The sequence below is a fragment of the Bacillus sp. NPDC094106 genome (genome assembly GCF_044764345.1).
Classification (GTDB): domain Bacteria; phylum Bacillota; class Bacilli; order Bacillales; family Bacillaceae_G; genus Bacillus_A.
In genome coordinates, this window is the sequence record NZ_JBIWHY010000022.1 from 1 (window position 1) to 57671 (window position 57671).

Annotated in this window: 54 protein-coding genes and 5 pseudogenes (1 of these 59 running past the window's edge); 15 read left to right on the top strand and 44 right to left on the bottom strand. The window is 34.2% G+C overall.

What is annotated here, in order from left to right; all coding sequences use genetic code 11:
• Positions 1-826, bottom strand: an 826-nt coding sequence (locus ACIQ7L_RS23975) for an RNA-guided endonuclease TnpB family protein (RefSeq protein ID WP_400572224.1), incomplete at its 3' end; no start/stop codon positions are given.
• An 11-nt stretch (positions 827-837) separates the two neighbouring features.
• Positions 838-1236 carry an IS200/IS605 family transposase gene (gene tnpA, locus ACIQ7L_RS23980; protein ID WP_002169923.1) on the bottom strand — a complete coding sequence of 133 codons (399 nt, stop codon included), beginning with the start codon at positions 1234-1236 and terminating at the stop codon, positions 838-840.
• A gap of 263 nt (positions 1237-1499) precedes the next feature.
• Here tnpA and ACIQ7L_RS23985 point away from each other — a divergent pair, with 263 nt between their 5' ends.
• The gene (locus tag ACIQ7L_RS23985) at positions 1500-2168 is read left to right on the top strand and encodes an MOSC domain-containing protein (RefSeq protein ID WP_400572226.1); all 669 of its coding nucleotides are present in this window, start codon (positions 1500-1502) and stop codon (positions 2166-2168) included.
• Positions 2169-2570: 402 nt separating this feature from the next.
• A pseudogene (locus ACIQ7L_RS23990) lies at positions 2571-2969 on the top strand (IS1595 family transposase); the annotation flags it as partial.
• Positions 2970-3026: 57 nt separating this feature from the next.
• Here the strand turns inward: ACIQ7L_RS23990 and ACIQ7L_RS23995 are convergent.
• The 9 genes and pseudogenes from ACIQ7L_RS23995 to ACIQ7L_RS24035 form a co-directional block, all read right to left on the bottom strand.
• Positions 3027-3500: a DUF4188 domain-containing protein gene (locus ACIQ7L_RS23995; protein ID WP_400572227.1), complete on the bottom strand. Its 474-nt coding sequence runs from the start codon at positions 3498-3500 to the stop codon at positions 3027-3029.
• A 795-nt stretch (positions 3501-4295) separates the two neighbouring features.
• Positions 4296-4718: pseudogene (locus ACIQ7L_RS24000) on the bottom strand (ABC transporter permease); the annotation flags it as partial.
• A 36-nt stretch (positions 4719-4754) separates the two neighbouring features.
• Positions 4755-5036, bottom strand: a complete 282-nt coding sequence (locus ACIQ7L_RS24005) for a MazG nucleotide pyrophosphohydrolase domain-containing protein (protein WP_400572229.1) — start codon at positions 5034-5036, stop codon at positions 4755-4757.
• 1 nt (position 5037) lies between these two features.
• On the bottom strand, positions 5038-6054 hold the full coding sequence (locus ACIQ7L_RS24010) for a C45 family autoproteolytic acyltransferase/hydrolase (protein WP_400572231.1): 1017 nt from the start codon (positions 6052-6054) through the stop codon (positions 5038-5040).
• Between the two features lie 62 nt (positions 6055-6116).
• Positions 6117-6962, bottom strand: coding sequence for a MerR family transcriptional regulator (locus ACIQ7L_RS24015; protein ID WP_400572233.1), 846 nt, complete (start codon positions 6960-6962; stop codon positions 6117-6119).
• 159 nt (positions 6963-7121) lie between these two features.
• Positions 7122-8471: an MFS transporter gene (locus ACIQ7L_RS24020; RefSeq protein WP_400572235.1), complete on the bottom strand. Its 1350-nt coding sequence runs from the start codon at positions 8469-8471 to the stop codon at positions 7122-7124.
• 77 nt (positions 8472-8548) lie between these two features.
• Positions 8549-9241 (bottom strand): LutC/YkgG family protein, encoded by a 693-nt coding sequence (locus ACIQ7L_RS24025; protein ID WP_400572236.1) that lies wholly within the window; start codon positions 9239-9241, stop codon positions 8549-8551.
• Position 9242: 1 nt separating this feature from the next.
• Entirely contained in the window at positions 9243-10655 is a 1413-nt protein-coding gene (locus ACIQ7L_RS24030; protein WP_400572238.1) for a LutB/LldF family L-lactate oxidation iron-sulfur protein, read from the bottom strand.
• On the bottom strand, positions 10652-11380 hold the full coding sequence (locus tag ACIQ7L_RS24035; RefSeq protein ID WP_400572240.1) for a (Fe-S)-binding protein: 729 nt from the start codon (positions 11378-11380) through the stop codon (positions 10652-10654). The genes ACIQ7L_RS24030 and ACIQ7L_RS24035 overlap by 4 nt, the downstream gene beginning before the upstream one ends.
• Positions 11381-11574: 194 nt before the next feature.
• On the opposite strand from ACIQ7L_RS24035, the gene ACIQ7L_RS24040 reads away from it, so the two are divergent.
• Entirely contained in the window at positions 11575-12447 is an 873-nt protein-coding gene (locus ACIQ7L_RS24040; RefSeq protein WP_400572242.1) for a LysR family transcriptional regulator, read from the top strand.
• Between the two features lie 440 nt (positions 12448-12887).
• On the opposite strand, the gene ebgA is transcribed toward ACIQ7L_RS24040, so the two are convergent.
• From ebgA to ACIQ7L_RS24055, 3 genes are all read right to left on the bottom strand, one after another.
• Positions 12888-15944, bottom strand: coding sequence for a beta-galactosidase subunit alpha (gene ebgA / locus ACIQ7L_RS24045; protein WP_400572244.1), 3057 nt, complete (start codon positions 15942-15944; stop codon positions 12888-12890).
• A gap of 226 nt (positions 15945-16170) precedes the next feature.
• Positions 16171-16659: a DUF1648 domain-containing protein gene (locus ACIQ7L_RS24050; protein WP_400572246.1), complete on the bottom strand. Its 489-nt coding sequence runs from the start codon at positions 16657-16659 to the stop codon at positions 16171-16173.
• 60 nt (positions 16660-16719) lie between these two features.
• Complete coding sequence (locus ACIQ7L_RS24055) at positions 16720-17382, bottom strand: CPBP family intramembrane glutamic endopeptidase (protein WP_400572248.1); 663 nt, start codon at positions 17380-17382, stop codon at positions 16720-16722.
• A 249-nt stretch (positions 17383-17631) separates the two neighbouring features.
• Here ACIQ7L_RS24055 and ACIQ7L_RS24060 point away from each other — a divergent pair, with 249 nt between their 5' ends.
• Both ACIQ7L_RS24060 and ACIQ7L_RS24065 read left to right on the top strand, forming a co-directional pair.
• On the top strand, positions 17632-17772 hold the full coding sequence (locus ACIQ7L_RS24060; protein ID WP_400572338.1) for a hypothetical protein: 141 nt from the start codon (positions 17632-17634) through the stop codon (positions 17770-17772).
• Positions 17773-18039: 267 nt separating this feature from the next.
• Positions 18040-19077, top strand: a complete 1038-nt coding sequence (locus ACIQ7L_RS24065) for a serine hydrolase domain-containing protein (protein ID WP_400572250.1) — start codon at positions 18040-18042, stop codon at positions 19075-19077.
• Between the two features lie 230 nt (positions 19078-19307).
• Here ACIQ7L_RS24065 and ACIQ7L_RS24070 read toward each other — a convergent pair whose 3' ends face one another.
• The 4 genes from ACIQ7L_RS24070 to yeiL form a co-directional block, all read right to left on the bottom strand.
• Positions 19308-19556: a hypothetical protein gene (locus ACIQ7L_RS24070; RefSeq protein ID WP_400572252.1), complete on the bottom strand. Its 249-nt coding sequence runs from the start codon at positions 19554-19556 to the stop codon at positions 19308-19310.
• A gap of 342 nt (positions 19557-19898) precedes the next feature.
• A complete protein-coding gene (locus ACIQ7L_RS24075) occupies positions 19899-20966 on the bottom strand; it encodes a flavin-containing monooxygenase (RefSeq protein ID WP_400572254.1) in 1068 nt (355 codons plus the stop codon).
• 305 nt (positions 20967-21271) lie between these two features.
• Positions 21272-22009 carry a metallophosphoesterase family protein gene (locus ACIQ7L_RS24080; protein WP_400572256.1) on the bottom strand — a complete coding sequence of 246 codons (738 nt, stop codon included), beginning with the start codon at positions 22007-22009 and terminating at the stop codon, positions 21272-21274.
• A 73-nt stretch (positions 22010-22082) separates the two neighbouring features.
• Positions 22083-22775 (bottom strand): transcriptional regulator YeiL, encoded by a 693-nt coding sequence (yeiL, locus tag ACIQ7L_RS24085; protein WP_400572258.1) that lies wholly within the window; start codon positions 22773-22775, stop codon positions 22083-22085.
• A 128-nt stretch (positions 22776-22903) separates the two neighbouring features.
• On the opposite strand from yeiL, the gene ACIQ7L_RS24090 reads away from it, so the two are divergent.
• Together ACIQ7L_RS24090 and ACIQ7L_RS24095 are read left to right on the top strand one after the other, a co-directional pair.
• A complete protein-coding gene (locus ACIQ7L_RS24090; RefSeq protein WP_400572260.1) occupies positions 22904-23326 on the top strand; it encodes a DMT family transporter in 423 nt (140 codons plus the stop codon).
• Positions 23327-23340: 14 nt separating this feature from the next.
• The gene (locus tag ACIQ7L_RS24095; protein WP_400572331.1) at positions 23341-23805 is read left to right on the top strand and encodes a DMT family transporter; all 465 of its coding nucleotides are present in this window, start codon (positions 23341-23343) and stop codon (positions 23803-23805) included.
• 111 nt (positions 23806-23916) lie between these two features.
• Here ACIQ7L_RS24095 and ACIQ7L_RS24100 read toward each other — a convergent pair whose 3' ends face one another.
• Entirely contained in the window at positions 23917-24306 is a 390-nt protein-coding gene (locus ACIQ7L_RS24100; RefSeq protein ID WP_400572333.1) for a cupredoxin domain-containing protein, read from the bottom strand.
• A 483-nt stretch (positions 24307-24789) separates the two neighbouring features.
• Here ACIQ7L_RS24100 and ACIQ7L_RS24105 point away from each other — a divergent pair, with 483 nt between their 5' ends.
• A complete protein-coding gene (locus tag ACIQ7L_RS24105; protein WP_483861815.1) occupies positions 24790-25152 on the top strand; it encodes an IS66 family transposase in 363 nt (120 codons plus the stop codon).
• 79 nt (positions 25153-25231) lie between these two features.
• On the opposite strand, the gene ACIQ7L_RS24110 is transcribed toward ACIQ7L_RS24105, so the two are convergent.
• From ACIQ7L_RS24110 to pdxR, 5 genes and pseudogenes are all read right to left on the bottom strand, one after another.
• Positions 25232-26434: an L-lactate MFS transporter gene (locus tag ACIQ7L_RS24110; RefSeq protein ID WP_400572262.1), complete on the bottom strand. Its 1203-nt coding sequence runs from the start codon at positions 26432-26434 to the stop codon at positions 25232-25234.
• A 133-nt stretch (positions 26435-26567) separates the two neighbouring features.
• Positions 26568-26645 (bottom strand): annotated as a pseudogene (locus ACIQ7L_RS24115) (DNA-binding response regulator); the annotation flags it as partial.
• A gap of 98 nt (positions 26646-26743) precedes the next feature.
• On the bottom strand, positions 26744-27964 hold the full coding sequence (locus ACIQ7L_RS24120; protein WP_400572264.1) for an aspartate aminotransferase family protein: 1221 nt from the start codon (positions 27962-27964) through the stop codon (positions 26744-26746).
• Positions 27965-28068: 104 nt separating this feature from the next.
• Positions 28069-28983 carry a D-alanine--D-alanine ligase gene (locus ACIQ7L_RS24125; protein ID WP_400572266.1) on the bottom strand — a complete coding sequence of 305 codons (915 nt, stop codon included), beginning with the start codon at positions 28981-28983 and terminating at the stop codon, positions 28069-28071.
• A gap of 11 nt (positions 28984-28994) precedes the next feature.
• On the bottom strand, positions 28995-30437 hold the full coding sequence (gene pdxR, locus ACIQ7L_RS24130; RefSeq protein ID WP_400572268.1) for a MocR-like pyridoxine biosynthesis transcription factor PdxR: 1443 nt from the start codon (positions 30435-30437) through the stop codon (positions 28995-28997).
• A gap of 344 nt (positions 30438-30781) precedes the next feature.
• On the opposite strand from pdxR, the gene ACIQ7L_RS24135 reads away from it, so the two are divergent.
• Positions 30782-31195: an alpha/beta fold hydrolase gene (locus ACIQ7L_RS24135; RefSeq protein WP_400572270.1), complete on the top strand. Its 414-nt coding sequence runs from the start codon at positions 30782-30784 to the stop codon at positions 31193-31195.
• Between the two features lie 24 nt (positions 31196-31219).
• On the opposite strand, the gene ACIQ7L_RS24140 is transcribed toward ACIQ7L_RS24135, so the two are convergent.
• The gene (locus tag ACIQ7L_RS24140) at positions 31220-31693 is read right to left on the bottom strand and encodes a GNAT family N-acetyltransferase (protein ID WP_400572272.1); all 474 of its coding nucleotides are present in this window, start codon (positions 31691-31693) and stop codon (positions 31220-31222) included.
• Between the two features lie 358 nt (positions 31694-32051).
• Between ACIQ7L_RS24140 and ACIQ7L_RS24145 the strand changes: the two genes are divergently transcribed.
• Positions 32052-32204: a transposase gene (locus ACIQ7L_RS24145; RefSeq protein ID WP_400572274.1), complete on the top strand. Its 153-nt coding sequence runs from the start codon at positions 32052-32054 to the stop codon at positions 32202-32204.
• 353 nt (positions 32205-32557) lie between these two features.
• On the opposite strand, the gene ACIQ7L_RS24150 is transcribed toward ACIQ7L_RS24145, so the two are convergent.
• The 6 genes from ACIQ7L_RS24150 to ACIQ7L_RS24175 form a co-directional block, all read right to left on the bottom strand.
• Positions 32558-33190, bottom strand: a complete 633-nt coding sequence (locus ACIQ7L_RS24150; RefSeq protein ID WP_400572276.1) for a sterol desaturase family protein — start codon at positions 33188-33190, stop codon at positions 32558-32560.
• Positions 33191-33211: 21 nt separating this feature from the next.
• Positions 33212-33895: a GntR family transcriptional regulator gene (locus tag ACIQ7L_RS24155; RefSeq protein WP_400572277.1), complete on the bottom strand. Its 684-nt coding sequence runs from the start codon at positions 33893-33895 to the stop codon at positions 33212-33214.
• Positions 33896-34591: 696 nt separating this feature from the next.
• Positions 34592-35344 carry a quorum-quenching N-acyl homoserine lactonase AiiA gene (gene aiiA / locus ACIQ7L_RS24160; RefSeq protein ID WP_400572278.1) on the bottom strand — a complete coding sequence of 251 codons (753 nt, stop codon included), beginning with the start codon at positions 35342-35344 and terminating at the stop codon, positions 34592-34594.
• A gap of 126 nt (positions 35345-35470) precedes the next feature.
• Complete coding sequence (locus ACIQ7L_RS24165) at positions 35471-36214, bottom strand: sulfite exporter TauE/SafE family protein (protein ID WP_400572280.1); 744 nt, start codon at positions 36212-36214, stop codon at positions 35471-35473.
• 261 nt (positions 36215-36475) lie between these two features.
• Positions 36476-37267 (bottom strand): phosphotransferase, encoded by a 792-nt coding sequence (locus ACIQ7L_RS24170; protein ID WP_400572282.1) that lies wholly within the window; start codon positions 37265-37267, stop codon positions 36476-36478.
• A gap of 468 nt (positions 37268-37735) precedes the next feature.
• The gene (locus tag ACIQ7L_RS24175) at positions 37736-38230 is read right to left on the bottom strand and encodes a DM13 domain-containing protein (RefSeq protein ID WP_400572283.1); all 495 of its coding nucleotides are present in this window, start codon (positions 38228-38230) and stop codon (positions 37736-37738) included.
• Positions 38231-39191: 961 nt separating this feature from the next.
• On the opposite strand from ACIQ7L_RS24175, the gene ACIQ7L_RS24180 reads away from it, so the two are divergent.
• Complete coding sequence (locus ACIQ7L_RS24180) at positions 39192-40922, top strand: methyl-accepting chemotaxis protein (protein ID WP_400572335.1); 1731 nt, start codon at positions 39192-39194, stop codon at positions 40920-40922.
• 682 nt (positions 40923-41604) lie between these two features.
• On the opposite strand, the gene ACIQ7L_RS24185 is transcribed toward ACIQ7L_RS24180, so the two are convergent.
• The 3 genes from ACIQ7L_RS24185 to ACIQ7L_RS24195 all read right to left on the bottom strand — a co-directional run bounded on the left by ACIQ7L_RS24185 (position 41605) and on the right by ACIQ7L_RS24195 (position 43034).
• Positions 41605-41865 carry a YuzF family protein gene (locus ACIQ7L_RS24185; RefSeq protein WP_400572284.1) on the bottom strand — a complete coding sequence of 87 codons (261 nt, stop codon included), beginning with the start codon at positions 41863-41865 and terminating at the stop codon, positions 41605-41607.
• Between the two features lie 140 nt (positions 41866-42005).
• A complete protein-coding gene (bshB2, locus tag ACIQ7L_RS24190) occupies positions 42006-42668 on the bottom strand; it encodes a bacillithiol biosynthesis deacetylase BshB2 (protein WP_400572286.1) in 663 nt (220 codons plus the stop codon).
• A gap of 15 nt (positions 42669-42683) precedes the next feature.
• A complete protein-coding gene (locus ACIQ7L_RS24195) occupies positions 42684-43034 on the bottom strand; it encodes a YojF family protein (protein WP_400572288.1) in 351 nt (116 codons plus the stop codon).
• 247 nt (positions 43035-43281) lie between these two features.
• On the opposite strand from ACIQ7L_RS24195, the gene ACIQ7L_RS24200 reads away from it, so the two are divergent.
• Entirely contained in the window at positions 43282-44607 is a 1326-nt protein-coding gene (locus ACIQ7L_RS24200; RefSeq protein ID WP_400572290.1) for an ArsB/NhaD family transporter, read from the top strand.
• Positions 44608-44642: 35 nt separating this feature from the next.
• Here the strand turns inward: ACIQ7L_RS24200 and ACIQ7L_RS24205 are convergent, their stop codons facing one another.
• From ACIQ7L_RS24205 to ACIQ7L_RS24235, 7 genes and pseudogenes are all read right to left on the bottom strand, one after another.
• Positions 44643-44870 (bottom strand): hypothetical protein, encoded by a 228-nt coding sequence (locus tag ACIQ7L_RS24205; RefSeq protein ID WP_400572292.1) that lies wholly within the window; start codon positions 44868-44870, stop codon positions 44643-44645.
• A 243-nt stretch (positions 44871-45113) separates the two neighbouring features.
• Entirely contained in the window at positions 45114-46526 is a 1413-nt protein-coding gene (locus ACIQ7L_RS24210) for a glycoside hydrolase family 1 protein (RefSeq protein WP_400572294.1), read from the bottom strand.
• Positions 46527-46726: 200 nt separating this feature from the next.
• The gene (locus ACIQ7L_RS24215) at positions 46727-48562 is read right to left on the bottom strand and encodes a beta-glucoside-specific PTS transporter subunit IIABC (protein WP_400572296.1); all 1836 of its coding nucleotides are present in this window, start codon (positions 48560-48562) and stop codon (positions 46727-46729) included.
• A gap of 441 nt (positions 48563-49003) precedes the next feature.
• Positions 49004-49837, bottom strand: a complete 834-nt coding sequence (licT, locus tag ACIQ7L_RS24220; protein ID WP_400572298.1) for a BglG family transcription antiterminator LicT — start codon at positions 49835-49837, stop codon at positions 49004-49006.
• 338 nt (positions 49838-50175) lie between these two features.
• Positions 50176-50736: a GNAT family N-acetyltransferase gene (locus ACIQ7L_RS24225; RefSeq protein WP_400572300.1), complete on the bottom strand. Its 561-nt coding sequence runs from the start codon at positions 50734-50736 to the stop codon at positions 50176-50178.
• Positions 50737-51002: 266 nt separating this feature from the next.
• A pseudogene (locus ACIQ7L_RS24230) lies at positions 51003-51161 on the bottom strand (iron-hydroxamate ABC transporter substrate-binding protein); the annotation flags it as partial.
• Positions 51153-51407: pseudogene (locus ACIQ7L_RS24235) on the bottom strand (iron chelate uptake ABC transporter family permease subunit); the annotation flags it as partial. The pseudogenes ACIQ7L_RS24235 and ACIQ7L_RS24230, both read right to left, overlap by 9 nt.
• A 263-nt stretch (positions 51408-51670) precedes the next feature.
• On the opposite strand from ACIQ7L_RS24235, the gene ACIQ7L_RS24240 reads away from it, so the two are divergent.
• Positions 51671-52453, top strand: coding sequence for a DUF817 domain-containing protein (locus ACIQ7L_RS24240; RefSeq protein ID WP_400572302.1), 783 nt, complete (start codon positions 51671-51673; stop codon positions 52451-52453).
• Positions 52454-52564: 111 nt separating this feature from the next.
• Here ACIQ7L_RS24240 and ACIQ7L_RS24245 read toward each other — a convergent pair whose 3' ends face one another.
• Positions 52565-53461 (bottom strand): LysR family transcriptional regulator, encoded by an 897-nt coding sequence (locus ACIQ7L_RS24245; RefSeq protein ID WP_400572304.1) that lies wholly within the window; start codon positions 53459-53461, stop codon positions 52565-52567.
• A 137-nt stretch (positions 53462-53598) separates the two neighbouring features.
• On the opposite strand from ACIQ7L_RS24245, the gene ACIQ7L_RS24250 reads away from it, so the two are divergent.
• Complete coding sequence (locus ACIQ7L_RS24250; protein ID WP_400572306.1) at positions 53599-54564, top strand: quinone oxidoreductase family protein; 966 nt, start codon at positions 53599-53601, stop codon at positions 54562-54564.
• Positions 54565-54638: 74 nt separating this feature from the next.
• Here ACIQ7L_RS24250 and ACIQ7L_RS24255 read toward each other — a convergent pair whose 3' ends face one another.
• Positions 54639-54803, bottom strand: a complete 165-nt coding sequence (locus ACIQ7L_RS24255) for a GNAT family acetyltransferase (RefSeq protein ID WP_400572308.1) — start codon at positions 54801-54803, stop codon at positions 54639-54641.
• 6 nt (positions 54804-54809) lie between these two features.
• On the bottom strand, positions 54810-56711 hold the full coding sequence (locus ACIQ7L_RS24260) for an endonuclease MutS2 (protein ID WP_400572310.1): 1902 nt from the start codon (positions 56709-56711) through the stop codon (positions 54810-54812).
• A gap of 587 nt (positions 56712-57298) precedes the next feature.
• Between ACIQ7L_RS24260 and pepF the strand changes: the two genes are divergently transcribed.
• A protein-coding gene (gene pepF, locus ACIQ7L_RS24265; protein ID WP_400572312.1) for an oligoendopeptidase F crosses the window boundary here: on the top strand, positions 57299-57671 show its beginning. The gene runs 1415 nt beyond the window's last position; 373 of the gene's 1788 nt are visible here — the first part of the coding sequence; the start codon lies at positions 57299-57301; the stop codon falls past the right edge of the window.

Sequence of the window (57671 nt, forward strand, 5' to 3'; positions counted from 1 at the left end):
TGTTTAGGTCTTCAATAGCTACAACATCAAAATTAGTAGCTAACTCTTTAGACTTATGATGAAGGAAGTTCTTACGTTGGTTCGCTACTTTTTCATGTAACTTAGCTACACGGATACGTTGTTTATTCCAACGAGTAGAACCTTTTGTTCTTCTTGATAATACTCGTTGTGCCTTTGCTAATTGGTCTAACATGTTACGATAAAACTTAGGATAATTGGCTTTCTCACCCTCAGAACTAACGTATAATCCATTCATCGCAAAGTCTAATCCAACAACTGTTTCTACTTCTTTTTGTACAATCTCTTTTTCGTATTCAGTCAAGATGGACACATAGTATTTACCAGTAGGTGTCATAGAAATCGTACATGACTTGATCATATGGTCTTGTGGTATTTCTCTATGCTGTTTGATACGTACCATTTTCAGTTTTGGCAACTTGATATGACCATTAAGCAACATAATATTTCCGTTTACTACATTCGTTGTATATGATTTTCTATCTTTTTTGCTTTTGAATGTAGGAAAGTCATTTTGACCACTAAAAAAATTCTTATAGGCAGTTTGCAAGTTTAGTTGAGCATTTGCCAAAGCTAATGAATCAACTTCTTTTAACCACTCAAATTCTACTTTGTATTTCGCAGGAGTTGGAAGCTTTTGTTTCTTTAGTTGTTCCTTATCATCTTTGTATTTTTCATACGCTTCTTTCCGTTCAGCTAACATTCTGTTATACACGAAACGTACACAGCCGAAGGTTTTACGCATAAGATATGCTTGTTCTTCTGTTGGATATAAACGGAATTTATACGCTTTATTATGCTTTGTCATATCATTTCACCTCACTTTTCACCTTGATTTTCAATATATTTCTTTACTACGTCTATTGGCGAACCACCAGTAGTTAGTAAGCAAAAACTTCTTGACCAAAACATCTCTTTCCAAAGTTTCTTTTTCACTTGTGGAAAGTCTCTCTTGATTAGTCGAGAACTTGCACTCTTATAAGCATTGATGAATTTTGTCATTTCTGTATTAGGATGTGCCTTGAACAAAATATGAACATGGTCTACATCATGATTCCATTCAACTAATGTGATGTTATAGTTTTCAGATAATCGCACAAACATGTCTTTTGCATAGTCTGACATATCATCATCAAACACATTTCTTCTGTATTTGACGACCAACACAAGATGATAATACAACAAGAATACTGAATGGTTATTACTATCTAATTTCATTGATATACCAACCTTTATGGTTTATAAGACTGATTATATCAGAGGCAAAATAAAAAGCAAAGCCCTTTTGCTACGCCAAACCGAAATTCATCTCCCACCTACCGTTGGGCTACGCCCTTCACACGCTTGAGGAAGGAGAATTCTTTCGGGGAATTCGTTAAACAAATTCCGATAATGTTGTGTTAACTCATCTTGTATAAACTATACAAGGCTTTTAACTGTTTCTTACATGATATAATTTAAGAAAACAGGGGGTTGTGAAAGTGAGCAACGAACAATATACAGTAACATCGTTAAACGCAGGCAAGATTGATACCTATACTTACGGTAAAAAAGTATATCAATCAGCCATTAAGAAGCAACCGATAGAGGGCTCTGTGTTTCTAAGCAAGGTTGGGTTAGTTTGTGATGAACAAGCATATGAGTATCATGGTGGAGAGAACAAGGCATTGTGCTTATATCCGCATGACTACTATGATTATTGGAGACCTATGTTCAAAAACCTGGTAGATGTCGCTCTTTTCGGCGAAAATCTCACTGTTGCGGGACTAACAGAAGAAAAAGCTCATATCGGTGATATTTTCTCGTTTGGAGAAGCCATCATCCAAGTATCTGAACCCCGTAATCCATGTTATAAACTTGCAGCAAAATACGAAATGCCTAAATTGATTGTAACAGTGCGGGAAACAGGCTATACAGGTTTTCTTTTCAGAGTTCTCAAAGAGGGAATGGTATCTAAAAATGACCCATTGATCCTGCTTGAACCTCATCCACAAAAAGTTTCAGTTGCCTTAGTTAATGATGTTAAATTTCATGACCGATTTAATCCTGAAAAGGTTGAGCAAGTTTTACAGGTTCAGGAACTATCTGAAAGCATGCGTGTGGCTATACAAGAACAATTCCGTTCAGGAAAGAAAGCTGGATGGGGATAATTCAACACCTGCACTTCCAATAACGAATTTCACGTCAACTAGTACCTCTTGCGTGGGGCTAGTTGTTTTTTTACAGTAGCAAAGATGAGATTTCACTTTTAGAAACTGTCTTAGCGTATAAAATCCGCGTTTTGCCGTCAGTACCCCATCTCCATCAAGCTAAGGGTACTAAAGGATATATGTGGTATGTTTTTTTGCAACTTCTACGGCTCTACACTAAAGATGTGCATAACAAATAAACCTATCAAATAGATGTTTTTAAAAAATTATGCAACTTTGAAATTCTGTGACAACGTACAATCATACACAACGCCTAAGATATCAAAGACTGTTTTCTTTTCGTAACGGTGAGATTTTTCTCCATTTTCCTCTAAAAGATAGGCTATGTTCGTATAATTTGTTGCTGGTAAAGGGCGAATAACAGCACTTGATATAGATGCTGTACTAGGAGATTATTTAGATGATTCTGCTTTACTGTGCACAGATACGGCAACCAACTATAAGAAATTTGCGGCTATGAAAGGGTTAAAACACGAAGCTATTAATGCACGTAATAAGGAATATGTTCGACAAAAAATTTATCACGTTCAGCACGTTAATAGTTATCATCGACGATTAAAAGATTGGATGGAACGATTTAATGGTGTAGCAACAAAATACCTAAACGGCTATTTGATATGGCATCGTTTCTTAGAATTAAATAAAAAATTTCCCTCTAAAGAAAATATGAAAGAAATGTTATTGAACGCCTGTAAAAAAGCAAATTTCACAACTATAATCGATATTAGAAATTTCAACTGATGTATTTTTCTTATATGGATTATTTCACTATCGGTGCAGGATATTGAAAATGCCAAATTATCCATCCATTCGTTTTTGAGCAGTATTAGTATCTTGAGATACTGGTATGTGTTCAGTAGCTTTAGATAAACCCATTTTCGGCATATTAACATAAATCGCTTCAGAAGCACCTTTTTCTATTTGATAGGTTTCGTGAAAAACACCGACACTTCCATTATCTTTAATCTTATTATTGTATGATTTCCAAGCATATGAATGGTTTTTTCCGTGAGCATAGTTTACTAATTCGTCGAATCCCTTCCAGTATTGAATTAAGATTACTTTTCTCCAACTGAATAAAAATTCGGAATGTAAGAAACCCCATTGTGGGTTTTGGTCCAATTCTTTAAGCATAGGTCCCATAGCATTAAAAACTGGTAACCACTTCCAAAATTTTAATATATGATTAATACGCATACCAATAATAAAAACAACAAATTCTTTATCCTTGGAATTGGCTATATGTCTGCCGTTAAAAATTTTAACTCCCATTTAAATGTCCCCTTTTTCACTTAACATATGTAGTTCTCAAATGCGATATAACATTATTTTATAAATTAACCAATTATCTTAACTTAGAATGTATATACAGGGATAAATCCTCCATTCGAACAGGGCCTTAGTGATGTGCATAAAGGATTAAATGAAATCATTGAAATAAATAAGAACAGGAAATCTGCAAAGGAGATCGTTGAGGGAATCGCTGGGAAGGATTCTAAATAAAAGCTTTAGAGAATATATTCGAGCAGTATTCATTTTACAATTTCAACCATTTTTATGCTAACATAGTGATAAAAAGGGGGAAAAAGAGAATGAATACACTTTTATATTTAATTTCAATAATAGGGATATTGTTAGTAGTTATCGTAAGATTCTTTAATAAACATCGTAAGTAAGCGAAACAGATATAAATTTATTAGAATCAGCTTAAAAATAGTGAGATTCGGTTTATTTAACGATGTATTCGAACAGTTTTATAACGCTTTTATATACTGTTCCTTAGCAACAACATGGCTATCATACTTTCTATTTAACGCCTCCTGATATAAGGCCTGTTTAAATGGGGCTATGATTTCTCTTTGCATAGTAAGACGTACCTCCCACATTTTAACGAAAATATACGCTAAGCAAATTCGACAACAAAAGGCAAACTCATTGAGCGCACCTTTTGTTTCTCCAAGTTTAGGAGATTACTTGCGAGAGCTTTAGATTTTTTGCACCAGAACCCTGTTTTCTTACATAGCAACAAAACAAAGCGTTCGCAGGACACGATCGCTTTGTTTTGTTCTATTCATATCGTAGAGCTTGAATTGGGTCAAGCTTAGACGCTTTATTCGCCGAAAATACACCGAATACAACTCCAACTAATAAAGAGAAAACAAGTGATAACAGCATAACGGGTATGGAATATGCTATTGTTGTACCTGTGGCTAGAGTAAATATTTGAGCACTGATTACCCCTATCCCTATTCCAATTATTCCACCGAATGAGCTCAATACAACTGCTTCGATAAGGAATTGAAGCAGAATATTTTTACGTTTTGCTCCAATCGCTTTTCTAATACCTATTTCTTTTGTACGTTCTGAAACTGATACAAGCATAATGTTCATTATACCAATCCCACCTACGATAAGAGAGATTGCTGCACTTCCGCCTAGCATTAATGTCATAGTGTCATTGACAGATAAGGTGGAGTTTTCTTGCCCATTTTCCGATAAATTCACACCCTTCTATGCTATATATCTTCACCACTCTCTATCTCGATTAATTTCCACCTTTTCCTGAAATGCTTCCTCTAAATCAATCTCTAATTTATTCGCTAAATCACATACATTCCAAACTACATCGAACATTTCTAATCCTATTTCTCTTTTTATATTATCATCATCATTTCGTTTTAATATCGCTTCTGTTAGTTCCCCTAGTTCAGCCATTAAATACATTGTACGCTTCTCAATCGTTGTATCAGCAAATCCTTTTTCTTTACTAAAATTTGATACATACTGCTGAAATTCAGAAAGCTTCATTTTATATTCCCCTTCTCTTTTTATGAAGTTCTTCTATCAATCTTTTATCTTCTCTATATTTACAACGGTTCGGTTGCCCTTCTGTACGATGAATTCTCAAACCATTTAACTCATACACAACCGAATATAATGTCCCAAAATTATATTTTTTCAGATTTAAACAGACATGTTCTTTACTATTTGATAAGATATCCTGAGCATTCTCTAAGTTAGGCTGTGGATTTTTTGTTAACTGTTCTTCTATATACGTATATCTTTTTTGAGATTTACTCCAATCACTAGCTATATCTTGTTGTAAACTAGCCATCTCTTCACTTACAAAATGGTTTGTACAAACGATAAAATGTTCATTTTCCGCCGGTCTCCGTACAACCATGTTATGAGGCGTTTTTTCTACAACTGCCATATTTCCGGAGGGATCTGCTAATAAATAATTATTACATATCGATGATGGGAATTCTTTTAAAATATGTATTGCCTCTTCCACCGTACTTGCATCTTCTAATATTTTGCGAACCGCCACATAAAAATTTAATCCTACTTCTTTACATTCACTTTGTACAAGGGTAATGGCTACTGCCAATCCTTTTTCATTTATCCCATCTACTTTCCCTAAAAACACATCAGAATGCCCAACATACCCATATTTATCTTTAGGACAAATGAGGGAACTCTCCGTATATTTTTTTAGGTCTAAAATCAGATCATAGTTTCTTCCCATGATAACTTCCGAACCATTATGAAATGCAAATATACTACATTGTGCTTGCGGCTCAAATACACCTATACTTAGTATAAAAGAACTTACCTCTTCATACGTTACATGGCACCCTTCAGCAAACCCCTTCATTTCTTCTATTAATTCTGGATAGAAATCTTTTAATAGTACATGACTTTGTTTCCCAAAAGCTAATTTTTCTTCTGAAACCTTCGGAAACCGAAATCCATTTTTATATAAAATGCTTGCGTAATGTTTTCCCATTTCATAATGTGTGCCACGTAATCTTGGATGATACATATAATCCTCTCCCTTTTCTCTTACTAAGGATAGGATATACCCTCCTGTAGCCGGAGGGTCAATTAAGAATAGACTGGAAAACAAACTTTTGTTATGAATTGTAATGGATCATGATGTATATTAGGCCGAATATTTTTATAGTCTATTTGTTTTGAAAGTAGACCTTGTTCATACACTTCAAAGGGCGAATCTCTTACTATATATCCCTTTTTCTCTATGTAACTGATTATTTTTTTATGGGCAGCCTCTAACTCAGAATAGGGTCCTTTTACAATTACGCACACATGTTTTCCACCTTCCAAACAGCGGATATTCGAAAGGTTATAATTACATTGTTGTATAGGTATACAAACCTCTAAGTCTACTTCTACATCTTTCCTATGAAGTTGGTGAAAAACAGTCATCATCTTTCCATTTGCTTCTAACCCATATGTATATAACCTTTCAAATAATTTCTTTACAACAAAATCAATCTCTCGTATAGATATTATTTCACGAATTCCAAAAATCAATTGTCTGTCTCTTATCTCTTCAAAACACTCCGTTATATTTGAAATCGTTACAAGCGGCTCATTCTGGCTTAAACTATCAATAGATTGATTTATCTCTTCTAATGTTTGCTGCATTTTTATAATCTTCTGTTCTATTTGTTGCGACTTTTCTCGTAATTGATTTTCTAACTCCGTTTCATCGTTCCCTTGTACAATTTTCTGTATTTCTTGCAAAGTAAAACCAAACATCTTTAACTTTTTTATGTACTTTAGAATTTTTATTTGATCATAATCATAATACCGATACCCTGTTACAGAATCCGTATGCAGAGGTTTTATAAGGTGAATTTCGTCATAATGATGTAGTGTTTTGATTGATACCCCGCATATTTTTGAAAACTGCCCAACTGTATACATGCATAATCCCAACCTTCATTTCCTGTTTTTTCTATTAAATATCATTTTACTATACCATTAGGAAATTTTTACAAACAAAAAAAACGAGTTTAAAATCAACCCGTTTTTTAACAAAATTTATTTTGATTATTAAAAAAATCTTATGCTCATAGAAATCATTTAAATATTTGTACGAGTTTCCTCTAATCTCTCCTTATTACTCCAGTTAAACAAACTTTCCCTCTTAGTTTGTTGCCCTGGTTTCACAAATAACATTGCTCCCATACCAATAGCAGCTAAAATTGCAGCTACAATAAACATAGAAGGGTATCCATAACTTACAACTAAATATCCAGTTAAAGTAGGTGCTAAGATTGTCGCAATATTAGCGATGAAATGCATAATTCCACTATAGGTTCCTGATTGAGCGGGAGCCGTATCAACAATAATTGTCCAATACATTGAACTTGGTAAGAAAGAAAATGCATTCCCGATTGACATGAGCGCTAGTACAGCCACATAACTATCCATTACTGGAATGAAGCTAAAACAAATCGTTGTTAGTAATAAAGTAATAATCGGCAAACCTGTTCGAGCTAAACGAAGATTTCCTGTTTTACGTAAAATACGGTCGGATAGCTTTGCCCCTAGAGGCAATGTAATACAAGCTCCAAGCCAAGGAACCATTCCAAGATACCAAAGAGAAGATAATTCAAAATGAAATACATCTTGTAAATATTTTGGTGTCCAAGTTAATATCAAAAAGTTTATATACTGGAAACAAAAATATGCTAACGTTACCATAACGAATGTTGGAACTTTAAAAAATGAATACCATGGCTCTTTTTTGATTCCTTTTTCAACTGTTACTGATTGAAGCACACCTGCAGAACTTCGTATTTCAGCTAGTTCTTCTTTTGTCACTCGAGGGTGATCTTCAGGCATATTGGTAAAAGTAAAATACCAAATAATCGCCCATACAACACCAATTAAACCTAGAATAATAAACATTATTTTCCAGCTTGTAAAAGATAGTAACATAACCGCTACAGGGGCAGTTAATACTGCACCTAGCGGAACACCCACAAACCCAAGAGATGTTAAAAAAGCTCTTTCTTTTGGTGCTGCCCAGTTTGCTGCTGTTTTATTCGAAACCGCGAAAGATGGCCCTTCTGTTAATCCAAATAAAACTCGGAAAAGAGCAAATCCAGCTAAAGCAGAGCCGCCAAAAACAGCAATTCCTATTTCGCCTGCAAAAGCGGTGGCAATTTCAAAAATAGACCAGGTCGTCGCTGCTATTATCCATACAAATTTTGGTCCTTTTTTATCTGAAAAAATGCCTCCTAATAAAGAACCAAACATATAACCGTAACCAAAATACCCTAAAATTGCTCCCCATTCTTTTGGATCAAATCCATATTCTTTTATAATGAAAGATTGTGCGTATGCAATGGCTCCTCGGTCAATATAATTAACCATCGTAATCAATGTGAGCATCGCAAATATATAATAACGAAATTTGTTCCTCATCAAAGTCCCCACTCCCCCTCGTATACTACCAATTTTCTCTCCATGAAAACATTTCCATATACACCACTGTTTTCTCTCTAATCTTTTAATAGAATGACATGAACCTTTCCAGGGCCATGAACCCCAAAAGCTAGTTCCATTTCAATGTCACCTGTCCGGCTTGGACCAGTGATAAAATTAATACAGGCAGGTAGTCCATTCGGAACATGCTCGTGGACTGCAGTTACCCCTTCTGTTAAACGTCTATAAATTGTATTTTCCGAGAGAATTGCTACATACACTGGTGGCAAAACACTAACTAAACGTCCACGCCCACCACCATTCCACAAAACAACAGTTCCTGTTTCAGCTAGTCCCATTTCTGCATATGTAATTCCCATATCAACTTGAGCTACATAATCTCGTAGTTCTCTTTCATCTTCTTTACTCTGCCAAATTCGATGAGAAACGAAATTTCTTGTTAAATATTTTCCTATTTCAAGCTGATGTAATCTCTCATCATTCCAATACACTGCCGATTGAACATCAAATTTTTGCACAACGTACTGAAGTGCATTCTCTATTTCAGAGCGGTATATATGACTTACCTCTGTGTTTAATTCATTCAAATTAGCTATAAACTGTTGAACGAAACATTCATGATTCATACTTTCGTTCTGATATCTCAGTGGATTGTTACTCCACTGCGGAGGGATAATGCCAGAGCGACGTTCTCGACCTAATTTACGTGCAATATTATTTAAAAAAGATTCTTGTACACTTTCGTTCATTTTACGACTCCCTCTTTTCTTTCTTCCACCAATCACGGAATGATTGTTTTGATGGAGTTGGAAAATCTCTACTTTCTGTCCACCCCTTTAATGGGCCTGGTCCATTAGCAATATAACCATCTTTTGCAAAAATCGATAAACCTGTGTGAGCCATTTTAACAGCTTTATCATAAACGAATGGATGACTCGCCATAAATGCAAAACCTTTAAAGGCTAGTTGCTCGGTCTTTGTTATAAACCCTTGTTCTACCTCATCTTTGCGATGCTCAATGAGAAGGTCATGTAATGGTATTTTTACTGGGCAAACATCTGTACATGCGCCGCACAAACTTGATGCAAAAGGTAATTCTTTTAATTCTTCATATCCTTCTAATAAAGGAGCTAGTACCGCACCAATTGGTCCACTATAAACACTTCCGTATGCATGTCCACCAATATTACGATATACAGGGCAAACATTCATACATGCGCTGCACCGAATACATTTCAACACTTCTTGGTAAGCGGTCCCTAAAATATCTGAACGGCCATTGTCTAGAATAATTAAATGAAATTCTTCAGGTCCATCCATATCTTCAGCTAAACGTGGCCCATTAATTCCAGTCACATAAGACGTAATTTTTTGGCCTGTAGCACTTCTAGTTAACATGGAAACGACCACATCAAGATCTTTCCATGTCGGAACAAGACGCTCCATCCCCATAATCGCAATATGAACTTTTGGTAATGTAGTTGTAAGACGAGCATTTCCTTCATTACTTATAAGAACGACAGATCCGGATTCTGCTACGGCAAAGTTACAACCGGAAATACCAATGTCAGCTTCTAAAAATTCAGCACGCAATTGCTTCCTAGCAAACTGTAGTAATTGATTTGTATCAGCCGGTATCTTTTTTCCAGCTTCCTTAGAAAAAAGCTCTGCTACTTGTTCCTTCGTTTTATGAATGGCTGGGGCAATTAAATGTGATGGAGCTTCTCCGGCTAATTGAATGATATACTCTCCAAGGTCGGACTCGATCACTTTTAACCCCATCTCTTCTAAATTTTTATTGAGATGTATTTCTTCTGAAACCATAGACTTTGATTTAATAACCGATTTTGCTCCTTTTTTTCTTGCGATTTCGGAAACATACGATACGGCATCTTCTGCTTTGAAAGCAAAATGGACATGCCCTCCATTTTTCCGAACATTTGTAGCTAATTGTTCCAAATAACTATCTAAATTTTCAATTGTATGCATCCGAATTTCAGATGCTGCCCCGCGCCATTCTTCAATATTTCCTAATTCATGTGTCGCTTGTTCCCGTCCCGTCCGAAGCCTATCTTGTGTAAATGGAACCGCACTTCTCATTTGTGGATCATGTATCGCTTTATCTACTCTTTCCAAAAATTCTAGCTCCTGCACTACACTCATTTCTTCAGCCCCTTCGCTAGTACTTCTGCTATATGTAAAACTTGAATATCTTTATTTTTTCTACGCAGTCGCCCGCCAATATTCATGAGACAGCCCATATCTGCACCAATTAGGAGGCTAGATCCTGTCTCTTCAATATGTTTTATTTTTTCATCAACCATCGTTTCAGAAATCGGACTCATTTTCACTGCAAAAGTACCGCCAAACCCACAGCAATCTTGACAATACGGTAATTCTTTTATGTCTAGGCCTTCTACGCGTGAAAGTAACTGAAGTGGTTCATCTTTTATACCGAGCCCACGGCTCATATGACAAGATTGATGAAAAACGGCTGTTTCAAATAACTTAGATTCTAAATCACTTTTTCCAAGTACATTAATTAAAAAATCTGTCAGCTCATACGTTCTATTAGCTAAATGAATCGCTTTTTCACGCCATTCTTCATCATCCTTAAACATTTCTTGATAATAATGATGAATCATGCTAGCGCAAGAACCTGAAGGAGTTACAATGTATTCGCTATCTTCAAATGCTTTTATCATTTGCTTTGCAGCTGCTATTGCTTCTGTTTGATATCCACTATTGTATGCTGGTTGTCCGCAACAAGTCTGTCCTTCAGGAAAATCTAGTTCCACTCCACATTGCTCCATAATCTCCACGACACTCTTACCTACTTGAGGAAAAAACACATCTGATAAACAAGTAATGAATAACGAAACTTTCATAAAAGATTTCCTCCTTGAAACGATACGATATATTTTCAAGTTACTACTCTCCTGAAAACACTCTTTTGTATTTTTAATTTTTAGAATTTTCTATATTTAAAATCTTTTATTTATGATATCATGTGAACTATTATATAAAAACTATTTATAAGGTTGCTTTTGTATACAAAAAAGGTATAGAAAGAGGATTGGAAATGGATATTAGACAACTTCGTTACTTTATTGTAATCGCCGAAGAAAGACAGCTTACTCGTGCTGCTCATCGACTACATATGGCACAGCCACCTCTAAGTAGACAACTTTCGTTATTAGAGCAAGAGTTATCTGTAAGCTTATTTGAAAGAAACGGTCGAAATATGCATTTGACTGAAGAAGGTAAAATGTTATATGCGAAAGCAAAAAATATTATTAATCAATTAGAAGAAACCATTACGGAAATTAAGGATACTGGTGAAGGATTGAGGGGAAATTTATCAATTGGGACATTTCATTCTTGTATTCCTTTTGTCTCTGAAAAAATCCGCTATTTTCAAGAAAACTATCCTAATGTTAACTTGAAAATATGGGAGGGAGGCCCTTTATACTTAACAGAGCAATTAGAAAATCGGAATATCGAACTTGCTGTCTTGCGTACACCCTTTAATAAAGATGTTTTTTCTAGTATTTGTTTATCAAAGGAGCCCTTCATATTAGTCATGCCTGCTAAATGGGAACTACATCATTCACAACTTCCAATCTCCATTAACGAGCTAAGCCATATCCCCCTCTTACTTGTGCATAAAGATAAAGAAGACAGCTATCATCAACTGGTCATTAATGAATGCAGGCGCATTGGTATAAAACTAAATATAGCATGTGAATGTCCTGACTCAGCATTTGTTCTTATGCTTATCATGGCTGGAATCGGTGCCTCTATTCTACCAAAAAGTGCTGTATCTTATATCCCGCAAGAATTTATACACATAGTAGATTTAATAGATTTTCCTTTCCAATCCGAATCATCGATTATATGGTTGAAAGATCGTCAACTTTCCAAAAGTGCTCAACGATTTATAGCATGCACATGAACTTAACACACAAATTATTTTTCTTATTATTATAGACATGCTGTGTGAGTTGCTTATGTAAATACGAGAATGGTTAACTAACTCTTTAGCCCCATGAATTTGAACACCTACTAAGAGCACTTCTATACTCCATAGCCATTTATTATGCAATGAGGACTGATCCCTGTAGATTACAGCGTTCAATCCTTATTCGTTGTTTAATGCTATTATATATACATCAATTTAAAAAACGACATAAAGACCCCCTTTTTAGGTGGGAGAGAGCATCTGGCCATGCATAGAAGCGGTCAGGGCCTTTTTCTGCCACATGCGAAGTAAAAACAGAAAGAGCAAACAAGTGTAGGTTACTTTGTATTCTGCATAGCGGGGATTTAGATGTCGAAAAATTAAAATGAATTTATATAGATTCGCTTCAGATAATCTTGTAGATTTTTTTGCACTTATGCTTCTCTTGCATATTCAACAATTGTTTTCTTAGACAAATCACATGGTTTAATTGTAAAATCCAAACGGAAATCTTCAAATTTACAACGGTATTTGTCCAATTGGTCCTGTCCGCAAGAATTGCTTCCTAACCCATTTTGTAAATAATCTATATTTAATACAATATAGTCTCTTGGCCTTAAATCAATTGTATGTTTTGCGTGTTCAAGATCCGTATCTTCATAATAAGACGCGCTAAAGTTAAACGTATCTTTTGCTTGGTAAAGAACACCAAAATTACTATTTCCAAAACCAACCCAATCACATTCCATATGGTTGCCGTTTTCTTGCGGTTTTACATAGTTTACAAAAAGGTCTGTAATATCTTGATGAAATACCCCGTGATAGCAAGACTGCCTTGAGTCTGGGTAATTCTCAGTCGGGCCTAATCCACGCCATGACACATGACTATACTCTTTGCTTACATGCATATTTACACCAATTCTTGGTAACATAGCAGGAGCATTCTCTTTTTGCCCTGATGCAATACCGGAAATACTACAACTTAACTCTCCATCACCATTCAATTCATAACGATATGCAACTTCATAGTACCAAGAACTATTTGTTGTACCATTAAATGTCCTAACTTCCCATATAAATGTATAATCTGTTAGTTCGTAAGATACATCTCGAACCATTTCATGCCACAAATGCATAAAGTACTTTTCTTTATAATCCTTTACAAGATACATGTCATTATCAATCGGCGCTCTCCAAAAATTCACTTTCGGTCCTTTTTTCAACACTTTATGGTCGCCATATTCTATGCTTAATAAAGTACCAAATACCTTATCAAAGGTAACAACAAAATCTTTCCCTGTTACAGTTACAATATGGTTATTGTTTGTTACCTCTAACATAGCAATCTTAGAAACTGATTCTACCCGAATTTTCGGCTCTTTATGCCAAATAAATACACTATATGTTACCTCAAAACCTTTTTCCGCCCAATCCGTATTACTATTTAATCGGTAAGAAAAATGAACCGTATACATAGCACCAGGAATTTTTCTTGAAATAACAGGATACTTAATAGCAATTCTTTCTGACAATCTTGCAGGTATAGTTGGCAATTCAACCTCTCTTTCTTCAATTAAGCGATCATCTTCATAAAAAGAACAAATTAACTGATAATCTTTTGTTGAATTGAAATCTAAGCGATTCGTTAGCTGGAATACCCCTGCTTGAAGGTCAACTGCACTTGTTTCAATTGGTTCGATTACCTTTTTCAATTCTTTTAAGCTCGTTGATGGCGTACGGTCTGGTTGTAATAATCCATCAATACAGAAGTTGCTGTTATTTGGCTCGTCTCCGAAATCTCCTCCATATCGATAATAAACTTCTCCTTCTGCTGTTTTCGTTTCAATTCCATGGTCAAACCATTCCCATATAAAACCACCTTGGAGATGATCATAACGATAAAATAGGTCTTGATATTCTTTTAAATTTCCAGGCCCATTCCCCATTGCATGCGCATATTCGCATAAAATGTGTGGTTTTTGAGTAGACTTTATCACTTGCTCCATTGTTAGCTTCTCATCATGTTCCAACCACGTATACATCGTTGTATACACATCAGAAATTTCCGCTTCAAAATCCCCTTCATAATGTACTAATCTAGTAGGATCAGCTTGTTTAGCATAATCAGCCATTGCTCTAAAATTAGTTCCAAACGCTGATTCATTTCCTAAAGACCACATAATGATACATGGATGGTTCTTGTCACGATCCATCATTCTCTTCAATCGAGAAACATAAGCTAATTTCCATTCCGGGTTATCAGAAATCCATTTATAATTCCCTGTTAATTCAAACCCATGGCATTCTAAATCCGTTTCATCAATTACATACATGCCATATTGATCACACAGCTCATAAAAATATGGTGAATTAGGATAGTGAGCAGTTCGAATAGCATTAATATTATGTTGCTTCATTAATATAATATCTTCTTCAGTGCTTTCTCTCGTCACAACACGACCATTTTTCGGACTGTAATCATGCCGATTAACACCCTTCAATTTAATAGCAACACCATTTACTAAAAACTGTTTCCCTGCAACTTCAATTTGTCTGAATCCAATTGATTGATGAATCACTTCAATCGTTTCATTATTCTTTTTAACAATCATGATTAAACGATATAAATGAGGCGCTTCAGCGGACCATTTTAAAGGATTCCTTACTTCTTTCATAAGTGACTCGTTACCTAGTAATTCTTTTTCAAAAAGTATAGCTCCCTCTTGATCATATAGTTGATAATTGATTACTTGGTTATCGAAACTTTCAAATACAGGGTTTACCAATAAAGTTGCATGCTCCCACTTATCATCTAAAAAGGTTTTTATCGCATAATCGTATAAGCCTTGCACAGGACGTGCATAAATCTCAACATCTCTAAAAATGCCACTTAACCACCACATGTCTTGATCTTCAAGATATGTACCATCCGACCATTGAAAAACCCGAACTGTTAAAACATTCTCTCCCAGCTTACAATGTTTAGAAATGTCAAATTCACTTTGAATTCTAGCCCCTTTACTATACCCAACAAATGTATCGTTTACATATACTTCAAATGCTGAATCTACACCTTGAAAACGTAGGATCATTTGATAATCTTTAGAAATAGATTGTAACGTAAAATTTTTACGATATATTCCTGTTGGATTTTCTGTTGGAACATACGGCGGAATAATCGGAAAGCTATACCATAAATCAGAGTAGTGCATTTTCCCATAACCTTGCATTTGCCAATTACTTGGTACAATGATAGAATCCCAATTTGAAAGATTTGCATTCGTTTGATAGAAATCTTCAGGACTATATTCAGGTGCCTCCAAGTAAAGAAAGTCCCACGTACCATTTAAACTCATATGAAAATGACTATTATTAACATCATTATTGAGAGCCGAATCATAATTTGGATAACTGTTATAATGAGCTCTAGATTCCATTCTATTTAAGTGATCAATTTGGTTATTTTCCCATCTTTTTAGATTTCTCATCATGCTAAAACTCTCCTTTTTCCATATCGTTTATAGCAAATCCATGCAAAGCATAGGAATACTACAGTACCAAGTACATTATAAATTAAAATAAATATCGGGTTAGCAGCCCTTCTTTAATAGTGCCAATCTGGAGATAATTCACATATCAACTGGGGGAAATAAAGTTGAACAGCCGGTATCACAATCCAAAATTCCATATTCCTATCCCTCTTATAACCTATTCATTCTACACTCGGCGGAATCGAATAATAGAAACGACTAAAGTACTACATAAAATCACTAAAAAACTTATCAAAAACCAGCCACCTAATCCATCCGCTTTTCCTATTGCAGTTTGTACTTCCTTCCATGTACCAATAACGAAAAAAGAAGTAATTTCAATATTTAAAGCAATCATCATCCTTCTTCCCTCTACATATAATTTAGGTGCTTTTTCTTCTGAAACGTTCGTAGAATAATTTAGTACTTGAGGAATTTTATTTAACAGACAGAATAAAAAAAACAAAAACAAACCTATAATGGGTAAGAGTAAGATACTTTCTTTTCCACTCCAAGCATCAGGGCGTCCCATACCATCAAAATGAGAAGGGATCCTTTCTGGTAATTCCGCCCACATATAAAAAATATATATAAATATGCTACACAACAAAACAAAGAGAAGTATTTCTATATATGTTTCAAATTTCTTTTTTGGAATTTGAATAGTCTTTTTCATATTGAATCTCCCCTTATTACATTCATCTTATAATTTCTAGTAAAATTCTTTCATTTCCTATTACATTTGCGGCGGAATATATAAATTCAAAAATACATACACAGTCATATTTCCGATATCTACTAAAAAATGAGCAAACAGACTATAACGTAAACTGTTCGTTTTTAAACGAATGACACTCCATACAATCCCCATTATGAAAAGTGATATGTATAATTGATTCGATCGATTCGCAATAGAAAATACGCCCCACATCATCGGATGACTAACAACAAACAACAAAGTTGAATAAATTATTACTACACTCTTAGAAAAACCTTTACCCGCATCAAAAACAAGCCCTCTCCAGTACCCCTCTTCAAACAATGGATTTATACAAGCAAACAAAATCCAATACAAAATATACGATGGATACTCTATCAATAAATCATAATTTAGCAATAAAATTCCTAGTATCGGAAAAATACCAATCAGAACTGCTAGGAAAAACAAAGGCTTGCTCTGCTTACCTTTTTGAAACCACCCTTTTACATCTTCCTTTGTACAAAAAATAAAGAGCATACTCCCCATCAATGTCCAATATAAAACCGCTGTTACAATCCAAGTCCATTCTTTCAAATATAGATAGCATAACTTTGTCCCTAAATACCCTAATAAAATGATTAAAATAGGCGAAACCAATACAAATATACGATTTCGTCTTTGCTCTAATGAAAAAACCAATCAGACTCTTCCCTTATATATTAATCTTAAAATTTTTATTCCAATTTATTTAAATACGACATCCCTCATCATATTCCTGTATTTAACATTTCTTTTGTCATTTTAACCGAGGAGACCCCTTCCTCTAAACGAAGTAAAGGTTGGGGATGAATCAGTTTTTTCTTTTTTAAAAGAAAATTGCATTTATTCAGAACGTACGTTTTATTTCGGTGTATAATTGTCTTATCAAACAAAATGAGGTGAGAACAGGTGAAGAAAGCGTATTTTCCGAAGCGAATCTATAAGACAGATGTACCGCATGAAATGGTAGATAGATTGACACAGACAATAGAAACATGTAATACAGCGAAACGATATGCGTTTCAAATGATCGTCCGAGAAAAACACTGAAACCGTAAGTTGCATACAGATAGTCTTCATCTTGTTCTCAATAGGAAGAAAGTGGCTATACCCTTTCTGTTTTCCTCGGAAGACAAAAAGAGGTCGTCTTACCTAAGGACACTACTGAATTTCTAAATCGGTGTATCCTTTTTGTTGAACAAAAGGAAGTGTTTTTGCGAAGGCAGAAACACTAGAATCTCCCACCTAGCTCAAGCTCATGCAGAGGTAGGTGGGAGTAGTTCAATATATAGTAAGTATAAAAAGGAGAATCATTTCATGAAACTAAAAAACACAACTATACACGAACAAATGAAGCAATATCCTGTAGCTGGACTCAGTTTAGCTATTATTCGTAACGGTAAACTAGATCACGCTGAAGAATTTGGTTTACTTGAGACAGGAATTGCTAGAAAAGTTACCGTAAATTCTGTTTTTAATGCTTGTTCTATAAGCAAATTCCTCACAGCGATGCTCGTATTGAAATTAACGGATCAAGGAATGCTCGACCTAGATGAAAATGTGAATAAGAAACTTGTTTCCTGGAAGATTCCTGAAAATGAATTTACCCGTAATAAGAAAGTTACTATAAGAAATCTATTAAGCCATCAATCTGGAATTATCGATCCTCCCAATAGTTTTGATCTATTTCATTCTGCTCAAGGAAAACCTACAATGCTAGAACTTCTTCAAGGTAACACACCATATTGCCCAGTACCTATTGAGATCAGTTATGAACCAGAAAGTGAATCTCACTATTCGGATGCAGGTTTTTGTATATTAGAGCAATTAATAGAAGATGTCACAGGGAAATCATTTGAGCGACTAGTAAAAGAATTCATATTCGAACCTTTAAATATGAAACATAGTACGCTAGAATATCCTCCACAAGAAGACAAACATGACTACTTTGCTTGTGGTCATAATAAAAAGGGACATCTAGTAGATGAACGATATCCATTCTATCCCTATCCAGCTGCTTCAGGACTGTGGTCAACCCCAACAGATTTAGCTGCCTTAGTAATAGAAGTTATCCAATCTTTACAGGAATCTAGTAAACTAGGAATTTCCCCGAATATAATCAAGGAAATGATTTCCCCGCAAGGGTGTTCACGTTGGACTGGATTAGGATTATTTTTGGATACTTCAGGCCAAGAATTAGAGATTACTTCACTTGGTTGGGGGATTGGATTTCAATGTATGATCATTGCATATCCATATAAAAAGACTGGTGCTGTCATTATGACAAATTCAGACTTAGGTGTTCATCAGATGAAAGGGATTATTGGGGATATTATTAACTCATTAGAACTATAGAAAGCTTGAGTAATGGCTTACAATCATAAGGACTATAATTTTAAAAAAGCTAGCAAAAGGCTAGCTTTTTTAATTCTGACAAGTAACATTACATTTTTCATCCAATTATCATTCTTCTTTTTTCACTTTGCTTATTTATTATCATAATTCGAATTGTCTTATGATTTATTCTTCCTCTCTAAATTTAGTAAACTAACATCATAAAAAAGCTGGAAATCAGTTTTTTTACTTTATATACTATTTTTAGCTACAATTTTCAAATGCTCCGGTGCAATGATTTCCTTTATGCTTTCTTGAAAATCCTCGTGAAGCATTTCTTCAAGATGCTCCAATGATACTTCAAGCGGTGTACACTCTAATGTTTCAATGTTTAATAAGGAATAATGTTCTTTTTTCTTTATCACTAAATATTGATTTTCTTCCGTTACAAGTAAAGAACCTAAACGAATTCCGAGTAAACGCTGATCATCAAACTTCATATTATATCCCTCGCTCTATTAATGGCTATGTTACACCTCGTAATTTTACACATTTTAACAAATATGTTTATATTTAAAATCTATCATATTTTAAAAGAATATGTAATATGGTGTTATCATTCTCTGAAAATTACCTATTAAAACTCACAGTACAAATTTCTATGCATTCTCTCTGTAATCTTCTTAATTCTCTATATATTTCGGTGTAAAAAAACTTTCTCAACATATCAAGGGTATTTTTCAGTTTCAGCATGTAATAGAATGCATTATAATAAGGCTAATAAGAGCTTGACCTCTCCTAATTCATGTACATATAGTTGATCGGTGCAATTTGTTACCGGTCTATTTTTTTGCTATTTTATTCAGCGCTACATCTTCTTTTTGGAAAATTAAAAATAAAGATGCTGCATCCCGACCTACACCACAAAGAAGTGCTGACCCTCTTTGGGATTGCCAAGGTAAGCCTATATAATATAATCCATTCACTTGACTGACACCCCTTGAATGAATTGGTGCCCCTACTTCATTCATTGCACCTTCTATTTCAATCCATCGATAATTTGGTATAAAACCTGTAGACCATACTATATTCTGAACAGTAAATGCACTATTATCTGAAAAAACGACTTCATTTTGCAACGCACTTACTACTTTGGGTTTCACTATTATTCTTCTATCGCGAATAAGCTGTTTGCATGCAAAACCAAAAATAGGATCTTTCCGCATTTGAAACCACTTTCCCCGTTTTGTATCTATTCCGGCATATAATAATCCTATTTTCTCAAGCCAAGAAAAAATACTCTTCCTCATAATTTTTAGTGGTAAAAAGCTAAGAGGATGACTTACAGCAACCATAACATCACGCGATTTCGCGAGCTCTACGGCAATTTGTGCACCTGAATTCCCGCCCCCTACTACAAGAACTGGCCCTTCTGGAATTTGCAATGGTGATTGATATTGTGAAGAATGAATTTGAAATATATCGTTTGAAAGATTGTGAGAAATTTGAGGAATAAACGGTTGCTGAAAAGCACCTGATGCGATAATAACCCTTTTTGATTTTAAAATTTCGTTAGGAGTATATACCTCAAACTCATTCCCCCGTTTTCTTACTTTTAAAACATCTGTATTTAGCTTCACTGGCAAAGAAAAATATTGTGCATACGCTTCTAAATAATCTGCAATCTCATCTTTCGTAGGATATTCATCTTGACTTCCATCTAACTTCATACCTGGTAATGCACTATACGCTCTTGTTGTAAACAATTGTAAAGAATCGTATCGATTTCTCCACGAATCACCAATCCTCTTTTTTTCATCTAATAGGACAAAATTATAGTTACCTTGCTTCAAATAATACCCCATAGCTAGACCAGCTTGACCTGCCCCTACTATAATGACATCTAACATTTTTCCATCCCCTTTTATCATGAACATATGAACAATTGTTCATATGTTCATATGTTTGGTTCCATCATATAAATTTTCTTTTTACAAATCAAGGAAAACATTTCTCTTTCTACTCAACATGTAAACGTAAAAAAGCACCATCTTAGTGATAAGAAACTTTTCCTTATCACTAAGATGGTGCTTTTAAAAATTTAAAAGATAAACAATCTATGCTACAACATCCACATACTTTATATTTGAATTACTTCTCGCCAGAAAACACTAAAGCTACTTCTGATCTTCGGTTTGTTTTCATCTCAAGATTGTTATTCCATTCGTCCAGTTCGTAACGCCACCGCCCAATCATTTCTCCCATTATACTCTGCACGCTCAGCAGCTTTCTCCCAATCATATGGTACTGAAATTTGTTCTATAATCCACCGTGCTGATTCCTTTTCCAGTACTGCATAATTAGCGAGCGGTGATCCTGATTCCATTTTATGAGGAATGGGCCAGTCATCTTTGTAAGCTGGAAGACCAACACTCCCTGGATTGATAACTACTTTCCTGTTTGGCAAATATACAACTCTAGGAATATGAGTATGTCCACATACGATTATTTGTTGCTCTATGTTTTGAAGGTGTTTCATAATTTCATCTGTAGTCTTCAATATCCCGCCATCTTCTGTCATTTTTTCTAGCAAATATATTTCATCCGAATCTGGTGTTCCATGACAGAATAGAATGTCTTCCATAATATATTGAGAAGACTGTTCCTTTAGCCAATTTAAATGCTCAGTTGTTAATAACATTTTTACTTCATTTAGCGTAACTGATGAATCTTGTACTGACTCCCATAGCATTCGATCGCAGTTACCTCTAATATGATTCATCTTATGCTCCATTAAAATCTTGATTGTTCCTACAGGATCTATGGGACCATACACACTATCCCCTAAATTAAAAATCAAATCAACATTACGACGTAAGATATCTTTTAATACCGCTTCTAACGCAAAACTATTTCCATGAATATCTGAAATAATAGCTACTTTCTGTTTCATAGGAGCACCTGCCATTCCAAAATTCTAATATATTCTTTCAAAAAAACTTCCAACATCTACATTTACACTCAGTTTATTTATAAACATCTGCCGCAAGCTCCTTTAAAAGTCCAATGTTTATTACTTCAAAATATCCATTATGCTTTCTTATTACACTTTTGTCACAAAGCGTATTTAATGTTCGCAGTAAGTGCCTATAGCTTGTTCCTAATAATTCCGATGTCTCAGTTAAATTTCCATTAAATATAATCCTTTGTTCATAATGAGTAATCCTTTCCCCGGTCGCAAGAATGTAACTTGCTAGTCTATTCTCAAGAGGGTACAGTAAATTAATTGTGCTATTTTTTGAAAGTCTATTTAATTTCTGAGCCAAAGAACTACAAATACATCTTAAAAAGGTTGCATCGTGAATCAATTGCTCTCTCACCTTTTCTAAAGGTAGACCAATACAATAAGAATCTGCCATCACTTGGACGTTTGATGTTGTTTTTTGAGAGTGAATTAATTCTACATCTCCTAATATTTGCAATCCATCATAAAAACATAATAATACAGATTTCCCGTTACTTAATGTGTTATATGCCTTTGCTTTACCTTCAACAAAGAAATATAAATAGTGAATATCTTCATTCTCCTTACAAATATGTTCATTCTTTTTAAAGAGTAATAGTTCCATATATGATTTCATGTCATTACTAAAAAATGATTCAATATGATTCTGTCTTACATAATCATCTAACTTATGAGAATTGCTTATTTTCTTCATAGATCCCCCACCTCTGTAACTCTTTTTCATTATAAAGAAAATTCTTTCTTTTCACTATGACATATGTCATAGTAACTCACGATTTAATCATGATACATTACATGTAAATTTGTAAGGGGGAAACGTAATTGTATAATTTACTCTCAATCATTATAGGTGCTTTCATCGCCATTATGATTCCTTTAAATGGCATCTTATCTGAAATTACAGGGAATTATATGTCTAGTGTAATGATTCATCTCGTTGGATTATTTGCCATTGTTATTGTATTACTTGTTAGCAAATCCAAACTTCGTATGCAGCAAGGGATACCTCTTTACCTTTATAGTGCAGGAGCTATCGGAGTGTTTACCGTACTGTTTAGTAATATAAGCTTCTCAGTACTTGGCGTCTCTATCACAATCGCTTTAAGTTTACTTGGGCAATCTGTATCATCTATTATTATCGATCATTTCGGTCTATTAGGGATGAAGGTTGTAAAATTTGAAAAGAAAAAAATGATTGGATTACTTCTGATTTCTTCTGGAATCGTTGTAATGACTATTTTTTAATGGAGGGTGAAATGATGCTATATATTTGTATCGCTATTTTAGCGGGGGTTTCTATTGTAATTGCAAGAATTATTAATGCTAACTTAGCAGCAAAGATTGGGATTTTCCAAGGAACGTTTTTTAACTATATTACGGGACTATTTTTTTCTTTTATATTTTTACTTTTTAGTAGTGAATCTCTTCATGTGTCCAGTACCACATTACAATCTATACCGTTCGCAGCCTATTTAGGCGGTTTAGTCGGTGTTATTGTAATTGTATTATCAAACTATATTACTCCTAAAATATCTTCTTTCTATTTAACATTGTTGATTTTTGTAGGGCAATTATTTGTGGGAGTAGTAATTGATTTCTTTACATCAAGCGATGTATCTATCGGTAAAATAATCGGTGGTTTTTTAGTATTACTTGGACTCACTTATAATTTAATACTAGATAAGACGTACGAACCTATAAAAAATAGTAAGGTACAACTCTAATAGCATACAAAAAAATAGAAAAGGAATGAATCCGCTCGCTTACATCGGACTTATTCCTTTTTTGTACGAATACCTTCAGGTTCAACAATAGCGACCGATTGGCCCTGCTTGTTATTTGACTATTACCTTTCCATCCATCCCTTTTTGAAAATGGTACCGACATATCAGTTCATATGTACCGGGCTCATTAGGTTTCACGGTAATGGTTTTTTCTTTTCCTGGTTGGACTTCGGCGTCAATTCCAAGCTTTTTCACTGTGAAGGTGTGCTCTTTCTTACCTTGGTTTTTCAATATCAACTTTGTCGTTCTTCCAATCGGAATAGTGATGACATTCGGATTAAAGTAATCATCGTTCAACTCGACCTCAATCACTTTCACTGACTCAATAGGCTGTGTTACGACGCCGGATTCGGCAAATACACTGAGTGAGCCTGGAGTTGTCACAACCACAATCATCACAAGCAAAACGACCAATCCCGTTAACCACTTTTTCACAGACATTCGCAATCCTTCCTTTCCTAAGCACTATTGTTTTCCCATTCATAAAATAGTATCACTATCAATAGAGTTCCAACGTGCTTCAAATAGTAACTCTTTTATCTGAAACAGTGACAAAGAAAAAAGATCGACTCTAATGACGATCTTCTGGAATCCATTCTTCTTCAATTAACCTGCACCATTCGTTTATTTGTTATACTTCACATTCAAACAAAATATTTTCATCATCTTCAAGTTGATCTTCACTAATCTGGTCCGATTGTTGAAGAGAATGACCCGCATTTTTTTAACAACTTTATTATTTTTCAAACGACTTTATTGTAAAATTCCCCACCTACTATTTGTAAATAACTCATGAGATAATCTCCTGACATACTACATGTGGAGGTTTTTTATGAAAAGGCACCTATTAAAGAAAGAATGGGAATCTTCTTATCACGACAAACTATGGAAAATTGATTATTATATGGGGCCGATTGTTGGTTAGTGGCTTTGTATGAAAGGATGCATGAGCATCTACTTACTCGAACCATCCTTCATGCAGACGAAATAACCTTCCAAGTCTTATGCGAACCTAGGCAGCAACAACCAAGTCCTATCTGTGGTTATACAGTACAGGACGAGAGGACATCCCTATCGTTCTCTATGACTATCAACCTACAAGAAGCAGGGGAACATCCGAAACGTTTTTTAGCTAGTTTTCAAGGGTATTTACAAGTAGATGAATATAGTGATTATCATCAAGTACCAGAAGTTACTCTTGTGGAATGTTGGGCACATGCCAGACGGAAGTTTGATGAAGCCTTAAAGGCTTTACCTGATTCACAGAAGGGGAAAAAAGTGAAGTAAACAAAAAATAACTCCAAAATCAACTTTTATATTTTGGAGTTACTTTACGTTTACTTTTAGAATGTAATAAAAATTTAAATCACGCTACACTGCGATAATTTTCTTGTTTTTCTTTTTGCTGATTAGGTGCTTGAATGAAAATAGCGATAATAAATGACACGACACACAATACGCCAATCACCATAAAAGTTGGTTTGAATCCACCTAGAATTACACCGACAAAAGAACCTGCGAGTGCTCCAAAACCAAAGCCTTGATACACGATGCCGTAGTTTTTACTATGATTTTTCAGACCGAAGAAATCACCAACAATGGCTGGGAAAATAGTGATATTTCCACCAAAACAAAAAGCAACACTTGCTACACAGGCTAAATAAATGCCATAATTTAAATCCACAAAACTAAGAACAAAGACAGACGTAGCTATAACGACAAACGTTGCGGTAACAATTTTTAAACGGCCGATTTTATCTGACAATGGTCCCAAAATGATTCGGCCAACCGTATTAAAGATTGCAACTATAGCGACAGCATTAGCTGCTGTTGCTGCGCTAAGCCCTACGAGTTGAACACCAATATCCTTTACCATACCAATTAAGTATAATCCACTCATACATGATGTAAATAGCATGATAAATAACAGATAAACTTGTTTTGTACCTAGCATTTCTCTTGTTGTATAATCACGACTTTTTGTTTCATGAACTGTATCTTGTTCAGCGGCTTGATGGATAAGACAAGCGCCTATCACTATCATAACTGTAACAATTAAGCCCCAATATAAAAACGCTTGTGATACACCAACTGAATCAATGAACTTTGCATTAATGTATTTAAAAATCAGGCTACCCGTACCATATGCGGAGACAGATATACCAGCAATTAAACCTTTACGCTCTGGAAACCACTTTAGTAAATTGGATAGTGAAGTAATATAGGCTGTACCATCTGCGTAACCTACAACAACTCCTGCTAGTACATAAAGCATTAATAATGAGGAAACTTGTGAACTAAGCATCAAGCCAATTCCTAAGGCTAATCCGGATACCATAATGAGTTTACGAAGTCCCCATTTCTCTTGTAATTTACCTGCAAACAAAGTTGAAAATGCTAAAGAAAAGCTAGTGATTGAGAAGGTTATAGCAACAGCGTTAAGACCCCAGCCGTATTTGCTCACTAAAGGCTGATTGAATAAGCTCCATGTATATATCGTTCCAAGTCCCATTTGTACAATGACTGTACCAAGGACAACAAGCCACGGATTAATAGATGATTTTTTCATACCATCCACCTCTTTCGATTTGATAGCTTTATTGTATAGGATGTAAACGATTCCGTAAGCACTTACAACACAGAGCGTCAAATATATGAAATCAGTTACAGAAAAAGAAGGATGAAATGCAAAAAGCTGCTTGTTAAATACGAAGCAGCTTCTTTAATTCTTTTGCATAAGTACGGCTTACAGGTACTTTTGAATCCTCTTTCATAAAAATGATAAATACCCTTTAACTAAAATAATAGCTAAAGAGATATAACGGTGCGACTTTATGCTAACGCCACAATAGTAAATAGCAAAAAGAATAAACATATATTACAACCTGCTTGTCAAGGCGACTGATTTGGGGATACAAGAAATAAACTGATTAATAAATTCATCAATTTCTGCTTTTGTAATAATATAAGGGGGTAGTAAACGAATCGTATTACCATTTGTAACGTCCACAAGCATACCCTTATTCAGTAATTCTAACTGTAGTTTTTGTACGTTTTTATTCGTGTCATGAATACTAATTCCAAACATCATTCCACAATGACGTACTTCTTTAATAAAAGAAGGGTTTTCCTCCTGGATTTTTTGAAGTTTTTCATTTAAATATAAGGACGTTTCATAAGACTTTTGCATTAAACCATCATCAATTAATGTTTTTAATACAGCTAGACCTAAAGCCGTACCAATTGGTGAATGTGCGAATGTTGTTCCATGATCACCTGGTGAGAATATATCATAAAGTCGTGAACCTACTATTATCCCTCCTAAGGGTGTACCGCCTCCCGCCCCTTTACCAAATTGAATAATATCAGGTGTAATATCAAAATGTTGATAAGCAAACAATTTTCCAGTTCTCCCTATACCACTTTGCACCTCGTCAACAATAAATAGCATATTATACTGTCTACAAAGCTTTTCAACACCTTTTAAATATCCACCCGACAAAGGGTATATCCCACCACTTCCTAATACTGGCTCTACCATAATAGCAATCGGATTTTCTTTGAGTATGGTTCTTTCAAGTTCCTCTAAATTCTCTCGTTCCACTTCATATACAGGAATAGACGTACGAGGAAAATTCTGATATACACTTTCTTGTCTTGTAAAGTGAAGAGCACCTAATGTACGTCCATGAAAACTTTCTTTGAGTACAATCACTCCATCACGTTTTTGATTTGTTATATGTCTGTACTTGTGGATTAGTTTTAAAGTTGCCTCAGTAGCTTCCGCACCAGAGTTTGTATAAAAAACTTTCCCATCCTTTAAAGAATAATCGACTAATTTTTTTGCGTATTCAATAGCAACTGGGTTTAAAAAATGAAAAGGAAGATGTAAGCATCTTTTAACTTGTTCAAAGGTGGCTTTTATAATATTAGGATGATTGTAGCCTAATATATTCACTCCTACACCAGAGAATAAATCAAGATATTCTTTACCATTCACATCATAAAGCTTACAACCATCTCCCTTTTTTATAGCAATCTGCGTACGGGAATACGTAGACATTACATATTCTTTATCTAATTGAAACCAATTGGTCATGAGTGATTCCTCCTAGGTGTAATCACATTTTTCAACACGAAATTTTGGTACAACTTCTGAACTGACTGTACCATCACCCTATTTACATGTTGGAAAAAATGCTATTAAAAACCTTCGTTCCTTCTAACCTGTAAGGAGGTTTCAATAATTATATCCAATAGCTTGTTATAGGATATTCCCGCTGCATGGGCGCTTTTAGGCAGTAAGCTATTTTTGGTCATCCCCGGCAATGTATTCACTTCCATAACATACGGAATTCCATCTTTTATAATCATGCCCACTCTAGCATAAACACTGCATTTTAATGCTTTATAGCAGGTCATTGCAGCTTCAGCGACACGCTCATGTGTTGTAGCCGGAAGTTCTACAATCTCTTCAATCGTAGCGATATCATCGTATTTCGCATGATAATCAAAAAATTCAGCCGTATGTTGAATCGAAATGATTGGTAAAAGCTTTCCATCCAAAATAGAACATGTAATTTCTTCGCCCTTTATATATTTTTCAATTACTAGTTTAGAATCCCATTTGAATGCATGCTCAAGAGAGGAAAGTAAAGAATCCTTATCGTATACGATCTTTACCCCTACACTGGAGCCACCTGAATTTGGTTTTACCACTAACGGATACCCCATTTTATCTATTTCATCAAGCTGAAGCTCTTCCATATTTGAAAGATGAATCCAATCTGATGTTTGAATGCCCTCATAACGAATCATTTTTTTTGATACATTTTTATCCATACAAATACTGCTTGATAGCATGCCACTTCCGGTATATGGAACGCCAAGAGTTTCCAGTGTACCTTGAATCGTACCGTCCTCCCCATATTCTCCATGAAGTGCTAACAATGCAATATCAAGATTTCTTCCCTTTTCAACAAGCTCTTTTTTATCATTTAGTTTAATGGGCACTATTTCGTACTTACTCTTATCCAAATGCGCAATCATTTCTTCCCCTGTCATGAGGGACACTTGTTTTTCAGAGGACACTCCTCCCATAATAACGCCAACTCTCATTTTTCCAACTCCTAATTTTCATTTTTCAAAGTATCACCAATTATCTTAATTCCATTGAGAATATCTTCTTCCGTTAACCGAGAGAATCCTAATCGAAACGTATTACTCCCCCTTCCATCCGTGTAAAAGACATCTCCAGGAGAAAAAACAACTCCCTTTTGATAACATTTTTTCAAAAGTATACGTGAATGTATTCCTTCTTCTAACTCTATAAAAAGATGGAGTCCGCCATCTCCAGTCATTCTTTTAAATGAAATGTATTGATTACAAGAATGAAGTGCTAGTTCATATTTTTTCTTATAAATTGACTTGGCCTTTTTTAAATATTTTTCGAAATAGCCATCGTGTAAATACTGATAAAGCACTGCCTGATCCAATGTGGACGTATGAATATTACGTGCCCTTTTCATACTTTCCAAGTAGTGGATTAATTTCTTATCCGCTAAAATCCATCCAACACGTAAGCCCGGAAAAAGAACTTTTGAAAAACTGCTAATATAGATAACATTGTTCCCGGATCCGGAAAAGGTCAATAACGGCGCTAAATGTGAACCTGAATAACGTAATTCCTCATTAAATCCATCCTCCACAATTGGAATTTGATATTTTGAAAAAAGTTTCATAATTTTAGACCTTTTTTCAGAGGAGGTGACAATCCCAGTAGGGTTATGGTAGGACGGAATTAAATATGCAAAATCAAAATCTGTTTCGGACAAACTTTTCTCAACTTGACAAATATCGATACCATCATCCTTCATCTCCATCCCGTGGATTTCATATCCATGTAATCGGAAAAGCTTTAATGCAGTATGATGGGTAGGATTTTCACAAATAATACGCCCGGATTTTTTAGCTAAGGAAGACAATAAAATATCCAGGCCCTCAGTGAAGCCATTCGTGATGAGGATATCTTTGTTGGAGATGTCTACCCCTTTCATTTCCATATAATGAAGAAGGTAATGAATGAGAGGTCTGTAACCTTTGGCATATCCGTAGTTCAAAATGATATCTCCTTCATTGGATAACCTCGTCAAAAAAGCCCTTTTAAAATTTTCGACATCAAAAAGTTTTTCATCTGGGGCAATGCTATTGAATGAAATCATACCTTTTTCCCAGCGAACACCGTGCTTCATTAAATCTAATTCATCCGCTTGCAAGGTAACTTCATTGAGCTTTTCTTTCCAGTTGAGTTCGATAGATGGTGTTTTGGATGCATCGACTTTCCCTACAAAATTTCCTTTTCCCTTTATTGCATAGATTAGGCCTTCTTGTTCTAAATCTGCGTAAGTAGTGAGAACAGTAGTTCTACTAACCGATAATAATTTACTTAATTCTCGGGTGGATGGGAGCTTCTGATGCTCCAATAGTTGGCCTTTCATAATCATTTTTTTCAAATAATCCTTTAATTGGATATAAACCGGACGATTGTCTACAAACTTAAAATCATTAAACACTTCCTCGCCCTCCTTACTATCATTTTCACATAATTATATCTATCTCAAAAGGTCCACCATATATGTATTTTCTTTAACTAGTGGTATGGTGTTACGCACCTACAGCTTTTTAACAAACATCATAACTTTATTTTACATCTACACCTATTTTTATTAACCTACAATCTTACAAAAGAGAAAAAATTAAATCTTTTGGGAGCAATAAGGCATCTTCTTTGTTTACTACGTAAAATGATGTGTTATGTTAACCTGGAATACGATATACAAATCGCTTAAGATAGGTTTTTTAATGAGTAGTCACGAACTATTCATGATGAGAAATTTATCTTAAGGAGGATTCATAAATGAAAAATGTAATAACAAGTGATGGTGTTACTTTACATATAAGTAACAGTGGACAAGGAATACCTTGCATTTTCTTACATGGGGGACCTGGTTATTGGAGTTATCCTTTTGAACAAACAGGTGGTTCTCTTTTAGAAAACTTTATGGAAATGCATTATCTTGATCAACGAGGTTGTGGTCGCTCTTCACTTGCTCCAGAGGGAGACTACTCACTAAAAAGATTGCTTTTAGATCTTGAGGAGGTAAAACAAGAATTACATGTAGATAAATGGATTGTAATAGGGCATTCTTTTGGTGGTATTTTAGCTAGTAACTACGCTAAGCAATATCCTAACAGTGTCTTAAGTTTAATCTTGCTTAACTGTACACTAAACAAACGAGAGTCAAACCTACATCAAAGCCCCGATACGTAATATACACTATACTTTTAGATTTCTTTAATTGAGGGTGAGAATAAACTCCTCCACCTCTTCACAACGTGCATTAGAAAATCCACTGTCCTCACCAGTAATCACGAAGCCACATTTTTCTAGAACCTTAAGAGATCCGGAATTGTCTTTTGCAGCACGAGCATAAAGGGGGCGTATTGAAATTTGTTTTAAAAACTCACATAACGCTTTAGTTGCGATTCCTTTCCCCCAATATTTCTTTCCAATCCAATAGCTTACTTCTAGTTCATCAAACTGTTCGAAGCATAGAACGTGTCCAACGACGATATCTCCGAAAATGATCGTTTGCTTAATAATGCCCTCATTCGTGAGGATTTTATTCCAGTGTGTTAAGAAACTGTCCCACTCATTAGAATCTTTACCCGTAAAGGCTGCCATATAGTTTGCTTCACGGTCCTGTTGGTGTTTGAAAAAAATAGGAAGGTCATCTTCAATCACATTCCGAAGCATTATTCTACTCATCAAACTTCCCCCTTGTGTTTACTTTATTTTGGCAAAGTGTGTTCCTGTTTTTAATCAATGTATTATTTAAACTGCTAAATTTCATTTGGATTTTACTCAACAATCTGGCTCGATTGTTGAACAAAGAAATACTCTACAAAATAGATCTTTTTATCAAACTTTTTTTACAAATTATCATTCTTTATTATAAATGATCAGGCTTTTTTATATTAACTGTACTATGATTATAGGAGGATAGTTAGTTCAATATAAGAGCTAATATCCTCTTTTTAATACATATTAGAATTATAAACTATATTTGAAAATTCTAGTTTAATATGTTTACTATATGATCTTATGTTTTAAGGTGGAGGATGTTATGAAAGTACAAGAAGTGTTACTTGATGATAGTAAGAAAAGGTATTTACTTCTTGATGAAGGAGGAATGTCTGTAGTCCCGGTGATGAAGTATTTAGATACAACAGAAAAAAGCAGCAATACACTAAAAACATACTGTTATGCCTTCAAATAGCACCAACTATCCCTAGAATCAAACCTTTATATTTTTGTGAAAACATCTAGTTACTCCTTTCGCACAAACAAAATATTCCATATATAAACAATACTAAATTATGGAATATTTTTAGAGAATCCAAATATTTTTACATTCAGTTTATATATCATTTTTCTTTTATTAATAAAAATATCCCCACAGATAAGTAAATCCAAAGGGATAAAACGGTGCAACTTTATTTCAAAGCTACACTTATGCAATCTATTACCATGCTTACTACTCAATAGGAAAAAATGCCTGTCACTCCCTGAGAAATGCCGAAGCTGCAAAATTCATTCGACATTTCCAGGATGATCACAATGGATTATTTTTTATAATTCTATTTTCTGGTCACCACGTTTTTCTAGATTTTTAGCAGTTTTACTTTGGGCAACATCCTTTTGGTCTTTAAAGGTGCCCATGAGAAAATCATAGGCTGGGTTCGTAACACCATACCAGTAATTTTCATTTTTGAAGTGATGCCATAAATGAACCTTTTTCATCCAGCGCCCCCATGGTGATATTGGTTGAAGGGGGCGATGCGCGATATAATGCTTCCACTCATAAAATAATAAAAAGAGCATAATACCTGCAATAAATGCGTTTGTCATGACAAAGCTGGATGAAAGAAAATAAAAAATTGTTCCTGCAATTGCAATATTTGGCACACTATACCATAAGGGTAAAAATAATAAATGTAATTCATTCGGATTTGTATGGTGGTCATAATGTAGGCGCTTAAGCATTTTTAATAAAAACGCATTCTTTGGTGGCTTTAGATGAAAAATAAACCTGTGAGTAGCGTACTCAGCTAAGGAATACATAATCATTCCCAAAATAAAAGCACCCCAAATTCCGATAGAGATTAAATGTAGAATCATAAATCCAAAGCTAATGAGGAAAAGACAGCTCATGATCAATATATCAGGGTAGGAAAAATATTCTTTAAAATATTTTAGTTTCATTTATCACGCCTCCAGCTTTCTTTATTTTTTTCTATCTTTCCAAAGAGCCAAGCTTTTCTCCATTGTTGTCTTACACAATCTTTCCGCTTCAATTGCATCTCCCTTTAATGCAGCTTTTAATAAGTCATGGTAATAGTTGAAGGACAACCCACGATGATCTTTTACAGAAAAATATCTTTTCGCTATATCTACATAAATGGAATCGAAGCTATTTAAAATGAGTAGAAAGATCGGATTGGCAGCAAGCCCAGCACACCTTTTTTGCAAATCCCAATCAAATGCTGCATAGCTTTCTGCATTATCTTCAAGCTGCTCAAGATTGGCAAGGAGAGCAACCACTTTAGGTTGATTAAACGTAACAGCATCACGAATATAAGTCGGAGTCAACGAACTTCTAAATTCTAATAAGTACATAATAAATTCATCTGTAATGGTATGATGATTCTCAACAATATTAATAAGTGTCGTTAGATTCCCATTGCTCCAATAATCATTAATAATCGCTGGCATTCCTTTTCTCCCTGTTATCCATCCACTCCTTCCTAAACGTTGAAGCGCCTCCCGAATAGTTGGGCGACCAACACCAAATTCTTTTGCAAGCTCTCTTTCCGGCGGTAAAGTACTTCCTACAGAATATACACCAGTCAATATGGATCTAATTAATTCATTCTCAATTTTATCTGAGGAGCGTTCCTTTTCTTTCAAGCCATCGTCCCCTTTATTTTATGGTAATACATGTTAAAGACATTGGTAATACCAAAAATTATATAATAAATTTGAATTTTCTGTCAATAAAAAGGAGCGGATTTTTATAAATAGAATTATCGAACAAGCCCGTAAACTACTTAGTAGGATGGAAAATGATTGCTTAAATGCGTTGTTAGGATATTTATAAAAGAGAAAAAAACTCATTTAGATATACAACGGAGAATCGCATCATAAAGTAAATAGGGTTTTTATTCAATCTTATGAAAATTATTAGTTTAGCAACTACAGAATTTATAAGAATGCATGTTAGAATATCTGTTCAAAATAGATGATCAACCTTTTATATTCTAAAGTATGTGAAGAATTGTACTTAAAGTAACGGGTGCTATAGCGAAAGAAGAATGAATTGAATTTAAAGATTGAACCATGTTTTAGTTATTCCATTAAAGGGCGCGATTGTGGAACAAGAATTACAAGGGTGATACATATTATACATGACTAATATGTATCACCCTTTATTTTTTATGACTTTTTACGTTTTAGGTATTGATAAATTATAAATCATCGAACTTTATTTTAAATCCACACCCTAATATGTCCATTGCTATCTTAGAAGATAAACACCATCCTTACTTAGAAAATCAAGAAGAATTTAAGAATGTAATTCGCGATTTTGTACTGAATATGCCTGTTCTAAAAATACTCAGGAAATGTTTTACAACTTTTTTCTTGTTCCATATCATGTCCAAAGAAAACAATTGGTTTTTCATCTAAAACAATTTCCTTTAATCGTTTGATAGATTGTGAGGCCATTTCTGAATCAAATCCTGCGAATGGAACACCCTGCTCAAAGTTTTCCTGTGTGTAAGATGCATCAATTGTTAGCAAAACAGAACCTGACTTTTCCGTTTTAACGAATACTGATTGATGCCCTGGGGAATGTCCCGGCGTATAGAGCAACTGAACACCTGGCATTACTTCATAATCTCCTTCAATCATTTGATAGTTCAAACCTGGTAATATGCATTCCTTTAAATATTCTTCTCTATGTAAAGCAGCATCATGTTCAGTTCGTTGCACAATAATTGGTGTATGGCTGAAGCTTCCATTCCCACCAGCATGGTCAAAATGCAAATGAGAACTAATAACACAAAGAAGATCTTCTGGCGCATAGCCTACTCGTTTTAAAATATTTACAATTCTATCACCCTGCTTCATTTTAGGAAGAATCTGCCCCTCAACAAATGTTCCCTTAAAAAGATCTTCATTATCTACAGCGATTTCCGGCATTCCAGTATCTATCAAAATAGGACCTTCTGTTGTTTCCAAAAGATAGCACCATACTGGTAAATTCAAAAGTTTACCAGGGGCAAGCATACTATTAACAGAAGAATGATCCAACATACAGCGGCCAGCTGGTAAAAAGTAAAGTTTTTTAACGGTCATTCTATATCCACCTTCTCATATCAATTTGGATGAAACAATACAGTAATACTTCCGCTAATAACAAACTTTCTCCTTCTATTTCTTTCTTCACGTAATAACTGAAGACATAATCTGTGTTCTCGGTAGTCAAATCATCTTAAATACTACTTGTCCTATTAGCAAAAAAATGATGATAATTAATAAATTTTTAGCAATCTTTAATGGAATTTTAGGTAATGCAATTAATCCAATTTGGGAACCAATTGCTGATCCGATTGCCATTGCAATTGCGTAATTCCATTGGACAAATCCTGTTTGATAAAATATGATAAATGCTCCGCAACAACTACCAAAAATCAAAACTCTTGTCAGTTGAACTGCTTTCATATACGTGTTTTTTTGATTCATGTAATGTAGAATTCCAAATGTTGAAGATCCGGGACCAAATCCTCCATCATAAGCAGCTATAAAGAACGGTACGGTATTACTTACAATTGTTGTATCTTTGGATTTCTCCTCAACAGAAGATACCCATTGCTTATTTTTCAATGTAATAATTAAAGCAAATATCAATAAGATTAAGGCCATAATATTCATTGTTTGTTCTGTTACATGTGAGGTAATAAGTGCGCCACTCATTCCTCCAATCATAGCAATACAGACATTCACGATTATTGTTTTTACACTTAGATGCTTATTTTTTAATAAGTAGAATATGCTTGTCAGTGCAGCGATTCCTGATGAAAACTTATTAGTTGCAATTCCAACCTGGATAGGTACGCCTACAAGCATCATAGCCGGTAAAGTGATTAATCCTCCACCTCCTGCTAACGTTCCTATAAAGGCAGATACAATTCCTATTACTAGTAGAGTGAAAAACAGTGTGTCCAAGACAATCCCCCTCATCTCAAAAGTCAACCCCACGTAAATTTTACCATATTTAAAGCCACTGCATAAAAATCGTATAGCTACTATTTAATCTAATACTTTATTTTAATACGATCGTCTCTTCATTACATATAATGCCAAATCTAAAATAACGATCTAAATAACATATTAATTCACAGGTTAATTTGCATAGTAAATAATACGCAAAAAAGCTCAAAGTCCCTATATGACTCTGAGCTTTATTTTTGTATAAGACTTATTTCATTAAATCCACTCTTTTCCATGTTCACGAATGAATTTAATATCGTTTTGATAATGTTCAAGGTGTCCTTCATCTATCATTTTTTGAAAATTCATATCGCCTTCTCTGGCTTTTCTTTTCATGTATTTACATAACCCTTCTAATCGTAGCAATACCATCTCCAAATAATCTTCTTCCATACCCTCACCGTAGGATTCAAAAAACAATTTAACTCTTTGTTTTATACGGTCGGCATGCTGTAATGAATTATAATAAACTGCCTCACCTGTTTCAGTATGATAAACCCTACTTAAGGGGACACAAGTGTAAAGAGTATAGGCTATGTCCCAAAGTCTTGGACCAGGACCAGCAACATCAAAATCAATAATACCTACTGGTTTTTCGTGATTAAAAATAATATTGTATATTGCAAAATCATTGTGGCATACAACCTCTATTTTATTTGGAGTATTATCCATTGGTTTCCAATCATCTGATAACGGAAAGTCACTCACCGCATCATGGTAAAGACGGAGCATCTTCGCTATTTCTTTTAAAACATCATTAGACCACATGTATTCTTTTAAAGGATAATTACCAGCTTCTCCTTCAATAAATGATAATATCTCTCTATCTTTTTCATCAATACCTAAAAACTTTGGTGCATAACTAAAACCTTTGTTTTCCAAATGATTTAATAGCTTATGAATTTTGGTACTGTCTGGCTTTAATTCTCGTCGAACAGTACTTTCCGAACGATATACGTTTGAGACATTCCCTCCCGTTAGCATTTCTTCGTTTTCGTAGTTTGACATCTGATAATTCCCCTCCATTATTAGAAAACTAGACACTCTTAAAACAAATGCCGATTGTTCAACAATCCTGCTCGTTAACGGAACAGGACCACTTTGCTTGTCTTTATATTTTAACACAAATTTCCTATTCCTTTTTTTAACACCTCGAATAGCAACTTTAATCGCATCAAAAATAACGAAATGACAATGGTCATCCTGATAATTGATGTGCCATTACACTTGTGAATTCAACAGTGAAAACAGAATAAACCTTTACATATCAACAAAAAAATCGAGTATAAAACCTTTGTGGTTTTATACTCGATTTAACCTGCCATTTATACGGTTTCTCCACGTTATCTGAACTACTTAGATCTTGTTTTCTATATATTGACACCTATATAGTTGTAAAACTTACAATATCATTAACATTCTTTTTTAAATGACCTTGTAGCCTATATGCATATCAATATTTTCCTATATCTCTTTTTACTTCTCAAAATGAGCCATACCAAAGTTTTCATTAAATCTCTTACACCATATAGAAACTAAACCATATGCATCGATATCTACTTCTTCAGGAATTTCATAGTTTTGAGATCCTTTGTTTCCCTTTAACTTACCTAATTCAATATACTGATAGTTTTTAACATCTTCATTATTTTTTAAACTTTTCGCAGGAACCAATACCACTCGAACATCTGGGCCATTAGAAGTTTCAAAATTGGTAAGCCTTAGAACGCGCTTTCCATCCGATAGTTGATAGATTGTTGCTACTCCTGTCGTTTCATGAATACCATTCTGAAACTGCCCTTTGCTTATTACTCGTTCTTGTTGTTGAATTTCTTTTGATTTTATTTCTGTTTGTGGCAATGCTTCATTAATTTGCTTATCAATAAATAATTTTTCGGGACGGAATAAAAACCATAAAATTCCTCCAACCATTACAAACCCTGCAATAAGTAATACAGATTTTATTTTCATAAAATAATCTCCTCTGTAACATAGTACTTATATGTATGTTAACAAGAAGGTCTTTCATTTTTATAACATAATTATTACAAAAGTCTTTCAAACGCCTCATTTCTTTTCTGATGTAACGGAAAAAGTAAATCAAAATTCACATTCCTGTTGCCCATCCGGACGATTTAATGAAGAAAATGGGAATACAAGCTAAGATTCGAAAGAAAAAGTGGGGACATTTTGGCTTAAAAGAACAATGTGTCGTATCGGAAAATCTTTTAAACAGAGAGTTTTTCAGCTACCAAACCAAATGAAAAATGGGTTACAGATATAACCTACCTTACTTTTAACAATACACGCATATATCTTTCTGTGATAATGGATCTTTATAATATCCCCCTTATAAAAAAGCTATATTTGAAAATTTTTCAGATCCTTATTATTCATCCTTTAACGGGGATAAATCGGTGGAATTTACTTTTATTACTTAGAGCAATAGGTTCCAAACCACAGCTACAAAGGGATAATTTCACATTCGGTTACTGGAGAAGCTTGCAGCTATAACTTCTCTCTTTTTAATAAAACACCAATTTCCCCCACAATACGATACAGGGATTTTACTACTGTATTTTGATTCCTAAAGGCATCTTTTTCTCTTTCTTCAAATTTTCAATTGTCCTAGAATAGGTTGTGTTCTTGCCCAATGTAACAACATAAGGATTTAAACCATAAAAAGACTTCAAATCTTTTGCTTTTCTATACGAATCACATCCTTTTTAGAGTACTAATATTTCAAAACCTTCCCACCAGAACCATATTTAAAAATATTACTCACGATTCTTCTCAATCTCCAATTTTATTAACTCTAAGTTTCTAAAGAAAAATACATTTATTCAAAAAAATTTATTTTCTGTCGTTTTTTGTAATTTTATAATATATACTATATAACGTTATATATGAATTTAAATGGGAGTGTGACTTAATTTTGTTATTAAAAAATAAAAAAATTGGAACAAAGTTGAACATCTTAATGATCATAGCTAGTATTGCATGTATTCTCTTATCAATTATAGGGGGTATCAGCTTAAAGAAGACAGGCGAAGCTTCTACAAGTATGTATGAAGAAAGATTGCTGCCAATTTACGGGATAGAGACTGTAGAATCTAATTTTCATTATGGTGCTAAAAATCTTATGGAACTTATGCTTACAACTGATGATAAAAGAAACAAAGAATTAGTAAGTAGAATGGATCAATTAAAGAATGAGAATCAGCAACTATTAAAAAAATATGAGTCTAAAATTACTTCACAAGAAGAAAAACAATTATATGCAGATTTTCAGAAAAATTATCAAGAGTTCAGAACGAAAATAAATGAAGCACAAGATTTAGCGGTGCAAAATAAAAACGAAGATGCTTATGCTTATTATTTAAAAGAAGTTGAGCCCGTTATACAAAAGTCAAGTGATAGTATTCAAGAACTCATTAAGTATAATACTAATAAGGCAGAACAATTACAGAAAGATAATGTTAGTAACATGAACAATATGGTGCTAATCTTTACTTGTATTTCAGTTATAGCGACTGCGGTGATTATGTTTATTGGATATATCATTAAAACATCTATTCACCGTCCAATTACGTTATTACAGCATGATATGAAAGAAGTAGCAGATGGGAATTTAGTAATACGTACTTCTTATGAAGCAAATGATGAATTAGGGAATATCGTTACTTCTTTTAATCATATGTTAGACGATTTGCAACAACTATTTGAGAAAATAAAGGTAACGACACACGAGGTTACTTCCTCGACTGATAGTATGTTGCAAAATACAAAACAAGCATCTCGAATCTCTAACGAAGCTGTTCAAACGATTCATGAAGTGAACAAACAAATAGTAGGACAAGTTACGAGTATTCAAGAAAGTTCAACAGCAATGAATGACCTAGCAAATGGAGTTCAAACAGTAGCTGAATCTGCATCAACTGTTGCTGAAGTATCTGTTGTTACAACAGATCGGTTGAATAGCGGAAGTGAAGTAATCAAGAAATCCATTACGCAAATGAATAATATGCATAAAGTTGTTGAAGAAACGTCTACAGTGATAGAACACCTTGTGATGCGTACGCAAGACATAGATAAAGCTTTAAATGCTATTACGAATATTGCGGAACAAACAAACTTGCTTGCTTTAAACGCTGCAATTGAAGCAGCGCGTGCAGGGGAAAATGGAAAAGGCTTTGCAGTTGTTGCAGCCGAAGTGCGAGACTTAGCTGAACAATCAAAGCAATCCGCACATGAAATTAATGATTTAATTAAAGCGATTCAACAAGATACAAAAGATACTGTTCAAATTATGAGAAAAGGTCAAGAAGAAGCAACGCGAGGAAGAGATGCTGCTAATGAAGCAGACCAAGCGTTTTCAACAATCATGGCAGACATTCATAAGATAACGCAACAAATTCAAGAAGTCTCTGCTACAACAGAAGAAATGTCTGCTGGAACGGAAGAAATAAACGCTTCACTATCGGTCGTGTCAGAAACTTCTACAAAAGTAGCGAAAGATACGAATGAGACTGTACAAGCAATTCAAACACAGGCTTCATCCATTACAGAAATAACAAAGCAATCCGTGCAAATAAGGAACAAAATCGAAGAATTAGAAGGATTCATTTCACAATTTAAAATTGACGAATCAAAACAACAGTAAAAAGAGCCTACAAAACAGACCTTTTTATCAAACTTTTTTACTAATTATCAAACTTTATTTTAAATCTACATCTTCAAGAAAAGGGCGCGATTATTTAATAAGAAAGGACATTACATATTAGTCATATAAAATATGTAATGTCCTTTAATTTATATATCTTCTTTTAATTTAGGTCTTAATAACATATATCTCTACTATCCTTTTTCAACTATAATTTCATCTTTTAAAATCATTTGTCTAATGGATATTAATAATCTATATTTGATAGCAAACGAAACAAATCCATTTTGAAAAGATTATTCAAAATGCGAGTTCAATTTGTCAGAATCGCAAAAAGATAATTACAGATTAAAAATCAACTAACTACCAGTGAATATTAAAAATTCTATGGAAAATAATAAATTATATAAATCCATTTTAATTTTTCGACATCTAAATCCCTGCTATGCAGAATAAAAAGTAATCTACATTCGTTTGCTCTTTCTGTTTTTACTTCGCATGTGGCAGAAAAAGGCCCTAACTGCTTCTATGCATGGCTGGATGCTCTCTCCCACCTAAAAAGAGGGGTTTTATGTCGGTTTTTTAATTGATGTATATATAAGAACCAATTAAAGCTAAGAATCTACTATATTAACATGATAGATTCTTAGCTTTACTCTAGCAGTTCGTCTATACATTTCTTTTATTTTTCAGGCATAAACCATACAATTTGTTGTACTCGAACAAAACATGGCACTTCTTTTTCTTCTAATACAATATGATCTGGCTTCACACTTCTTAGCATACCATTTACACTACCACGGATTGTTTCAACTACAATTCTTTGTCCTACAATAGATTGTAGTGTTTGTACAACGTATGGATCAACTAATGCAACTACTTCACCGCTTATCTCATAACCATCTCGAAAATAACCGTACACATCTTCATAGGAATAATACATAAAGGTGCCTCCTCTTTTCAAGATTTGCTGTAGTGTATGTTTCGCTCATTTAAGAAGTGCCTATCTAAAAGAAAAAGAGATGCCACATTATGGCACCTCTTTTATATGTAAGGAATACTAGAAGAAGCCTACCTTCTAGTCTATTCCCATTTATAAGTCCAAAACTGCTCCATTTGTAACCATTTTAACGTTGCAGCATCTTTATTTTTCAGCTTCACTTCTGTTTCTTCAAGCATTGCTTCCGTTTGAGAACGATGTGCACGTAAAGCTGCTAACTTTTGATCAAATGCTTCGCTAATGTTATTCACCACATCGGGTTCACCTAATACTTCTTCACGATTTTTCGTAATTGCAACAGCGTGAATAACCGGACGTATTTCTTTTGGCATACGTGATACTGCACGAACTGTAGCACGACCAAATGCATCATGGTCTGGGTGAACACCGTGTTCTGGATAGAATGTAATAATTCTTGATGGCTGTACATCGCGAATTACCGCTTCAATTTTATCTGCTACAAAATCTACATCTTCAAACTCTAACGTTTTATCATGAAAACCAAGCATTCTTAAATCTGTAATGCCCATTGCTTCACATGCATCTTTTAATTCCTTTTCACGGATACTTGGAATTGTTTCACGGTTTGCAAATACATCTTTCCCCATGTTACGTCCCATTTGTCCAAGGGTTCCACATGCATAAGTTACAGGTACTCCTTGTCTTGTTAATAAACTAATTGTTCCTCCTGCTGCATAAGATTCATCATCTGGATGCGGAAATACAACAAGCACATGTCTCTCCATACGTTTCCCTCCTTCTTATTTAAATGGCGTTAAGCTTAATTCAAATGCTACTGCTAAACGACCTTTATTATCGTGCCCTGCTAGTAATAAACGATCTTGCTCGTCTACTTCCCAATGTGTAATACCTTCAGCATATACCCAGCCATGATCCATTTTGAGACCAACTCGGTATGGATTTGTTCCGGTTATTTTCCCGCGCTCAAAACGGATAATTGCATTGCGAATGAATGCTCCGACTGTCATCATTTTTTCATTAATATGTGAAGCATATGCTCCATTTGTCGTTTCTAAATGAATATATACATCTTTATTTACAAAACGTTCGATTTCATGTTGAATAACAGCGCTATCTTTTACTATTTCCATCGGATTTCACCTCTTCAAACCATTTTACGCAAAAATAATGTAAATTGCTATCTCTATATTAGAGGACAATGCTCACTTTGCATAATAATTTGCACTTTGTTTTTTTATTTTTTATTACGGTATGTGAAATTCTATTCTTCCTCTCTATTGTAAATAGTTTTCTTTCTTTTTTGAATTTGCTACAATAGAGTTTATGCGGAGGGATGCATTTCGACAATTTAATACATATTTTAAAGAAGGTGACATGTTGGAACATTCAGCACATGAAGTAGCAAATTGGCAATATTATTTTGCAATTGCCGTATTTTTAGTGACATACGGATTTATTATTTCCGAGAAATTGAACCGTGCTGTAATTGCACTGTTCGGTGCTGCCATTATGATTATTTTTGGAATTGTAGACTTACATACTGCCTTTACATCACATATTCAATGGGAAACGATTACCCTTTTAATTGGAATGATGATTCTCGTACATATTACGAGTCAATCTGGTGTATTTGAATATGTAGCTATTAAAGCAGCAAAAGCAGCAGGCGGAAAGCCCATTCGAATTTTATTATTTCTATCCCTATTAACCGCTGTCGGCTCTGCATTTTTAGACAATGTAACGACTGTTTTATTAATTGTTCCTGTTACATTATCTATCACGCGTATCTTAAAGGTACAACCTGTTCCTTATTTGATTTCTGAAGTATTATTTTCAAATATTGGTGGTACCGCAACGTTAATTGGTGATCCTCCAAATATTATGATTGGATCTGCTAATAAACATTTAGATTTTAATGCTTTTTTATTTAATTTAACTCCAATTGTAATTATTATTTCTGTTGTTACATTAGGCATTATTTATTTTATGTATCGCAACAAATTAAAAACAACATCTGAACAAATTGCCAAGCTTATGGCCTTAAATGAAAAAGACTATATTCGTGATCGAAGCCTACTCCTAAAATCTCTTTCTATTTTAGGACTGACAATTCTCGGGTTTGTTCTTCATTCGATTATTCATGTGGATGCGGCAGTTATTGCGATGACTGGTGCTACACTCCTTATGTTAATCGGCGTGAAACAACACGAATTAGAAGATGTATTCGCTCATGTAGAATGGGTAACAATTTTCTTCTTCGCTGGATTATTTGTTCTTGTTGGCGGGTTAATTGATATCGGCCTTATTTCTTCACTTGCAAAAAAAGTGATTGACGTAACAAATGGCGATATCGGTTTTGCAGCAGTTCTCATCTTATGGGTATCTGGTGCAGCATCAGCTACTATTGATAATATTCCATTTGTCGCAACGATGATTCCACTTATTCAAGATTTAGCATCAGGACTTGGACTTTCTGCTGATTCCCCTCAAATTGAAGTACTATGGTGGGCATTATCACTTGGCGCTTGCTTAGGAGGGAACGGAACGTTAATCGGAGCATCAGCAAACGTAGTTGTTGCAGGTATTGCTAACCGCGAAGGACATGGATTTTCTTACCTTGACTTCTTAAAAATTGGCTTACCGTTAACGATCGTTGCATTATTATTATCACATGCTTATATATATTTACGTTATTTAATGTAAAAAGGTTTGCAGCATATTGCTGCAAACCTTTTTCTTCACCAGAATATCCCAATAATTGCAAGTGCACCTAATATTAAACCGCCAATTTCACCAACAATCGCTGGTGACAATTGAATTCCTTTTCTAACTTCTACAACCGGTCTTTCATGCCTAAGTTGTTGCACCTCATTCTGTAGTTGATGCACACTACCATGTAATTCTTTCACAAGTTCTTTTAACTCGGTTATCTCTTCATTTACTGGTTTTGGTTTTTCTAAATTCATCTGACACGACTCCTTATTTTAATCCATATACTGTAAAATTTCGACAACGATAATTCTTTATCCTGCAAAATATATGCGTTTTATTGAATGTATTATATTTTATAATACAATTTTCATTTCTAGTGATGTCCTATATTCCAGTACCTTATGAACTCAAAATAATAGATTGTTAAACTTGTAATTCTCTTCTAAAAAAGATCTAGTAGATTAAAATCCACTAGATCTCCTCTTTCATTCTCTATTTCAGTCTAACGTTTCACCATTAGACGCTATTATATTTTTATACCAATAAAAACTTTGTTTACGGATACGACGTAAATCTTTCAAATCAAATTCATCGCGATTTACATAGATAAATCCATAACGCTTACTGCATCCTTGATGTGTACTAATAAGGTCAATAGCTGACCAAGGACAAAAACCAAATACCTCTACACCATCAGTAATCGCTAATTGAAGCTGGTCAATGTGTTTTTTCAAGAAATCAATACGATACGAATCATTGATTACATCACCTTCCTCTAGCTTATCAAAAGCACCTAATCCGTTTTCAGTAATAATTAACGGTAAATGATAGCGATCATAAATTTCGCGTAATGTTGTTCTAAATCCTATTGGATCAATTTCCCAACCAAACTCATTTTTCTTCAAATACTGATTCGTATGTCCTTTATATACACCTGGTTCTCCTGTAGTAATGTGCTGGTCACCGGTATGATTCACATCCGTTTCATCGCCCATACTTTGAGCAACTGTTTGTGAAGTATAATAATTAAATGCAATAAAGTCTGGATTTGCTCCTGCTAAAATATCCATATCCCCTTCTTCAATCATTGGTGTATATCCTTTTTCCTCTAGATAACTCCATGCAATATTGTTATATCGTCCATATACTGCCATATCTAAATACAGCCAGTTTCGGATTGCAGCATAATTATTCGCTGCAAGAATATCTTCCGGTTTAGAGCTTGTTGGATAAATCGTTACAATGTTTGGTGCTGGTCCAATCTTTGCTTCTGGCAAGATTTCATGACATAGTTTCATTGCTTTCGCTTGCGCTAATAACATATGATGATTTTGTTGATATAACTCTTTTTCAGGATTTTCTAAATTAGGATCCACTGTTCCTATTGCCGAACCATGGAGAATCATCATATTTTGTTCATTGATCGTTAGCCAATATTTTACTCGATCTCCAAATGTCTTAAATAACGTTTTTGCATACTTTTCAAAAGCATCAATTGTTTCACGATTGGACCAACCACCTTTTTCTTGCAAAGCATATGGCAAATCAAAATGATACATCGTTACAATTGGTTCAATACCTTTTTTTATTAACTCATTAATTAAGTTATTGTAAAATTCAATACCTTTTTGATTTACTTCTCCTGTTCCATTTGGATAAATTCGTGTCCACGCAATTGAAAAGCGATACGCTTTAAATCCCATCTCAGCTAGTAAGGCAATATCTTCTTGATAACGATGATAATGATCACTTGCTACCTTAAAATCTGTCACACCCTCTACATGATTTGCCATATCAATTACTGATGGTCCTTTACCATCTTCATTCCAAGCACCCTCAATTTGATAAGCTGATGTTGATCCTCCCCAGAAAAAATTCTCAGGAAACTGTTTTAAATTTTCATATTTCATGCCCTTTTTCCTCCGATTTCATTTTTATATAAGACTCTTATTCCTTACTTTCCTTCTAAATAAATCGTAGATCTTTTTTACTCTTTTTATACGTTTCAATATTTCATAAATATGATATTCACTATGATAAGCACTACCTTCTCGAACATTTCAATGTCCTAAACCATGTCTACCTAACAAATATAGAACGTAAGGTAAACTTAAATAATAAGCGTCAGTATTTCTTCTTTTTCTTTAACTATACCTTTCTTCATTTCTACAATGCTTACATAATTACTTGTATTTGTAATAATAATAGGCGTTGTAACCTGATAACCGGCTTCTTTAATTTTTTCAATCTCAAAATCAACCAATTGATCGCCTTGTTTCACTTGATCCCCTTGTTTTACACGCGGTGAAAAATATTTTCCTTCAAGTTGAACTGTATCAATTCCTATATGGATTAATATTTCCGCACCTTCATTTGATGTAATCCCTATTGCATGTCCTGTTGGAAATAGGGTTGACACTACACCGTCAACAGGTGAAACAACTTGTCCAATCGTTGGCTCAATTGCAATGCCTTTTCCCATTGCTTCTGATGAAAATACTTGATCATTTACTTCTGATAATGGCTTAATTTCTCCTACTAGCGGGCTCACAAGGATCTCTTTTTTTACAAGTGATTTATCTTTTTCCTCTTTCTGACCTGATACTACACTTTGCTTTTTGTCTTCAAATCCAAACATGATTGTAAGAAATGCTGCAATCCCAAATGCAATCGCCACTGCTATTACATAGAGTAACATTGGTGAGAATACTGGAGTCGTTAACAAACTCGGGAATCCAAAAGATTTTTGTTGTACTCCTAAGAAACCACTTATCGCTCCCCCGATAGCTCCAGCAACGATGACGTAAGGAATGGTACGTTTATAACGCATTAACAATCCATAAATAATCGGTTCTGTTACACCTGCCAATAAACCTGGTAGTAATGTAGAGCCAGCGAGCGTTTTCACTTTCTTATCTTTTACTCTCAAGAAAATACCAAGAGCTACCCCCATTTGTGCAAACGGTGCAGCAGCAGCCATAGCAATAATTGGATCACCACCTGCAGCAAGGTTTGCCATCATAATCGGTACAAGACCCCAGTGAAGACCTAAAATAGTTAGAAACGTCCAGGCAGCTCCCATAACAGCTCCTGTTATCATGCCGCTCTTTGTGCTCAAGAAGCCAATTACAGCACCAATCCCATCTCCTACATATACACCAAAAGGTCCGAAAACGATTACAGTTAATGGAACGATAATTACTAAAGATAACATTGGCACTAAGAACATTTGTAAATCTTTATGAATAATCTTCTTCAATAACTTTTCTAAAACAGCATAGATGCTAACAGCTATAAAGACTGGAAACACTGTAGATGAATAATTCATGAGTACAACCGGAATACCTAAAAAGTTAGAAACATCTCCGGCCTGCTGTAATAATCCTGTAAAGTTCGGTTCAAGTAATGCTGCCCCAATCGTACCACCTACATAAGGGTTAGCACCTAACTTTGTTGCAAGTGTAATCCCAAGAAAGATAGGTAGAAAATAAAATACTGCATTCCCTGCTGCCGATAAAATGTGATACGTTCCACTTTTTTCCGATAACCATCCTAACATAACAAGTACGGTTAGCACTGCTTTTAGCATACCTGCTCCAGCTAGCGCTCCTAATAATGGAGTAAAGCTTCGTGAAATCACATCAAAAATTCTTGTTGCGATCGTTCCCTTTTCTTCCTCTGATGAATGAGAAGGCGTACCTAAATTTCCTAGTTTTATAATTTCTTGATAAACATCAGCAACTTCACTTCCAATTACCACCTGGAATTGTCCCCCAGTTTCAACAACGCTCAATACCCCATCCAAACTTTCAATCGTTGATTTATCAGCTTGTTTACTATCCTTTAGTTTAAATCGCAATCTCGTTGCACAATGTACAAGATTTGAAACATTTTTTTCTCCACCAACTAGTCTAAGTACATCTTTTGCCAAGTTGCTATTACCCATGATTTTTTCACTCCCTCTGTTCCTTAAAATTCCCTAATTACTTTGTTACCTTATGAAACGGCTAAAAAGCATGTGTAGAACATGAATAAAAAGAAAAAACCTGAATTAACGCTTCGAAATGGAAGATAAAATTCCACTCATAGAGCATTAATCCAGGTTTTGCCTGCTTAACCAGTAACAATCCTGCAACATTACTTTTATATTCATTTTTTGACTCACTATCCTACATCACACTTTTTTGCATAAAAAAACCTAAATTACTATAGCACAAGACGATATTCATCCTATCCTTTAGCAATTTAGGTTTTGCCTGCTTTATCAGTAACAATCCTAAGTACATTATTTACTTTATGCTTAAAAATTAACATGAATCCGAATAAATGTCAACGCTTTCATTTCAAATATCGTTTACATATATAAAAATAGTATAATATTTCTCCGTTATTTCCTATTCACTACTCTTTGAATATGAATCGTTAAGTAAAGCATTTCTTCACTAGTTAATTCACGTGTATATTGTTTCTTTATATATTCATTTATTTTTTCTGTACATTCGTATGCCTCTATATGCTTATTCCTAACAGCCTCAAATAAAAAATCATCTTTACTTTCCACATATGTGCCGCTAAACAACCTTTGTGCAAAAAACTTTAAATGAGTTACAAAACGATAATAATTTAAAGATTCTTCATCAAAGCTTATTTTAAATTGATATTTAACGATATTCAGTATATCTTGCATAACCTTTGTTATATTTACAATATTCGGCATTTCTTCATTCAATTCTGCATTTACTATATGCATGGCAATAAATCCAGCTTCGTCTTCAGGTAGAACGATTCTAAGCTTATTTTCTATTCTATTTAAAGCCTCTTTACCTACTAAAAACTCATCTTTATAAAGCCTTTTTATTTCCCAAAGTAATGCATTTTTTATATCTAGGCCTTTCTTATTTCTTTCTATTGCGAAATGAATATGATCCGTAAGAGAAACATATATACTATCATTTAAATCTCTTCCAAATTTTGTTTTTGCATAACTAATTATCTCTTCCGAAACTTCCATATATTCTATTGGAATTTCATATAAGAGTGTTTTAAATTTGTCTGAGACATCCTTATTTTTCAGCTCAAACACTTTCTCGATTCTTTCCTCGTCAACCGAATCACCTGGTCTTTTCTGAAATGCAATGCCTCTGCCCATTATAACTAATTCTTCACTTTGATCGTTGAAAACACTTACAACATTATTATTTATCACTTTTGCTATTTTCATATAGATCACCTTTAATAGATTTAGTATTAAAATTGAATGGTGTAAGGTTTTGCCCGAATTACCAGTAACAATCCTGTCCATACATTATATCCAGTTAAATGTTAACATTCAAAAAAATAGATAGCAACCGTTTTCTTAAAATGGTTTCCGTATAAAGGTAAACTGTTTATAAATAGACACATAAGGTGAAACTTTAATCAGTGGGGCTTTCTTTAATCCCACTGATTATTAGCCCTCACCAATCGGACTTTTTACTCGCGGTTCATCTCCAACCTAATTCCTTTGCTTTTATTGAACTTTGAGGCGAGAGTCTTACTGCCCGTAAATAGTGGGATAACTTACCCTAACATAGTTACCCATTCATCTCGTAATATCCCCATTATAATACGGTCAAATTTCTTTCCATCTCGTTGAACAGCTTCTCTCATACATCCCTCCATCTGAAAACCAACCTTTTTATATGCTTCAATTGCAGGGGCATTATATGAAATAACATCGAGACCTACACGATGTAAGTTTAGTTCGTGAAAAGCATATTTCAGAATAAGGCGTAATCCTTCTGTACCGTATCCCTTACCTCTATAATTCTGATCACCTATGCCAATTGCTAATAAACCAGCTCTATTATTCCACTCTATACTATGCAGTGCCACAAAACCAATTAGGATATCTTCTTGAATTGTTCTTAACATGAACGAAACACCGTTTGATTTCCGGCCCTTTAATAGCTCATACTCCTTTATTTCATGTAAAGATTGCGGAATTGCAGCGTCTGTATCTACATTTCTTAAATACTCACTATCTTCTTGCCAAATAGCCATTTTCTCAACATCTTCCGCTCTAATTGCTGATAATTTAATATTTTCACCTAAAAAAAGATTATTCACTGTAGTATTCATTTCAAAGATCCCCCTTTTCAATTATGGGGATAGTTCTGTAATTTACTAGACCTATCTATCCCCGTGCCCCATCGTCTTCGGTAATAGTGAGATACTTACAATAAGCGCTAGCATTGGCACATCTCCCTTTAATAAGTTTGCACTCATTATATAATTTTCTGAGTATTTAATCAAAAAAGGATTATAAAAAAGACCCTTCAAATTGAAGAGTCTCACTTTAATATTCTTACTTCTATAGAAACACTTTTCCTAAGAACCAAAATTCATTATTTTGCGAACAACTTTTCCGCTTCATCCATTGCCATTTTATTTCCTAAAGCAGAATAATCAAGCCATGGTTGATCATGAATGATATATACATGTTTCCCTTTAACTGCTTTTAAATCTTTCCAAATTGGTGTGTCTTGTAATTGTTTAAAAGCAGCTCCCACCACCGCTGCGCCAATTACTCGTGGAAGTCTGAGTTCATAAATAATTTGGTGCTGTGTTAATTTAGGATTGTAGTCAAAAAATGCTGTCCAGACAGTATGTAAATCAATATCCTTTGCCCCAAACGCAATCGCCAAAAACATCGATATTACTAGACATACAATCGTTACAATGAATAAACATATAAATCTAATATTTATCCAACGATTTTTAACAGTATGTACTGAAGAACTATGTAACATATTTCGTTTCATCCTTTATATTCAATTGTTTTTATATTACTTGTTATTGATAATAATTATCATTGTTATAGCTTTACTTTTTTAAAATAGCAATATAATTTTCTACTTTGTTAAAGTATAAGAAATCAAATTGGAATAACCCACTAAAAATTACAAATACATACAAAATATTAAACTTTTCCTTTTTTAAAAAATTATAGTATAGTAAGTTATTATTGAATTTTTCAGCTAAAAAAATCACCCATCATATGGAAGGAGAAACAATGTTTTATATTAAACAACTTCTTTTCTTTACCTATCAACAAGCTTTATCCTGTGTTTTTCCAGTAGTCATTTTTATCACCCTTGCCGGTTCAAAACTCATCCCGATTCCAGGGCTATATCGTTATGATTTCATTCTTATTGTTTGTCTTCTTACTCAATATATTATGTACAAAACTCGTCTGGAAACAAAAGATGAGCTTAAGGTGATTGCTGTCTTTCATCTCATTGGGCTTTTATTAGAAATATATAAAGTTCACTTTGGTTCATGGAGTTATCCTGAAGAAGCATATTCAAAAGTTTTTGGTGTCCCACTTTATAGCGGATTTATGTACGCTAGTGTCGCTAGTTATATATGCCAAGCATGGCGAAGATTACATTTACAAATGCAGAACTGGCCTAGGGCGATATGGACAATACCACTAGGAGCTATGATTTATTTCAACTTTTTTACACACCACTTCCTATATGACTTTCGCTGGGTTTTAACTATCCTTTTATTCATTGTCTTTTTTCGTACTTTTGTACAATTTTCTGTACAAGAAGTTACATATAAAATGCCACTTGTACTCTCATTTTTCCTTATTGGATTTTTCATTTGGATTGCTGAAAACATCGCTACGTTCTTTGGCGCATGGCAATATCCCAATCAGCGAGAAACTTGGAGCCTCGTTCACATCGGCAAGATTAGTTCATGGTTTTTACTCGTTGTAATCAGTATTATGATTGTGGCGCAGCTTAAACATTTTAAAGATAATGAAAACAAGCCAACTTCAATATCATAAGTTGGCTTGTTACATTTTGCTTCTCTATAAAGTGATACTTTAATCAGTGGGAATTTTCTTCATCCCACACCGATTATTAGCCCGCAAATAACAGGATAAATATTTCACCGCTCAATACACTTTACCAAATGATGCTCTTGTTACATCTATGAATTGCTGTAATGGCGACGTGATCCATTTATCTTTATGCCAAGCAATTTGTGTAAAAATAGGAGTGATTGTATTCTCGAAAACCAATTCCTTCATTGTACCTTCTTGTATATCTTTTTCTACAACCATTGCTGGTAAAATCGCTATCCCTAGACCTGCAATTACACATTGCTTAATTGCTTCCACACTAACAAACTCAATTTTATTTATAGGATATACGTCTTCTGTACGGAATAAGTCTTCAAATATCGTACGATATGAACAGCCAAGCTCTGTTAGTAAAAGCGTTTCATTTTCTAAGTCTTTTATGGAAACTGTAGTTTTCTCAAGTAAAGGATGATTAGGAAAAACAACTATTTTTAATTCCTCTTGAATCAAAGACTCTACATGCAAAACATCTTCTGTTTTACATTCATCTAAAATAAAGGCTAAATCCAATTTCCCTTCCATTAATTGTTCTTTCACATCCTTATTTGAATGAGCGGGTTTAAATATAAGCTTTATTTGAGGAAATTTTGCCTTAAACTCTTTTAAAATGAAAGGAAGTCGATATGTACATTGGCTTTCTTGTGCTCCAATTAGTAGCGTACCAGATATTTCCTCATCGTCTTTCACAGCCATTTTCGCCTCATAACTTAACGCAATCATCTTATCCGCATATAACTGGAACTTCCGCCCTGCTTCAGTCAAAAAAAGACGTTTCCCCAATCGTTCGAACAATGGTGTTCCTAGCTCAGCTTCCAATGCTTTTATTTGAGCAGTCACACTTGACTGAGCAAAATTCAATATTTTCGCAGTCTGCGTAAAATTCAAATTTTCCGCTGCCGTTTTAAATGTGATTAATTGTTTTATCTCCAATATCTTTTCCTCCTTTCAATCAATATTTTCGATTGATTCCATCGAAATAATCCTCTTTTTCTATTGATATATGTATTGTATGATAAGAAACATTAACAAACAATATTGACGTACGTTACAAATTGGAGGTATTCCATATGAAAGCACTTTGTTTCGAAGAATTCGGAAATGCTGATGTATTAAAATATCAAGAAGTTCCAGACCCAATTATAAAACCAAAGGAGATTCTTGTTCGTACAAAAGCGATTGGCTTAAATTTTGCTGATATATATAGACGTAGAGGTGACTATCATCTTGCTGGTAAACCACCTTATATATTAGGGTATGAAGGATCAGGGATTGTAGAGCGTGTTGGTAATGAAGTTTCTAACATCAACGTTGGAGATCGTGTTGCATTTGCTGATGTCCCGTTCGCAAATGCCGAATTAGTAACTGTGCCAAAAGAAAAAGTAATTCCACTACCTGATTCTATTTCTTTCAATACAGCCTCTTCTGTTTTATTACAAGGTTTAACGGCTCATTATTTAACAAAAGATAGCTATAAAATAAAAGAAGGCGATGTTGTTTTAGTGCATGCAGCAGCCGGTGGAGTTGGCCAACTTCTCGTACAAATGATTAAACTGCAAGGTGGGCAAGTTATCGGTCTTACTTCATCAAAAGAAAAAGCAAACGTAGCGTATTCAGCTGGAGCAGACTATGTATTATTATATACAGAAGCATGGTGTGAAAAAGCACTGAAAATCACAAAAGGGCTTGGTGTTGACGCTGTATATGAATCAGTAGGTTCTACATTAGAAGAGAGCTTCAAGGCTACAAGAATCGGTGGAACAGTCGTATTTTACGGAATGGCTGGTGGCAATCCTGCCCCTATTGATCCCCGAATGCTAATGGATACTTCGAAAACTTTAACTGGCGGAGATCTTTGGAATGTACTCACAACATATGAAGAACGAAAAAAACGTTCACAGCAACTATTTGATTGGATTACTGCTGGAAAATTAAATATCCAAAATCCAACTACTTTCTCTTTAAAAAATGGCGCTGAAGCACATCGATTATTAGAAAGTCGAAAAAGTACTGGAAAAATTTTATTGATACCTTAATCATTTCGGATAAGAAATCTGAATCAAAAAAGGGGCAGCTAGAAGAGTTCTTCTGGCTGCCCCTTTTTTCAATTCTATTCAGAAAAAGCTTTTGAATATTGAACGACTCCTTGTATATCTCGAAGAACATGATCCGTTAACTCCATAGCCATAAATGCTGCATTTAAAAATGCTTGTTTTACAACCTCTTCTGCCCTTTTATAATCTTTCTCAAGTTCTTGTCTAATCTTTATATTCACAGCATCTCACCCCCTATTCTTTCTGATTTCTTTTTGAATATTACGAAGTGCTTTTTTCGATCCCCGCTCTATATCATGCTGCATTTTCCGTTCTTTATAATCCACAAACAATATATCTAAATCATACCCTTCTGGATATAGTTCGTTTGCTTTTACCTCTAAAGAAATTCGCTTAACATTTACTTCCATACATTCCCCGTTATAAAACACGACAACGTTATGGAAATTATCTTTTTCTTTATATACAATTCCAAAGTCATCATAGTCTAATAATTTCACACGGTCTCCCTTTTCATATTTATGTTTCTCTTCTATTTTCTCTTTCACAACCTTAGGTTTTCTTATTCTACTTTCATACAGTCTCTCTAAACGATATTCTTTATTTTCCATATAACCTTTTGCTCTTTGCAGCACATTTTCTCGTATATTCATTTTTCTTGAAATCCATAGGGCGTTACTCTCCCCCGATTTCCCTATCATTAACTTATACAACGGTTCCAATGTTTCATTATTAAATTGCATCGCCGCGTTCATAAAATCACTGTGCATTTCTGAAAAGCGTTTAATTTCACCATAATGAGTAGTCGCAACAGCTATACAACCCATATGATAAAACTCTTCTAAAATCGAAATCGCAAGCGCAGCCCCTTCATTCGGTTCCGTACCGCTGCCGATTTCATCAAATAATAAAAGCGTATTATTACTCGAAGCTCTCATAATTTCCGAGAGATTTTTCATATGCGATGAAAATGTACTCAGTGCATTTTCTATACTTTGATTGTCACCAATATCTACAAAAATATTTTCAAAGATGGCAATCTCCGTTTCCTTATCTGCTGCAATATGAAACCCTGACATTGTTGCTAATGTTACTAAACCTATTGTTTTGAGAACAATCGTTTTCCCACCAGCATTTGGTCCTGTAATAATTAAACTTCGGTAATTTTGCCCGATTTCAAAGTTAAGTGGTACAACTTCTCCTGATAAAAGCGGATGCTTGCAATGAACTAACTTTACATCCCCATAATCATTTAACCTCGGCTCTATTCCGCCAATATGTTTACTAAATTTTGCTTTTGCAAACACCATGTCATATTGACTAATCAGCTCCATATTAATCTTAATGTTATAAATTTCCTCTAAGATCATTCCTGACAAAGTGGCTAATATTTGATACTCTTCCATCGTTTCTTCAGCTTTTAGGCTCGCTAGTTCCACATTTAATTTTGTAACAGTATTAGGCTCTATAAAAACTGTTGAACCTTTAGAAGAAATTTCAACAATAGTTCCTGCAACTTGATTTTTATAAGACGCTTTAACCGGAATTGTATAGCGATCATCTTTTTTACTAATAAAGAATTCTTGAATATACTTCTTATTCACACTACTATTTAAAAATCTATTTAACCGTTCTTTAATTTTCCCCTCTACAGAGTCAATATTATTTCGAATTCGTTTTAACTCTTTGCTTGCGGCAGAATCAATACGATTTCCTTTAATTGAAAAATTAATTTCTTCTTCCACACTTTTAAATTCGGACATTGAATTCGCATACGATGCTAATACTGGTGCGAAAAATTCTTTATCCAGCATAAACTTTTTAACCTTTCGACAGCCTCGTAAAAAGTCTGATACACGAACTAGCTCAGTTGGATCTAAAATCATGCCTTTCTCAAGTTTTTGAATTGTACTATCGATATTAGAAATTCCGAAAAAAGGTACATGCCCTTCTGCATCTAATATAGCTCGCGCTTCAGTTGTTTCATTTAAACGATTTTTCACTACTTTTATACTTACGCTTGGCTCTAATTTATCTAACAATTGTTTTCCTAATCCACTCACACAATACGATTTAACTATTTCCTTCAACTCGTTATATTGCAACTTTTCCAAAGTTATTTTATTCAATTTCTATTCTCCTCACTATGATTTACTCACATCATAAATGAAGATACCTATCCATTAGATTTCAATGAGGTGTAAATAATTAAATATGATTTTCATGTGATAAAAATAAACAAAAAAAGCTGCGGAGATACCGCAGCTTTTTACATTTACAAGGCATGTGTAATATATAATGAAATAAACCATCAAAAAACACATGGCTATCCCCTAATCATTACACGCTTTATAAAGTATTGTAGGTATCTTCATAGGTTGAAATAAATCCATGACAAAATTAGGGGTATGAATTATATAAAAATCCCCTGTTCTCATCAGATTTATTTCATTCAATTTTTCCTATTTAGAACCTACCGCACTCACAAAAAGCACCTCTCATTAATTTATAATTATTTTCATTGAAATCTAATTTATTAAAATCATCATACTATATGTTATGAAGGAAGTAAAGGTGCCATACAATAGTCTACAAGTTGAAAGCTCTTGTCATTTTCGAGAAGATTTTTTATTTTAAGCAGGGATTTTTTGCAATTTGTTGTATTTCATAGTTATATAGAGAATATACAAAATACATACTTAGAAAGGAAAGAATTATGACAGAATTTAAAAACAGATTAGATGTACCAGATCAAGAAAAATGGGATTTAACAGACATTTATAAAACAATTGGACACTGGGAAAGCGACTGCGAAAAAATTGAAACATTAACAAATACTTTGAAAGATTTTAATGGCAATATCCATGATAGCCATAGTTTGCTAGCTTATCTTACAAAAAGTGAAGAAATATCAAGTTTATTAAATTTAGTTTATGCTTATGCAAGACTTCAATCAGACCTTGATACACGCGATACAGAAGCACAGTCCCTTGTAGACAAAGCATCACAATTACATGTTAAAGTAAGTGCCGCTCGTTCCTTCTTTTCTCCGTTTTTACTTAGTATCGATGAGAAAACCCTGCATTCTT

What these genes read in the sequence shown, in the direction of transcription:
- tnpA (WP_002169923.1), bottom strand. Translation starts at nt 1,236, where the DNA reads ATGAAATTAGATAGTAATAACCATTCAGTATTCTTGTTGTATTATCAT.
- ACIQ7L_RS23995 (WP_400572227.1), bottom strand. Translation starts at nt 3,500, where the DNA reads ATGGGAGTTAAAATTTTTAACGGCAGACATATAGCCAATTCCAAGGAT.
- ACIQ7L_RS24005 (WP_400572229.1), bottom strand. Translation starts at nt 5,036, where the DNA reads ATGAAGCTTTCTGAATTTCAGCAGTATGTATCAAATTTTAGTAAAGAA.
- ACIQ7L_RS24010 (WP_400572231.1), bottom strand. Translation starts at nt 6,054, where the DNA reads ATGTATCATCCAAGATTACGTGGCACACATTATGAAATGGGAAAACAT.
- ACIQ7L_RS24015 (WP_400572233.1), bottom strand. Translation starts at nt 6,962, where the DNA reads ATGTATACAGTTGGGCAGTTTTCAAAAATATGCGGGGTATCAATCAAA.
- ACIQ7L_RS24020 (WP_400572235.1), bottom strand. Translation starts at nt 8,471, where the DNA reads ATGAGGAACAAATTTCGTTATTATATATTTGCGATGCTCACATTGATT.
- ACIQ7L_RS24025 (WP_400572236.1), bottom strand. Translation starts at nt 9,241, where the DNA reads ATGAACGAAAGTGTACAAGAATCTTTTTTAAATAATATTGCACGTAAA.
- ACIQ7L_RS24030 (WP_400572238.1), bottom strand. Translation starts at nt 10,655, where the DNA reads ATGAGTGTAGTGCAGGAGCTAGAATTTTTGGAAAGAGTAGATAAAGCG.
- ACIQ7L_RS24035 (WP_400572240.1), bottom strand. Translation starts at nt 11,380, where the DNA reads ATGAAAGTTTCGTTATTCATTACTTGTTTATCAGATGTGTTTTTTCCT.
- ACIQ7L_RS24040 (WP_400572242.1), top strand. Translation starts at nt 11,575, where the DNA reads ATGGATATTAGACAACTTCGTTACTTTATTGTAATCGCCGAAGAAAGA.
- ebgA (WP_400572244.1), bottom strand. Translation starts at nt 15,944, where the DNA reads ATGATGAGAAATCTAAAAAGATGGGAAAATAACCAAATTGATCACTTA.
- ACIQ7L_RS24050 (WP_400572246.1), bottom strand. Translation starts at nt 16,659, where the DNA reads ATGAAAAAGACTATTCAAATTCCAAAAAAGAAATTTGAAACATATATA.
- ACIQ7L_RS24065 (WP_400572250.1), top strand. Translation starts at nt 18,040, where the DNA reads ATGAAACTAAAAAACACAACTATACACGAACAAATGAAGCAATATCCT.
- ACIQ7L_RS24070 (WP_400572252.1), bottom strand. Translation starts at nt 19,556, where the DNA reads ATGAAGTTTGATGATCAGCGTTTACTCGGAATTCGTTTAGGTTCTTTA.
- ACIQ7L_RS24075 (WP_400572254.1), bottom strand. Translation starts at nt 20,966, where the DNA reads ATGTTAGATGTCATTATAGTAGGGGCAGGTCAAGCTGGTCTAGCTATG.
- ACIQ7L_RS24080 (WP_400572256.1), bottom strand. Translation starts at nt 22,009, where the DNA reads ATGAAACAGAAAGTAGCTATTATTTCAGATATTCATGGAAATAGTTTT.
- yeiL (WP_400572258.1), bottom strand. Translation starts at nt 22,775, where the DNA reads ATGAAGAAAATAAGCAATTCTCATAAGTTAGATGATTATGTAAGACAG.
- ACIQ7L_RS24095 (WP_400572331.1), top strand. Translation starts at nt 23,341, where the DNA reads ATGCTATATATTTGTATCGCTATTTTAGCGGGGGTTTCTATTGTAATT.
- ACIQ7L_RS24100 (WP_400572333.1), bottom strand. Translation starts at nt 24,306, where the DNA reads ATGTCTGTGAAAAAGTGGTTAACGGGATTGGTCGTTTTGCTTGTGATG.
- ACIQ7L_RS24110 (WP_400572262.1), bottom strand. Translation starts at nt 26,434, where the DNA reads ATGAAAAAATCATCTATTAATCCGTGGCTTGTTGTCCTTGGTACAGTC.
- ACIQ7L_RS24120 (WP_400572264.1), bottom strand. Translation starts at nt 27,964, where the DNA reads ATGACCAATTGGTTTCAATTAGATAAAGAATATGTAATGTCTACGTAT.
- ACIQ7L_RS24125 (WP_400572266.1), bottom strand. Translation starts at nt 28,983, where the DNA reads ATGAGAGTTGGCGTTATTATGGGAGGAGTGTCCTCTGAAAAACAAGTG.
- ACIQ7L_RS24135 (WP_400572270.1), top strand. Translation starts at nt 30,782, where the DNA reads ATGAAAAATGTAATAACAAGTGATGGTGTTACTTTACATATAAGTAAC.
- ACIQ7L_RS24140 (WP_400572272.1), bottom strand. Translation starts at nt 31,693, where the DNA reads ATGAGTAGAATAATGCTTCGGAATGTGATTGAAGATGACCTTCCTATT.
- ACIQ7L_RS24145 (WP_400572274.1), top strand. Translation starts at nt 32,052, where the DNA reads ATGAAAGTACAAGAAGTGTTACTTGATGATAGTAAGAAAAGGTATTTA.
- ACIQ7L_RS24150 (WP_400572276.1), bottom strand. Translation starts at nt 33,190, where the DNA reads ATGAAACTAAAATATTTTAAAGAATATTTTTCCTACCCTGATATATTG.
- aiiA (WP_400572278.1), bottom strand. Translation starts at nt 35,344, where the DNA reads ATGACCGTTAAAAAACTTTACTTTTTACCAGCTGGCCGCTGTATGTTG.
- ACIQ7L_RS24170 (WP_400572282.1), bottom strand. Translation starts at nt 37,267, where the DNA reads ATGTCAAACTACGAAAACGAAGAAATGCTAACGGGAGGGAATGTCTCA.
- ACIQ7L_RS24175 (WP_400572283.1), bottom strand. Translation starts at nt 38,230, where the DNA reads ATGAAAATAAAATCTGTATTACTTATTGCAGGGTTTGTAATGGTTGGA.
- ACIQ7L_RS24185 (WP_400572284.1), bottom strand. Translation starts at nt 41,865, where the DNA reads ATGTATTATTCCTATGAAGATGTGTACGGTTATTTTCGAGATGGTTAT.
- bshB2 (WP_400572286.1), bottom strand. Translation starts at nt 42,668, where the DNA reads ATGGAGAGACATGTGCTTGTTGTATTTCCGCATCCAGATGATGAATCT.
- ACIQ7L_RS24195 (WP_400572288.1), bottom strand. Translation starts at nt 43,034, where the DNA reads ATGGAAATAGTAAAAGATAGCGCTGTTATTCAACATGAAATCGAACGT.
- ACIQ7L_RS24205 (WP_400572292.1), bottom strand. Translation starts at nt 44,870, where the DNA reads ATGAATTTAGAAAAACCAAAACCAGTAAATGAAGAGATAACCGAGTTA.
- ACIQ7L_RS24210 (WP_400572294.1), bottom strand. Translation starts at nt 46,526, where the DNA reads ATGAAATATGAAAATTTAAAACAGTTTCCTGAGAATTTTTTCTGGGGA.
- ACIQ7L_RS24215 (WP_400572296.1), bottom strand. Translation starts at nt 48,562, where the DNA reads ATGGGTAATAGCAACTTGGCAAAAGATGTACTTAGACTAGTTGGTGGA.
- licT (WP_400572298.1), bottom strand. Translation starts at nt 49,837, where the DNA reads ATGAAAATAGCAAAAGTGATAAATAATAATGTTGTAAGTGTTTTCAAC.
- ACIQ7L_RS24225 (WP_400572300.1), bottom strand. Translation starts at nt 50,736, where the DNA reads ATGAATACTACAGTGAATAATCTTTTTTTAGGTGAAAATATTAAATTA.
- ACIQ7L_RS24240 (WP_400572302.1), top strand. Translation starts at nt 51,671, where the DNA reads ATGTTTTATATTAAACAACTTCTTTTCTTTACCTATCAACAAGCTTTA.
- ACIQ7L_RS24250 (WP_400572306.1), top strand. Translation starts at nt 53,599, where the DNA reads ATGAAAGCACTTTGTTTCGAAGAATTCGGAAATGCTGATGTATTAAAA.